The organism is Roseibium sp. SCP14, from assembly GCF_040329475.1.
In the GTDB taxonomy this organism is placed as follows: Bacteria; Pseudomonadota; Alphaproteobacteria; order Rhizobiales; family Stappiaceae; genus Roseibium.
The window spans coordinates 57,498-114,772 of the sequence record NZ_JBDZYH010000014.1 but is presented as its reverse complement, the minus strand read 5'-3'; the positions used below and the strand labels follow the sequence as shown (position 1 = coordinate 114,772).

The 57,275-nt window shown below is 54.7% G+C and carries 53 protein-coding genes and 1 pseudogene (2 of these 54 cut by a window edge); 30 read left to right on the top strand and 24 right to left on the bottom strand.

All coding sequences use genetic code 11. From position 1 onward, the window contains the following. The 3 genes from ABLQ08_RS31540 to ABLQ08_RS31530 all read right to left on the bottom strand — a co-directional run. Positions 1–1,253 carry the 5' portion of a type I secretion system permease/ATPase gene (locus ABLQ08_RS31540; protein WP_417714972.1) on the bottom strand. The gene continues 874 nt to the left of window position 1, outside the view, so the window shows 1,253 of its 2,127 coding nt (coding positions 1–1,253); the start codon lies at positions 1,251–1,253; the stop codon falls past the left edge of the window. Positions 1,254–1,286: 33 nt separating this feature from the next. Continuing rightward, positions 1,287–2,720 (bottom strand): TolC family protein, encoded by a 1,434-nt coding sequence (locus tag ABLQ08_RS31535; RefSeq protein WP_352950742.1) that lies wholly within the window; start codon positions 2,718–2,720, stop codon positions 1,287–1,289. 170 nt (positions 2,721–2,890) lie between these two features. After that, on the bottom strand, positions 2,891–3,535 hold the full coding sequence (locus ABLQ08_RS31530; RefSeq protein WP_352950741.1) for a L,D-transpeptidase: 645 nt from the start codon (positions 3,533–3,535) through the stop codon (positions 2,891–2,893). 300 nt (positions 3,536–3,835) lie between these two features. Between ABLQ08_RS31530 and ABLQ08_RS31525 the strand changes: the two genes are divergently transcribed. Next, positions 3,836–5,488 carry an NAD-dependent malic enzyme gene (locus tag ABLQ08_RS31525; RefSeq protein WP_352950740.1) on the top strand — a complete coding sequence of 551 codons (1,653 nt, stop codon included), beginning with the start codon at positions 3,836–3,838 and terminating at the stop codon, positions 5,486–5,488. Positions 5,489–5,573: 85 nt separating this feature from the next. Here ABLQ08_RS31525 and ABLQ08_RS31520 read toward each other — a convergent pair whose 3' ends face one another. The 3 genes from ABLQ08_RS31520 to ABLQ08_RS31510 all read right to left on the bottom strand — a co-directional run bounded on the left by ABLQ08_RS31520 (position 5,574) and on the right by ABLQ08_RS31510 (position 9,533). After that, positions 5,574–6,344: a class I SAM-dependent methyltransferase gene (locus ABLQ08_RS31520; protein ID WP_352950739.1), complete on the bottom strand. Its 771-nt coding sequence runs from the start codon at positions 6,342–6,344 to the stop codon at positions 5,574–5,576. Between the two features lie 233 nt (positions 6,345–6,577). After that, entirely contained in the window at positions 6,578–8,575 is a 1,998-nt protein-coding gene (locus ABLQ08_RS31515) for a heparinase II/III domain-containing protein (RefSeq protein WP_352950738.1), read from the bottom strand. A gap of 103 nt (positions 8,576–8,678) precedes the next feature. After that, positions 8,679–9,533: an FkbM family methyltransferase gene (locus ABLQ08_RS31510; RefSeq protein ID WP_352950737.1), complete on the bottom strand. Its 855-nt coding sequence runs from the start codon at positions 9,531–9,533 to the stop codon at positions 8,679–8,681. 367 nt (positions 9,534–9,900) lie between these two features. Between ABLQ08_RS31510 and ABLQ08_RS31505 the strand changes: the two genes are divergently transcribed. After that, positions 9,901–10,779, top strand: coding sequence for a glycosyltransferase (locus ABLQ08_RS31505; protein ID WP_352950736.1), 879 nt, complete (start codon positions 9,901–9,903; stop codon positions 10,777–10,779). Between the two features lie 240 nt (positions 10,780–11,019). Then, positions 11,020–12,123, top strand: coding sequence for a linear amide C-N hydrolase (locus ABLQ08_RS31500; protein WP_352950735.1), 1,104 nt, complete (start codon positions 11,020–11,022; stop codon positions 12,121–12,123). Between the two features lie 113 nt (positions 12,124–12,236). On the opposite strand, the gene ABLQ08_RS31495 is transcribed toward ABLQ08_RS31500, so the two are convergent. The 3 genes from ABLQ08_RS31495 to ABLQ08_RS31485 form a co-directional block, all read right to left on the bottom strand. After that, a complete protein-coding gene (locus ABLQ08_RS31495) occupies positions 12,237–12,779 on the bottom strand; it encodes a YrhK family protein (RefSeq protein WP_352950748.1) in 543 nt (180 codons plus the stop codon). A 185-nt stretch (positions 12,780–12,964) separates the two neighbouring features. Then, the gene (locus tag ABLQ08_RS31490) at positions 12,965–14,302 is read right to left on the bottom strand and encodes an APC family permease (protein ID WP_352950734.1); all 1,338 of its coding nucleotides are present in this window, start codon (positions 14,300–14,302) and stop codon (positions 12,965–12,967) included. Positions 14,303–14,671: 369 nt separating this feature from the next. Further along, positions 14,672–15,607, bottom strand: coding sequence for a LysR family transcriptional regulator (locus ABLQ08_RS31485; RefSeq protein ID WP_352950733.1), 936 nt, complete (start codon positions 15,605–15,607; stop codon positions 14,672–14,674). Positions 15,608–15,758: 151 nt separating this feature from the next. Here ABLQ08_RS31485 and ABLQ08_RS31480 point away from each other — a divergent pair, with 151 nt between their 5' ends. Genes ABLQ08_RS31480 through ABLQ08_RS31470 form a run of 3 tightly spaced genes read left to right on the top strand, consistent with a single transcriptional unit; the run spans position 15,759 to position 18,167 of the window. Continuing rightward, on the top strand, positions 15,759–16,613 hold the full coding sequence (locus ABLQ08_RS31480; RefSeq protein WP_352950732.1) for a HalD/BesD family halogenase: 855 nt from the start codon (positions 15,759–15,761) through the stop codon (positions 16,611–16,613). Between the two features lie 32 nt (positions 16,614–16,645). Next, a complete protein-coding gene (locus ABLQ08_RS31475) occupies positions 16,646–17,203 on the top strand; it encodes an isochorismatase family protein (RefSeq protein ID WP_352950731.1) in 558 nt (185 codons plus the stop codon). Positions 17,204–17,255: 52 nt separating this feature from the next. Continuing rightward, positions 17,256–18,167 carry an NAD(P)-dependent oxidoreductase gene (locus tag ABLQ08_RS31470; RefSeq protein ID WP_352950730.1) on the top strand — a complete coding sequence of 304 codons (912 nt, stop codon included), beginning with the start codon at positions 17,256–17,258 and terminating at the stop codon, positions 18,165–18,167. Between the two features lie 382 nt (positions 18,168–18,549). Here the strand turns inward: ABLQ08_RS31470 and ABLQ08_RS31465 are convergent, their stop codons facing one another. The 3 genes from ABLQ08_RS31465 to ABLQ08_RS31455 form a co-directional block, all read right to left on the bottom strand. Next, positions 18,550–19,533, bottom strand: coding sequence for an aldo/keto reductase (locus tag ABLQ08_RS31465; RefSeq protein ID WP_352950729.1), 984 nt, complete (start codon positions 19,531–19,533; stop codon positions 18,550–18,552). Positions 19,534–19,788: 255 nt separating this feature from the next. After that, positions 19,789–20,841, bottom strand: a complete 1,053-nt coding sequence (locus ABLQ08_RS31460; RefSeq protein WP_352950728.1) for an ABC transporter ATP-binding protein — start codon at positions 20,839–20,841, stop codon at positions 19,789–19,791. A gap of 7 nt (positions 20,842–20,848) precedes the next feature. Beyond that, a complete protein-coding gene (locus ABLQ08_RS31455) occupies positions 20,849–21,484 on the bottom strand; it encodes a GntR family transcriptional regulator (RefSeq protein WP_352950727.1) in 636 nt (211 codons plus the stop codon). A gap of 153 nt (positions 21,485–21,637) precedes the next feature. Here ABLQ08_RS31455 and ABLQ08_RS31450 point away from each other — a divergent pair, with 153 nt between their 5' ends. From ABLQ08_RS31450 to ABLQ08_RS31425, 6 genes are all read left to right on the top strand, one after another. Further along, on the top strand, positions 21,638–22,816 hold the full coding sequence (locus tag ABLQ08_RS31450; protein WP_352950726.1) for an enolase C-terminal domain-like protein: 1,179 nt from the start codon (positions 21,638–21,640) through the stop codon (positions 22,814–22,816). Positions 22,817–22,837: 21 nt separating this feature from the next. Beyond that, complete coding sequence (locus ABLQ08_RS31445) at positions 22,838–24,106, top strand: ABC transporter substrate-binding protein (protein ID WP_352950725.1); 1,269 nt, start codon at positions 22,838–22,840, stop codon at positions 24,104–24,106. 61 nt (positions 24,107–24,167) lie between these two features. After that, positions 24,168–25,088 carry a carbohydrate ABC transporter permease gene (locus ABLQ08_RS31440; RefSeq protein WP_352950724.1) on the top strand — a complete coding sequence of 307 codons (921 nt, stop codon included), beginning with the start codon at positions 24,168–24,170 and terminating at the stop codon, positions 25,086–25,088. Positions 25,089–25,091: 3 nt separating this feature from the next. After that, positions 25,092–25,925, top strand: coding sequence for a carbohydrate ABC transporter permease (locus tag ABLQ08_RS31435; RefSeq protein WP_352950723.1), 834 nt, complete (start codon positions 25,092–25,094; stop codon positions 25,923–25,925). Next, positions 25,922–26,773: an amidohydrolase family protein gene (locus tag ABLQ08_RS31430; RefSeq protein WP_352950722.1), complete on the top strand. Its 852-nt coding sequence runs from the start codon at positions 25,922–25,924 to the stop codon at positions 26,771–26,773. The genes ABLQ08_RS31435 and ABLQ08_RS31430 overlap by 4 nt, the downstream gene beginning before the upstream one ends. Before the next feature lie 59 nt (positions 26,774–26,832). Next, complete coding sequence (locus tag ABLQ08_RS31425) at positions 26,833–27,162, top strand: L-rhamnose mutarotase (protein ID WP_352950721.1); 330 nt, start codon at positions 26,833–26,835, stop codon at positions 27,160–27,162. A 109-nt stretch (positions 27,163–27,271) separates the two neighbouring features. Here ABLQ08_RS31425 and ABLQ08_RS31420 read toward each other — a convergent pair whose 3' ends face one another. The 3 genes from ABLQ08_RS31420 to ABLQ08_RS31410 are packed head-to-tail and all read right to left on the bottom strand — an operon-like array spanning position 27,272 to position 29,922. Beyond that, positions 27,272–28,102: an amidohydrolase family protein gene (locus ABLQ08_RS31420; protein ID WP_352950720.1), complete on the bottom strand. Its 831-nt coding sequence runs from the start codon at positions 28,100–28,102 to the stop codon at positions 27,272–27,274. Positions 28,103–28,105: 3 nt separating this feature from the next. Continuing rightward, positions 28,106–29,128, bottom strand: a complete 1,023-nt coding sequence (locus ABLQ08_RS31415; RefSeq protein WP_352950719.1) for an aldo/keto reductase — start codon at positions 29,126–29,128, stop codon at positions 28,106–28,108. After that, complete coding sequence (locus ABLQ08_RS31410) at positions 29,125–29,922, bottom strand: IclR family transcriptional regulator (protein ID WP_352950718.1); 798 nt, start codon at positions 29,920–29,922, stop codon at positions 29,125–29,127. Before ABLQ08_RS31410 ends, ABLQ08_RS31415 begins: the two co-directional genes overlap by 4 nt. Before the next feature lie 151 nt (positions 29,923–30,073). Between ABLQ08_RS31410 and ABLQ08_RS31405 the strand changes: the two genes are divergently transcribed. The 6 genes from ABLQ08_RS31405 to ABLQ08_RS31380 all read left to right on the top strand — a co-directional run bounded on the left by ABLQ08_RS31405 (position 30,074) and on the right by ABLQ08_RS31380 (position 36,053). Next, positions 30,074–31,393: an extracellular solute-binding protein gene (locus ABLQ08_RS31405; RefSeq protein WP_352950717.1), complete on the top strand. Its 1,320-nt coding sequence runs from the start codon at positions 30,074–30,076 to the stop codon at positions 31,391–31,393. A 354-nt stretch (positions 31,394–31,747) separates the two neighbouring features. Beyond that, entirely contained in the window at positions 31,748–32,641 is an 894-nt protein-coding gene (locus ABLQ08_RS31400; RefSeq protein ID WP_352950716.1) for a carbohydrate ABC transporter permease, read from the top strand. A gap of 4 nt (positions 32,642–32,645) precedes the next feature. Next, positions 32,646–33,509, top strand: coding sequence for a carbohydrate ABC transporter permease (locus ABLQ08_RS31395; protein ID WP_352950715.1), 864 nt, complete (start codon positions 32,646–32,648; stop codon positions 33,507–33,509). A 3-nt stretch (positions 33,510–33,512) separates the two neighbouring features. Then, complete coding sequence (locus tag ABLQ08_RS31390) at positions 33,513–34,610, top strand: ABC transporter ATP-binding protein (protein WP_352950714.1); 1,098 nt, start codon at positions 33,513–33,515, stop codon at positions 34,608–34,610. Between the two features lies 1 nt (position 34,611). Next, positions 34,612–35,724: a mandelate racemase/muconate lactonizing enzyme family protein gene (locus tag ABLQ08_RS31385; RefSeq protein WP_352950713.1), complete on the top strand. Its 1,113-nt coding sequence runs from the start codon at positions 34,612–34,614 to the stop codon at positions 35,722–35,724. Then, positions 35,724–36,053 (top strand): L-rhamnose mutarotase, encoded by a 330-nt coding sequence (locus ABLQ08_RS31380; RefSeq protein ID WP_352950712.1) that lies wholly within the window; start codon positions 35,724–35,726, stop codon positions 36,051–36,053. The genes ABLQ08_RS31385 and ABLQ08_RS31380 overlap by 1 nt, the downstream gene beginning before the upstream one ends. 22 nt (positions 36,054–36,075) lie before the next feature. On the opposite strand, the pseudogene larC reads toward ABLQ08_RS31380, so the two are convergent. The 5 genes and pseudogenes from larC to ABLQ08_RS31355 all read right to left on the bottom strand — a co-directional run. Continuing rightward, positions 36,076–36,348, bottom strand: a pseudogene (gene larC / locus ABLQ08_RS31375) (nickel insertion protein); the annotation flags it as partial. Between the two features lie 140 nt (positions 36,349–36,488). Continuing rightward, on the bottom strand, positions 36,489–36,845 hold the full coding sequence (locus ABLQ08_RS31370; RefSeq protein WP_352950711.1) for a hypothetical protein: 357 nt from the start codon (positions 36,843–36,845) through the stop codon (positions 36,489–36,491). 36 nt (positions 36,846–36,881) lie between these two features. Continuing rightward, a complete protein-coding gene (locus tag ABLQ08_RS31365; protein ID WP_352950709.1) occupies positions 36,882–37,382 on the bottom strand; it encodes a lactate racemase domain-containing protein in 501 nt (166 codons plus the stop codon). A gap of 386 nt (positions 37,383–37,768) precedes the next feature. Further along, complete coding sequence (locus ABLQ08_RS31360) at positions 37,769–38,611, bottom strand: fumarylacetoacetate hydrolase family protein (RefSeq protein WP_352950707.1); 843 nt, start codon at positions 38,609–38,611, stop codon at positions 37,769–37,771. Between the two features lie 13 nt (positions 38,612–38,624). Beyond that, positions 38,625–39,371 (bottom strand): SDR family oxidoreductase, encoded by a 747-nt coding sequence (locus ABLQ08_RS31355; RefSeq protein ID WP_352950705.1) that lies wholly within the window; start codon positions 39,369–39,371, stop codon positions 38,625–38,627. A 207-nt stretch (positions 39,372–39,578) separates the two neighbouring features. Here ABLQ08_RS31355 and ABLQ08_RS31350 point away from each other — a divergent pair, with 207 nt between their 5' ends. Next, positions 39,579–40,349 (top strand): GntR family transcriptional regulator, encoded by a 771-nt coding sequence (locus ABLQ08_RS31350; protein ID WP_352950703.1) that lies wholly within the window; start codon positions 39,579–39,581, stop codon positions 40,347–40,349. Positions 40,350–40,884: 535 nt separating this feature from the next. After that, a complete protein-coding gene (locus tag ABLQ08_RS31345) occupies positions 40,885–41,289 on the top strand; it encodes a hypothetical protein (protein ID WP_352950701.1) in 405 nt (134 codons plus the stop codon). A 426-nt stretch (positions 41,290–41,715) separates the two neighbouring features. Here ABLQ08_RS31345 and ABLQ08_RS31340 read toward each other — a convergent pair whose 3' ends face one another. Further along, entirely contained in the window at positions 41,716–42,519 is an 804-nt protein-coding gene (locus tag ABLQ08_RS31340) for a helix-turn-helix transcriptional regulator (RefSeq protein ID WP_352950699.1), read from the bottom strand. Positions 42,520–42,649: 130 nt separating this feature from the next. Here ABLQ08_RS31340 and ABLQ08_RS31335 point away from each other — a divergent pair, with 130 nt between their 5' ends. The 8 genes from ABLQ08_RS31335 (at position 42,650) to ABLQ08_RS31300 (ending at position 53,223) form a co-directional block, all read left to right on the top strand. After that, positions 42,650–44,629: a CocE/NonD family hydrolase gene (locus tag ABLQ08_RS31335; RefSeq protein WP_352950697.1), complete on the top strand. Its 1,980-nt coding sequence runs from the start codon at positions 42,650–42,652 to the stop codon at positions 44,627–44,629. A gap of 25 nt (positions 44,630–44,654) precedes the next feature. Beyond that, entirely contained in the window at positions 44,655–46,220 is a 1,566-nt protein-coding gene (locus ABLQ08_RS31330; RefSeq protein WP_352950696.1) for an ABC transporter substrate-binding protein, read from the top strand. 90 nt (positions 46,221–46,310) lie between these two features. Then, positions 46,311–47,249 (top strand): ABC transporter permease, encoded by a 939-nt coding sequence (locus ABLQ08_RS31325; protein ID WP_352950694.1) that lies wholly within the window; start codon positions 46,311–46,313, stop codon positions 47,247–47,249. Between the two features lie 11 nt (positions 47,250–47,260). After that, positions 47,261–48,118, top strand: a complete 858-nt coding sequence (locus ABLQ08_RS31320) for an ABC transporter permease (protein ID WP_352950692.1) — start codon at positions 47,261–47,263, stop codon at positions 48,116–48,118. Next, entirely contained in the window at positions 48,115–49,095 is a 981-nt protein-coding gene (locus ABLQ08_RS31315) for an ABC transporter ATP-binding protein (RefSeq protein ID WP_352950690.1), read from the top strand. The genes ABLQ08_RS31320 and ABLQ08_RS31315 overlap by 4 nt, the downstream gene beginning before the upstream one ends. Continuing rightward, positions 49,092–50,039, top strand: a complete 948-nt coding sequence (locus ABLQ08_RS31310) for an ABC transporter ATP-binding protein (RefSeq protein ID WP_352950688.1) — start codon at positions 49,092–49,094, stop codon at positions 50,037–50,039. Before ABLQ08_RS31315 ends, ABLQ08_RS31310 begins: the two co-directional genes overlap by 4 nt. After that, positions 50,036–51,670, top strand: coding sequence for an amidohydrolase (locus ABLQ08_RS31305; RefSeq protein WP_352950686.1), 1,635 nt, complete (start codon positions 50,036–50,038; stop codon positions 51,668–51,670). The genes ABLQ08_RS31310 and ABLQ08_RS31305 overlap by 4 nt, the downstream gene beginning before the upstream one ends. 8 nt (positions 51,671–51,678) lie before the next feature. Next, positions 51,679–53,223 carry a M81 family metallopeptidase gene (locus tag ABLQ08_RS31300; RefSeq protein WP_352950684.1) on the top strand — a complete coding sequence of 515 codons (1,545 nt, stop codon included), beginning with the start codon at positions 51,679–51,681 and terminating at the stop codon, positions 53,221–53,223. Between the two features lie 196 nt (positions 53,224–53,419). On the opposite strand, the gene ABLQ08_RS31295 is transcribed toward ABLQ08_RS31300, so the two are convergent. The 3 genes from ABLQ08_RS31295 to ABLQ08_RS31285 all read right to left on the bottom strand — a co-directional run bounded on the left by ABLQ08_RS31295 (position 53,420) and on the right by ABLQ08_RS31285 (position 56,228). After that, entirely contained in the window at positions 53,420–54,529 is a 1,110-nt protein-coding gene (locus ABLQ08_RS31295; RefSeq protein ID WP_352950682.1) for a serine/threonine protein kinase, read from the bottom strand. A 272-nt stretch (positions 54,530–54,801) separates the two neighbouring features. Beyond that, on the bottom strand, positions 54,802–55,440 hold the full coding sequence (locus ABLQ08_RS31290) for an isochorismatase family cysteine hydrolase (RefSeq protein ID WP_352950680.1): 639 nt from the start codon (positions 55,438–55,440) through the stop codon (positions 54,802–54,804). Then, positions 55,437–56,228 carry an N-formylglutamate amidohydrolase gene (locus tag ABLQ08_RS31285; RefSeq protein WP_352950678.1) on the bottom strand — a complete coding sequence of 264 codons (792 nt, stop codon included), beginning with the start codon at positions 56,226–56,228 and terminating at the stop codon, positions 55,437–55,439. Before ABLQ08_RS31285 ends, ABLQ08_RS31290 begins: the two co-directional genes overlap by 4 nt. A gap of 56 nt (positions 56,229–56,284) precedes the next feature. On the opposite strand from ABLQ08_RS31285, the gene ABLQ08_RS31280 reads away from it, so the two are divergent. Both ABLQ08_RS31280 and ABLQ08_RS31275 read left to right on the top strand, forming a co-directional pair. Continuing rightward, positions 56,285–57,187, top strand: a complete 903-nt coding sequence (locus ABLQ08_RS31280) for a MurR/RpiR family transcriptional regulator (RefSeq protein ID WP_352950676.1) — start codon at positions 56,285–56,287, stop codon at positions 57,185–57,187. Continuing rightward, positions 57,177–57,275, top strand: partial view of a glutamine synthetase family protein gene (locus ABLQ08_RS31275; protein ID WP_352950674.1) — the beginning only. 1,212 nt of this gene lie beyond the right edge of the window; only the first 99 of its 1,311 coding nucleotides appear in the window; its start codon is at positions 57,177–57,179; its stop codon lies off the right edge, out of view. Before ABLQ08_RS31280 ends, ABLQ08_RS31275 begins: the two co-directional genes overlap by 11 nt.

Here is a 57,275-nt window from a genome sequence, read left to right as displayed (position 1 = left end):
GTCCTGCTGGAAAGCATCACCGTTGCGATAATGGCTCCGGTGGTCATATTGCCTTCGGAGAACTCGTATGCGCCGGCAATGACAATGAAAACGGACACGAGTTGCTGGATCAACAGGGTCAGGTTCAGGGCATTTGAGGAGAGTGCCTTGATTTCTTCCGACGTGCTCGAGGCTCTCTTCGTCAGGAAGCTCCATTTGTCCAGGAGCGATGCTTCTGCCCGAAGAGATTTGATGGTTTCGAGTGTTGAGATGGATTCGACAAGCAATGCCTGGCGCTGCGAAGCCTCGTTGGCGGCGCGGGAGACCCTTTTGCCTATCCGGGACTGGGCAATCAGACCTGTTACCGTTGCCAGCAGAAACGCAATTGCTGGAATGATGAAAAGCCAGCCCGCAATGACATAGATGACAACAAGGAAGACAAAGACAAAAAGTGCGTCGATCAGCGTTACCAGCGTGTTGGACGCAAAGAACTCGCGGACGAATTCGATCTGGCTGACCCGGTTGGCGTATTCCCCCGTCGAGGTCGGTGAGGCCGCCATTCTGGAATGAAGAACCTTGTCGAAAAGACGGTAGGAGAGGCCCCGGTCCAGCTCTCTTCCGGTCTTGTCGATGATGGCAGATCGGGCACTCTTGAGCAGGAAGTCGAAAATCATCGCAAGGCCGACACCCAGTGCAAGTGCCAATAGCGTGGATGTCGCCTTGTTCGGCAGAACCCGGTCATACACGTTCATGATGAAGATCGGTGAGGCCAGTGCCAGCGTGTTGATGAAAAGCGCGGCAACCACAATGCTCACATATCCGCGCCAGAAGCGCTTCATCGGTCCGAACAGCCAGTGACCACGCTCGACCTGTGACGTGCCGTCCGCCAGGTTGCGATCCGCATCATTCAGATAAATCAGGAAAAGTGAAAAAGTGCCCAGGAGCCGCCGTCCCGAACTTGTTATCGCACGGATGGGTTTTGCGGGCTCAAATCGAAATGAGCCGTCATCGAACCAGCATAGACAAGGGTAATGTGCAGGATCCGACACGTCCTTGGCGCCGGCGGAAAATCTGGCCTCTACCCCGATGCGTTCCAGTATCCATCCGACATTGTCCTCAACGTCGGTGTGAAATTCAGGAACGCCCGAAAACAGCACGGTTTCCGATGTCGGGCGGCCAAAATGTCGAGCGACCGCCTTTATGGCCTGTCGAAGGCTTGGGGTATCGACCGGCTGCCTTTCGGTATCGTCTATGTCGTCTTTGTCCGATCGCAAGGCCTATCGCTCTTTCGCAGTTAGCTCTGCTGTTCAGCGAATGGGTGCCAGCAGATCCAATGGAAGACCGTTTTCCTGGCGAGACGGAACTCTTGCATAGGTTTCGGTCGGTGGAGTTGGCGGCACGTCGAAGGTTTCACGCGCGTAGGCGTCGGATTGCTGAGGTGCCGTGAGGCCGAGCGTTGTCAGAAGTGACCCGGTCGCAGCCAAAAGCTTGTAGTCAGCGAAAAGGGAGCTGAAATCAGCCGTTTGTGCCAGTACTTCAACGTTGTAGCGCGTGTTTTGAGCGTCCAGAACGTCAAGAAGCGTTCTTTGGCCGATGTCGAATTGCTCGCCGTAGGTCTTCACGAGAAGTGCACTCTGGTTGGCCTGTCGACGAAGCGTCTCGGCGATCTGCGCCTGACGGCCTCGCTGATCCCAGGAGTCCCTGACAGATTCCTCGATTTCCCGGTACGTCTGGTGGAGTGCGAGACGGGCTTCGCCGGCTCTGCGGATGTGTTCCTGTGTGTTCGCCTTGGCGATGCCGCCGTTGAATATGCGCCAGCGGCCGACAATTCTGGCCTGGAAGTCGTGCGTGCGGCCATCGTCACCGTCAATATCATAACCGGTTCGCGCCCGCCCCTCCAGAAACAGCTCCGGCAGCTGGCCGGACCGTGCCGCCCTGACCTCGGCTTCTGCGACATCCACGTCCGCAGAGGCCAGATGGACGCGTGGGTTTTGCGTTCTGGCCTTGCCGATTGCTGCGGCGAGGCTTTTGGGCAGACGCCCCTTGACGCTGGGGGGCATCGAAGGTGTCCCGATTGGCTTGCCGACCAGTTTCAGAAAGCGGATTTCAGCAGCCGACTTTTCCCTTTCGGCTTCCTGCATGCGTGCAATCGCCGCAAGAACGCGTTCGCCGACCTGTTGGCGGTCCGCTTCCGTCAGGGCGCCACTGGTTATCAGAGAGGAGACGTTGTTTTCGATCTGGCGGTGAAAGCTGAGATTTGCTGCTGTTGCCCGGAGGATTTTTTCCTGTAGCAGGAACTCCAGATATTCACGGACGACCTGAAGGCCGATGTATTCACTGCGTTCCATGACCCGGAACGAGGCGCTGTCAACGCGCGCGGCCTGCCGGTTCTTTTCTGCCAGACGGCCACCACCGTTGAAGAGAGTTTGCGTGACGATAGCTGAAAATTCTGTCGGAGTGAGCGCTTCATCTTCTGTGCCGAGGGCACGTCTTGTATCGTTGTCCAGCCTGCGAACGCCGACGGAACCTTCAAGGTCAACTCTCGGCATATACAGACCACGAGCCTGGCGCAGTTCGAACTCGACAGCCTCCCGGTTTTCTGACGCCTGACCGATTTCGGGGTTGCTTTCCACGGCTGTTCCAACCGCTTCGTGCAAAGAGATGGCATTGGCTGGTGACCAGATCGCGACAGAGCAAAGAAGGGCACCGGTGATTGCAAACTTCTTGATTGCATTAGCCATTACAACTATCCCCAGACTCGCTAAACTATTGCGCAAATTAACACATTGCTGCTGTATAGAATTAGAGACTATCCATAAACATAACCTTAAGGCAACTTGGAGAGACGCATTGGGGATAATTACTTCAGACGATGTTGCTGGTGCGCAACACTGGCAAGAGTGCTGATAATTTACTTCACGACCACGAGGTCGCCTACACGTGCTCTTTCGTAAAGATGGACAACATCTTCGTTTGTCAGGCGAATGCAACCTGACGAAACCGCCTGACCAATGGTCCATGGCTGGTTTGTTCCGTGTATCCGGTAAAGAGTGTTGCCCAGGTAGAGAGCTCGGGCTCCAAGCGGGTTCGCGATGCCTCCTTCCATGCGGGCTGGAAGAACACGCCCTTTTGCCGCTTCCCGTTTCCTCATTTCAGCGGGAGGCGTCCAGGAGGGCCACTCGGCCTTCCTGGTAATCTTTTCCTTGCCCTTCCAGGAAAAGCCTTCGCGCCCGACACCGATGCCGTATTTTGTCGCCTTGCCATCACCTTCGATGCGGTAGAGGCGGCGCGCTCCGGTATCGATAACAATCGTCCCGGGCCTGTAACTGCTTTGATAACTCACGAGTGTCCGCTCTACAGGCGCTTTGCCCTTTATTCCAAAACCTGGGCGGGGCTTGTTTCCTTTCTTTCGGATCCACTTGTTTTTTGCCGGATCGAAAATCAGAACGGACTCTGCCTGCGCCGGTGTCGAGAAATCAAAAGGGGCTGCAAATCCCAGCAGCGCCAGAACGGTAACAAACAGGGCGAGGTGGCGTTGAGGGTAGGGGAAGAACATTTTTGCTTTCACGTTTTCACCAATCCAAAAACTCAATCAAATGCCGTAGCGGAAAACAAGTTTTTCGCAGTAGATGTTGCCACCGGTTTCGTATTCAGTCCAGTCGAGGGCACAAAGCAGGCTTCCAGCCAGGTCACTTCAAGAACCGGTGTGCGATTGCGGAGCAGCGGTTGGATCAAGTCAAGCAGTTCGCGTGGGGAGCGGTTAGCGCACTCTCACGTTGCAATTGTCGTCATAAGATGTTGAGCTTTCCGGGTGAGATACATGTAATCCGTTTCCAGCGTCCCGAAAGGTCAACCGATGGGTGATACCAGTCCGGCAAACTTGCGTTATCTGACGAACCCGCTCCTGAACAAAGGCACAGCCTTTTCCTTGCATGAGCGCGAAAAGTTGGGCTTGTTGGGCCTGCTTCCGCCTCATGTAGAGACGCTCGAGGATCAGATCGATCGAGCCTATGCAGCCTTCAGCCGTGAAGAAACGCCGCTCGACAAGCATATCTATCTGCGTGGTTTGCAGGATACCAACGAGGTGCTGTTCTACGCCTTGCTGGCGAAACATCTGCCCGAGATGATGCCGATTATCTATACGCCCGTGGTGGGGGATGCGTGTAAACAGTTCAGCGAGATTTACGATCATCCACGCGGACTGATCATTCCGTATCCTGAGCGCGACTGCATCGACGACATGCTGGAGAACGCCATCCAACCGTCTGTCGAGGCGATAGTCGTGACCGACGGAGAGCGAATTCTGGGCCTGGGTGATCAGGGCGCTGGCGGCATGGGTATCCCAATCGGCAAGCTGTCTCTCTATACCGCCGCCGGGGGTATCAATCCGGCGGTGACGTTGCCGGTGTTACTGGATGCCGGCACCAACAATGAAGAGCGGCTTAACGACCCTCTCTATATCGGCTGGCGGCACGAACGTATCACCGGAGACGATTATTTCGAATTTGTTGATCTCTTCGTGCAGGCGGTAAAGCGCAAGTGGCCGAACGTACTGCTGCAATTTGAGGATTTCGCACAGCAGCACGCGGCCCCGCTGCTGGAGCGCTACCGAGATCAGCTCTGTACATTCAATGATGACATCCAGGGAACGGCCGCGGTAACCGCAGCTACTTTGCTGGCTGCGTCCAACGTCACCGGAGTTCCGCTGAAAGACGCCACGATCGCCTTCCTTGGTGCGGGATCTGCCGGCGTGGGCATCGCAGAACAGCTTGTACGACTGAAGGTCCGGCAAGGGTTGCCCGAGCCTCAGGCCCGGGAACAGATCTACATGGTGGACCGGAATGGGTTGTTGACCGATGCGATGATGGATCTTTTGCCGTTCCAGTCGCCGCTTGTGCAATCTGCCGACAAGGTGAAGGACTGGGCCGAAGATGAAATTTCATTGCTGGACGTCATCAACCAGGCCAAGCCCAACATACTGATTGGTGTCAGCGGTCAGCCGGGTTTGTTCTCAGAGCCTGTCATCCGTGCAATGGCGGCCAATTCACAACATCCCATAGTTTTGCCGCTATCAAATCCGACGTCCCGGGTTGAGGCGACACCCGAAGACATCATCCATTGGTCAGAAGGCCGAAGTTTGGTTGCAACCGGCAGTCCATTTGATCCGGTCGCTTATGAAGGCAACACTCACCACATTGCCCAGTGCAACAATTCCTACATTTTCCCGGGTATGGGGTTGGGTGTTCTGGCAGCAGGTGCGCGCCGCGTCACGGACGGTATGTTCATGGCCGCAGCCGAGGCCTTGGCGGCGCTGTCTCCCGCGCTTGATCAACGAACCGCCAGCCTGTTGCCCGATGTGGGTGACATTCGCGAGGTCAGCAAAGCCGTCGCGTTTGCTGCTGGTAAACAGGCGCAATTGGACGGGGTTGCGCCAGTTGCCGACGAGGAGGCTCTGAAAGCGGCGATAGACGCGAAATTCTGGACGCCCCACTATGAGGAGATTGCCTGAAGCGTCCCTGTTGCCGAAATTTGCGCACCGGGCAAACTTAGAGAACCGCAACCGGTGTGGCGGGTCCGTCGTTGAGGAAAATCTGTCACATCTCCGCTTCAAACCCGATTACTTGAGGCTGCTTCAGAAAACGGTCCCAGAATTCAGGTGACTTTATGCTCAAGGCATCGTTCGATATTGCGGGTTGAACCCATCTGAAGGTTTTGAATCCAGCCTTATCAAAGGCGTCCTCATAGATGGACGGGTTCAGATAATAGTTGTCGAAGGACAATTCTTTGCCATCTTCGCCAGCGAGGTGAATTGTTATCGGGTCTCCGTTGCTCCGCTCCCGGGTCGTGGTCATCCAACGTCCCAATTCGCGCCAGTTTTCGTAGGCTGTCACGTCCAGTGACATGTTGGTGTTTATCCCGACAAATCGCCCGTTGGGCCTTAGCAATCGTGCGGCGGCGGCGCATAAGGCAAGCAGTTGTTCCGAGCTGGAGGCATAGTTCAGAAGAAAAGCCCCGACCGCTATGTCATACATCCTGCCTGTTTCCAGTGTTGCAACATCGGCGATGCTGTAAGAGCAACCAAGTGGTTCGCGCTGTTCCTCGGCTTCGGCCAGGCGGATCATTTCTTCAGAAATGTCGACGCCCGCGGCGGTCGCGGCCCCCAAGCGCTTCAGTTCCCGGGTCCATCGTCCTTCGCCACAGGCGAGGTCAATTGCATCCAGTCCCTCCACATCGCCAATGAGGCCAAGGACAGTCGGCTCCACGATGTAGTGCGAAAGCGGCATTGCCTTCATTTTGCGGTAGCGTCTGGCAATCGTGTTATATGTCCGGGCCGTCTTTCGGGTGCTTTGAGTTTCATCTTGCAACGGTTCATCCTCAAAGTGTCAAGGGAAACCACGTTCAGGGGTTGGATTGTGCAATATGTTCAAACAGACACCCCACCATAGCAGGTCGCGCAGCTTTCGCGACGCCCCCCTTAAATCAGCGAAGCAACGGAAACCCGAGCGCGTGAGCCCCGGTCGCATCCTCGATCCAGGTCCAAAAGCGGCCGGAGTTCATATTTCGTTTCCGACGTCCAGCAGCGTGAAGCGAAGCAAACTCACTCTAGCGTTGCATGCAATCGCCATTCGGCAAGCGGCTTCACTTCAACGTCTTTCATTTCTTGTGTTTCATTGGAAAACAGAACCGAAATTCGACGCATTCCGATTTCCGGGGTCTCGGTCAGTTCGATCATCAGTCTTTGAATTCCGGTGTTCGGATTTTGCTGGTCGCACATCGTATTGAACGGTGTTTCGCAGGGATTGGCGGAAACTACCTTGAACCGGGCCCTGGGAGGAGAAAGGATTTCTGCGATCAATTGCTCTCCCTCCTGCCTCAGCAAAGCTCCGTGGCCATCAAGTTCCACTTTTGCCTCGGTATGCATGGTCCAGCGTATTTTGCCGGAAGGGCTGTTCGCAATTTCATCCTGAACAAGGACCGTATCGTCGTTGATGAGGGCGACGCCTCGTCTCGTGGAGCCAGTCTTGAGACCATAGGGATCGGACAGATCGGCAATGGCGAACTTGAACCCGGAGAACTGCGCAAAATCTTCGATAAATGCGCGGCCAGTCGGACTTTGGTTGGCGTTGTCAAAGGTCAGTGTGTTCTGGCCGATAGTCGCGGTTCTGTAGTATCGGAAGCGCTGTGCGGTGAAGTAACCCGGAAGGTTGTAATTCCCCGAGCCGAGTTCGACGGCCCACCGGACGCCTTTTGCTTCGATGACAAATGTTCCGGCGTCAAGGTTGTTGTGATGACTTTGCAATGGCCCGGCCTTGAAGCCGACGTAGGTCGCATCAGCGCTGTTCCAGGCCGAGCGCATTGCAATCAGTCCAAGTCCTCCAAACCACAGAGCTCTGGGCTCACGGACTTCCGGGCTGACACCCTCACTGCGTCTCCAGATCAGATTGTAGGCGGGATGAGAGGATGCCGGAGCGCCAATTTTCCGCCAATCGTAGTCCGGACGGCCGAAACGCGTTGACAGCCAGGGCAAAACAACCGTGTCGGTTCTCGTATCGCTATCGCCGTAATTGAACAGTTTTCCGGTCGGTCCGGTAAGATGCATCAGATAGTCGCCGAAGCCCGGAAGACCGACGGCCTCGGACAGGTCGAAGTCGTCTCCGTAAACGCTCTCGAGCGCCCCGATGAGCAGTGCTGCGTCTCGAGCAGATAGCGCACCATACATGGGGCCTTCCGGCCAGGCACCGTCCGGGGCAAACAGAGCAAGTCCGTTTTGCAGCGATGACTGCGCACTGTTCAAGACCTGTTCTGACAATTCGGGATTGTCGTGCGACACGGCAATCGCGGCTATCAACATTCCCGCGTTGCAGGCGATGTTCCAATTGAACGAAGAGACAGGCCAGACGATGTCTGCCGTTGAAGTTCCGTCAGGCAGAGTGTCGGGAACAGAAACTGGTGGCATCCACTCGTGCGGCAAAACCCATCCGCTATCGAAATAGCGTTTGTCACGCTCATAGATCTCGACGCCGTTTCGTAGGCCTTTGTTGATGAGAGCCGACCTGATGACACTCCGTTCCTCATCTCCAAGAGTAGGGGCGAGCCAACTGTAACCAAGCGCCACCGCCAATGAGATCCTGCTAAGTCCCAGAAAATGGGCAGGGTTCCAGGATGCCAGCCGGGCAAGTCCCATAAGCTCCATTTTACCGCGTGCACTGAACTTCTCGTCACCGGTCAAACGCCAGGCCATTCCCAGCGTCGTCACTCGTTCAACGGTTTTCTCACCAAGTTCTGGTAGAGCGTCCAAGTCACCATTGAACTCGCTTAGAAAAATTTCTGCGATGGTCGGACCGCTCAAATGAGAATTGGCTTTCGCGAGAAGAGAGCTGATGTCCCTTTCCAGGTCTGGGTAACGGGCACGATCTCTCTGAAGGCGAGCAATCACATCATCCGTCAGCAGTATCTGAGGAATGCCGGAAACAGTGCTTTGAGTTGAAGGAAGGCTCGTTTCAGATGCTTGTGAAGCGGCTGCTGAAGGTATCGTCTCTCCCGGCAAGACAGCCGATGCCGTGATTGCCAAGACGGTGATTGCTAATCTTTTCAAACACATTTGACCTACTCGACGTCAGCTTCAATACAAGCCGCAGATCAGACCGGAAATCTCCAAGATCCATTGCCAAACGGGAGCACCTGTTCGCAAAACACGCTCAATCGATCTCAGAATACAGCTTGCCGATAGAACCCAGGAGCATCTCTTCTTGCCAGTGTTCTATTATCTTTTTTACCGGCTCTTTGTGTAGCTTGGAGTGATGAACGAAGATCGCGTTGTATTGCCACTCAAAGCGTTGGACGTCTCGAAGGATCGGTACAAATCCGAGTGGAAGCAATATTTCCATGATTTGCAGATCAGTTTTCTGTTCTTCCCATCTCTGCCGCGTTTCCATTTCGATGTAAATCGCTTCAGTGACGCAGAGTATTTCGAGAGCGCCTTCTACGACTTCTCCGGCATGGCCTTCAACATCGATCCAAAGAACGCAACTTTCCGGAACCTTCTCCTTGAACTTGTTCAGGCTCGTCGTGTGGACTTCGTATTCCTTGAAGTTCTTGTAGTTTTTGTCCCGTGATAAACTGCCGAGTGTCTTGGCATATTTTCCATTATCTTTAATTGGTACGTGAAATACAGTATTGGACGCTTTTTCGGAGATTGCCTGATTTAGATAAACAACACCGCTTTCCTCAACTTCTTTCTCGTATTTTTCGAAAACGATCGGGTTAGCCTCGAAAGCGTAGCAATTGGCATTTTCAATTTTCGAAGCAATTTCCATGCTGAACGAGGCCTCGTGAGCGCCGATTTCGAAAGACGTCGTGATATCCAAAGCTTCAACGAGACTTACAAAGGAGGTTTCAAGCCTTCGCGTCACGTATTCGCGATACAGTTGATCACTCTCAGGCCCTGAGGCCAAATTGGTGGAAGACGGTTTTCTTCGCTCAAGAATACGTTCTTGCAGATTCAAGTTTTGAGATGCAGCCGATAAGGCAACTTTTTCTTCTTGAGAATTCAACCTTTATTCTCCCTGAAACTGATGTTTTCTATCGCTTTCTAAAAAGCACCATATTTTCATTCCAGCCTGATTTGGTTCAAAGCGCTTGGAGCAACAGGGTACGAGCCAGAACTCTCACCAGGACCCAATCTGTTTTGGTGCCGCATGTCAATCTGCTCTAATCCAAGGACTGTTTTCCATCATATGTTTGACCTGCCAAATTAAGACTTTTAGCGGGAACATAACAAAAAAACTTCCCATTACATACTTCATTGCGACTTTGAGTTGTTGTTTTCGGATTTCAGTCGTAACATAATTGAATGTCTATGGGCTTCAATTATTCTATTATTCATCAAGATCCTATCTGGCAATAACAGGTCAAGTCAAAATGGCGATTATATTTCAGCTGCGCTACAGTATAATTGTGAATGATAGAAAAGATCATTCAACCATGGATTTTAAAATCGCTTCAGGGTTGACATTTGACGAATACGCAAGCGCTCTGTTTTCTCCAGAGCGGTTGGATGTCCACGAACATATGTTCAAGCATATAACCTTGCCGTCTCTTCTGCGGCAGATGGAGCGTTTCAATGACCATAAGGTAAGACTCTTCATATACGTTTCGGAATTGCTCCCGAAGGAATACCGGCAGCGCCTGGATCGAATGATCGACGGGCATAGCTGCATTGAGCTGATTGCAGTTAATCCGGATCACCCACCGAATTTCTCTCAAGATGTCGAGAGGTTCCTGGATAGTGGTGATGAGAGTGCCAGGGCTCAGCGCAAGGTAACCGTTGCAACCGCGCGCATAGATGACGACGACGCAGTCAGCAGGAACTACTTGAAGAACTTGTCGCTATTTTTAAGACCTGAATATAGTGGCATGTGCGTTTCGTTCATAAACGGATACCTGGCGACATTCGGCATTGAAAGCGGGAAGCTGGAAGAGATCATCGACTATTGTTATCCGTTCAACGCACAAGGACTGGCCTTTATCAACGTCTATGATGCTTCCAGCAGATCATGGGAGCACGACCCAAAAACAGTTCTTGAACTCGGGAGTCATCTGAAGGTCTGTGAACGGGTCCCCGTAATATGCGATGGACGCCAACCTTCGTTTCTTTTGGTTCACCATCCCGAAAGCGATAGCTTCAAGCGCGAATATTTGAAGAAGTTGCTTGATGCGAGCGAAAGAACAGATCCGGCTAAGATACAAGAGCTGTTTGAGTTGGATAGTGAAGTCTTGCAAGTTTCATCTTGCGTATGAAGTGACCGCGAAGACCCGATCTGCCAAACGTCAATCAGGATTTTGAATCTTGGCTGCCGATGCTCAACTTGGCAAAGCGAAAGCATGAGTTCTGGTGTCGGGTAATTGCGCCTCTATTGAGTGATCACTCAGGGGACATCCTTCGGCAGAAACAGCTTAGATCTGTTTCCCACTGCAATTTCGATTGATTTTCAAAGACTATACGGTTGGCAATATTCGTTTGAACAGGGAGGGCAGTCTGTGTGCACATCGCTCAGTTACAGGGACGCCGAAGATCGTGTTTACTGCGGACGCACGATGGAACTCGGCGCGCAGCTTGCATATGAAATTTCCTATGTTCCCGCAGGCCAAAGCTGGACGTCGGAAACGGTCGGTGACAATCCCCCGTTTGAATTTTCGACCCGACACGAAATTGTCGGCGTATTTTACGCACCGCCAAACGTAGACGGACCGCCGCGATCATTCCAGACGCATACTGTTGTGGACGGGATGAATTCGACCGGTCTTGTTTTCAACGTTCTGGCCTATCCGGATGCCGGAGGGCCTCCGTCGAACCGTCTATGCAAGGCATGTGTGTTGAACGTCATCGACCTGGGGCTCTGGGTGCTGGGGCAATTCGCTTCTGTCGCCGAAGTTCGCGCGGCGCTTGAAACGGTTTCACTGAGCCTGGAGCCGCTTGCCGGTCTGGATAGCCCGCCTCCCTTTCACTATTCGATTTACGACCGCACCGGAGAAGCCATGGTGATCGAGTTCCATAAGGGAGAGCTCACCATTTATGACAATCCGGTAGGTGTAATGACGAACGGGCCGCAATTCTCGTGGCATCTCATCAACATCAACAATTATGCGCATTTAAGCAATCGTGACCACTCGATCAGCAAGTTCGGAAAAATGGTGGTGCGCCAGCCGGATGCGGGAATTTCGATGGCAGGGTTGCCTTCCGACACAACATCGGTAGGGCGGTTCGTAAGAGCTGCCTATTTCGCTACCTTTGCAGAGAGGGCCGGCAATCCGGATGCCGCCGTGCGGACGCTGGGACACATCATGAACAACTTCGACCGGGTTCGTGGACTGTCAATTCTTGACCCTGCAGCAGGGGATGAATTCGGAGAAACGATGGGTTTTGCCGACGGGGAAACAGCAACTGAATTCACCACATGGACCCAGCTGTCCGACACAACACGAGGTCTGTATTTCGTCAGGGCCCACGAAGCGCTTAACTTTACCTGCTTCGATCTGAATACGCTCGTCAGTGAAAAACAAATACTCTCCGTACCGTTGGCGCGTTTGTCCGATATGGGCGGCGACGGCAGCGGATTTTTGAGTGAAGCAAATGCGGTTTGAAGATTAAACAGTTTGGTTGATCTGAGGACATGAGGTTGTCACCCGACTTTCGGCAGCAAAAGCCAGAGACGAGATCTGATATCTTCCCGCCGGCATATCCGCCTGTCAGCATTTCAGCCGTTGGAGAAAATCACTGAATTTCTAGCAAGACTGTACATTCTATCGTTGCGAGCCAGAACCAATGAACCGGGACCCAAAAACCGGACGCCAATGGCTTGAGTTTTTGGGTGGTGGAAACAGCGGAACTCTTCGCCATTGGCTGCAGTCTTCTGAAGCTTCGCTAGAGATCTTTGGATGGTGGTTGATGCATCGAGAGTTTCTGCGCGTCCTCGGTGATCTCTATCCAGATTAACGTCAGGTGCTCGTATTTTGCTTGTCTGCTGGCCACTTATCACTGGAGAAGCATTGATGGATGTTTCGTTGAGTTGAGCCGAATCACATTCACACCTGTGATTTGACGCACACCTGTGATTTGACGGCGACCTGCTACTGACCCATCGAATGAAGGCGAATTCCCTCAGGAGTTTGATGGTTGGTCTAAGTCCAAACATGATTGAGCCGACAAGAAACAGCCAAGTGCCTGCATAAGTAGTCGATTCCTTGAAGAACAAGATGCTGCCGACAACGAAAAGTGCCGCCGCGGAAAAGTCGACCAGCGTAAAGGCAAGCTCACAATATGCGCAAATCTAATGATGTCTTTTGCTGAGGTGTCAGTTACCGGGATGGAACAGCTTCATAAGCGCGTTCTTGTAAAAATGGGGATGAGACGACTGCTCTCCGGAAGTCATTCGAACTCCGGGGGGAGGGGCTCAATCTCGGGATCGGGTTGCAAGGTGTTGGACTAACCGAAATCTTGGAGAGACGATCGATGCGAAACTTGATGGACGGACGGCGAGATCACGCGCTTGGCAGCTTTGCGATAAACGATTTCGATCGCGAAAGAGACGGCAATCATGCTCGCCAGGATCAACAGATGGTAACGTGTCGCCTCAACGCGCCACACTTGCCAGCAAAGCGCCAGCAACGCGATGGCACAGGCAGCCATTCCAACCATTGAAATCCACGCCCGGCTGTCGGTGTCCTTTGCCCGTCTGACATTGGCATGGTTGACGGCGAAGAAAACAAGCAAGAACCCCGCACTACCCATTGTTGCGATTGCGTTGAGGGGCAGGAAAACCACCAGAAGAAGCGCTGCGATCGCGAACACAAACATCCCTTCGAGAGGTTGCCCCCTGATGTTGCGCTCCAGTTCTTCGGGAAGTTCACCCGATCTGGCGATGGTGTAAGTCAGCCGGCCGGCGCCGTAAAACGTTGCGTTGATCGCCGAGGTTGTCGCCAGCAAAGCGGCGATTGTTATGATGATGCCTGCAGGCCCAAGGAAATTGTGAGCTGCAATTGAAAGTACATTGTCTGAATTCGCCTTTATTTGATGAAAGTCCAATTGCCCCAGCACAACGATTGTAATCAACACATAGAGCAGGATGGCGATCAAAACCCCACCGATATATGCGACAGGAAGTGTTTTTCTAGGGTTTTCGACGTCCTTGCCTGCATTGGCGATGAGTTCGAACCCTTCGTAGTTCAGAAAGATTATCATCGCGCCGGCAACAAGTTCTATCGGCGGGACATAGTCTGATGGGGTCATTCTGCCCCAATCCAACGGAATTGCCAGTCCGGCGACAATGAATATTGCCAGCAGTGCCATCTTTCCTGCGTTGAAGAAGTTTTCAGACCTGATGACAAGTTGAGTGCCGAACAGATTGATGATCACCAACGCAATCAGCAACCCGCTTGCGAGTGCCCGAGTGAGGTAAGAAGCGTGATCAAAAGGCAGCAGGACGCTTGCATAACTTCCAAAAGCGTAAGCATAGACGGCAAGAAGAACCATATAGCTCATCGAAAGCAAAATGTTCAGCGCACCGGAAAACACACCTTCTCCAAAACCCTTTATCAGGAAGGTTACAGTGCCTCCTTCACTGGGATAGGTCAGGGTCATTCGCAGATAGGAATAGCTCGTCAGCAAAGCCACGATGCCTGCAACGATGAAAGCAATCGGTGCAGCCCCTCGGGTCAATTCGATCGTCAGGCCGGTCACGGCAAAAATGCCTCCACCGACCATACCGCCGATGCCGATGGACAGCGCAGAAAATGTCCCTATTTTTCCTTCAGATTTCGCCACTCAATACCTCTTGGTTCCGTGTCGCAAGCTCGATGCTCTGTCACACAATTCTTTCAGTTCGAAGCTGACTTTCTCAGCATTGGAGAGCAGATTGGAAACTCGTGACCATCCCACCGAACAAGTGAGTGTGCGACAACTTTGGGTCTCGCGCATTCTTTTTGAGACGCGACGAATTTCCGAAGTGCCGGTACTCACGATGTAGCGCGTTGATGCTTTAGCAAACTGCCGAGTGCCCGAAGGTCCAGAAACTGCACGAGACGGTCAGCGCAACAGGAATGATGCGAAACCCTTTGCAGCCTCAGTGCTGGTTGAAACTCAGGGTTTACAGGAAGGCAAGGTCTGGCGAGCGGTCTTTGGTCCTTTGACCGTTCATTGTGTTGTCGTTGATTCCAGACGCCTGCGCTGGTGAGTGAGGTGGAATTCCTCACCAGCATTCGAGAACTGGGCGCGCAGCCAGTGTTTGAATGCGTCCGCGGCGAACTTCTTTTCCCTTGTTACGGGGCGGTTCGCCAGATAATGCGCCTGACCAAGCGCCACGGGTTCCCCGACAATCTTAACTTGTTGCATTCTTGTGACTGCATTTGAAGCAAAGCGTTCGATTAGTACCGCGCATCCCAAATTTGCCGCCGCCATTTCCGTGGCTGCAACCGAGGTGTCGACGATCAATCTGTTGGATACGCTATTATGTTCAAGATCAAAAGCTGACAGATAACGGGCCCAATGATCGTCAAACCCCTGAATGTGAATTGGACTGATTTTTTTCAGATCAGCAACGGAACCGATGGAGCCGGCAGTCTCCAAACCGCAAATCGGCACAATGACTTCGTCGCTCAGTTTCTCCAGCGACTGCTGCACATATCTGTCGGGTGCAAGGACGATGTCGACATCGACACTCTGCACGTCTCGAGCATCAACCCAGATGGCGGTGACGAACTTGATGCTTATTCCCGGTTCAGACTGCTGAAATGTCTGCAGTCTGGGTGCCAGCCACAAGATCATTGCCATAGAGGCACGTACAACAATTGTGTTTTTCAGGTTCGGGCCGAACAGCCCGTTGGTCGAAAGGCTTAATGTTTCCAGGGCGTTCCGGACAGACGGCAGATAGGCTTTTCCGATTTCGGTTAGTTCGACACTCTTTGCTCGCCGTAGAAACAAGTCATGACCCAGTTTCACTTCCAGCGCTTTGATGTGCTGGCTGACTGCAGTTTGCGTCAAGCCAAGTTCCTTGCTGGCCGCGGTAAACCCACTAAGACGAGCGACGGATTCAAAACTTCGCAGCCAATTGAGGTTCAGGTTAGTGTCCATAGGTCATCCATAAATAAATTATGCTCATAGAGCAGGATTAATCTATTATTCTTTTGCATTCTCTCGTGTCAAAAATGTCGGAGAACAAATTCAGTCGCTGAGTTTGCACATTTCAGCGTCCTGATTCTTCGGCACCGGGGGAGAAAGTCACATGGCAGCTGCATTCAACGGGCATCTGGATATGGCGCTCAACCTGATTGATCTGGATCGGTATCCAATTGCCGATCTGAGCCAAGGTAGGGGCGCGGAATTCTTGCGATCTTGCCAGGAGCAGATGGAAGAATGCGGCTGGTGCAATTTTGATGGGTTCATCCGAGAAGACGCACTTGAGGCCTTGGCAAATGAGACCAATAACCTCTTGCCAACAGCGGAAACACTGACGATCAGGCGAACCATCTATCAGGGTGAAGTCGATCCGAATGCTCCCGCCGATGATCCACGGTTGAGGGAATACATGCATGTTGCCACCCAACTGGCCGACGATCAGATCCCACCGGAAACACTCCTTCAGCAACTCTATCAATCCGAGATTCTGACTAACTTTGTCCGTCAGGTGCAAAAGAAGAAAACTCTCTATCGATGTGCAGACGAGTTTCAGGCGCTGAACGTCGTCGCATTGCAACCGGGAAGCTGGCACGCCTGGCACTATGACACCACGGAATGCACGGTTACGCTTTTGCTGCAGGCTGCCGAAAAGGGTGGGGAATTCACGTTCATTCCGAATTCTCGCACGGATGACACGGAAGATTACGAGGCGGTCATCAGCCTCCTGAACGGTGACATGTCGAAAGCGAAGACATTCAGTCGCGGTGCGGGAGCATTCACACTCTTTCGCGGAGGCTACTCGCTGCACGGCGTGACCGAGGTGGTAGGCAGCCAGCCACGCGTGACCGCAATTCTAACCTACAGCGAAGAGCCCGGAACGGTGTTGGATGATGACGTCAATATCCGGATCTACGGCAAAAGAGTCGAACGTATCCTGGCGGAAAGACGTTCTCGCCTCTGACAAGTCGCTGCGAATTTACCTGGAGAAAACCGATGAAAACAGCACTTCTGGTTATTGATGTGCAAATGGCTCTCGCGCATGACGATGAGGCTGGCGCAGAACGCTCATGCCCTGATGCGGGGAACAACATTTCCACTCTCCTGCAAACGTTTCGAGACCTGGATGGGACGGTCATCCATATACACCATCACGGCCTTGATGCTGACGACCCGTTCAATGCCGAAGCCCCGGGGGCGGCCGTTCAACCCCTTGCGGCTCCCGCAGTTGGCGAGGCGGTGTATATCAAGAACGTCAGCAGCAGCTTCATAGGAACCACTTTGGAAAAGGACCTGCGCGCCGACAACATAGAACGTCTCGTCCTGTGCGGTGCCACGGCAAATCATTGCGTGGAGACCACAACGCGCATGGCAGGGAATCTGGGATTTGACGCAATCTACGTCTCTGATGCGGTTTGGGCTTATGCCGCAACCGGTCCCGATGGTGTCACGCATAGCGCTGAACAAATCCATTCTATCTCGCTTGCAAATATTGAAGGCGAATTCGCCACTGTGTTGTCAACGGAACAGGTGTTGGCGCTCGGCATCCAGTAGTCCTTGTTTCGTTCATTGGTGCTCTTCCGTTACTCAAGATCAGGATGTCGTCATGCGTATAGGTTTTATCGGGCTTGGAACCATGGGGGGTGCAGCCGCGTTAAATCTGATCAGAGGTGGTCACCAGCTGACGGTATGCGATCTGGATAAGACACGTGGTGAAAAGCACCTCGAACTGGGCGCAAAATGGGCGGACACTCCCGCCGAAGCTGCCATCGAAACGGACATTGTTTTTACAATGGTGTTCGGACCCAAACAGATTGAGCAAGTCATCTGTGGGCCTGACGGAGTGTTGTCGGCAATTGGGGCAGGTCAGGTCTGGATCGACATGACGACCAATCAACCTGAACTGGCTCGAAACCTGGCAGTTCGCGTAGCCGCAACCGGCGCTCAAGCTATTGATGCGCCTGTAACAGGCGCTGTGGATGGCGCCCGAAATGGCAACATGACCCAGTTCGCAGGAGGAGATGAGGCCGTAGTCGAGCGCGTGCGCCCAGTGATGGAGTTGATGGGCCCCGTGCATTACATGGGCCCTAGCGGCAGTGGATCGATTACGAAGCTGGCGAGCAACCAGCTGTGGGCCATACATGCTGCAGCCATGGGGGAAGCTCTGGTCATGGCAGTTAAATCCGGTGTCGATTTGCGCAGTGCCTGGGATGCTCTGAAGATTGGCGCAAGTGAAAGCTGGTGCCTGCATCATGACGCTCCTTCCGTGTTTGCCGGGCACTACGATCCGTCCTTTACTCTGGACTTGTGTCAGAAGGACCTCGACCTGATTGTGTCAGCTTGCGACACAGCCGGGACTGCAGCTCCAATGACCCGTCTTGTGCGCGACCGGTTCGAACTGGCACGAGTAACCTATGGCGGAGACAAGGGGGAACTTCACGTTGTAAAACTGGAAGAAGACGCCGCCGACATTTCTCTTCAACTCGAAGGAAATTGGGTTCCGCATTGGGAAAAGTGAGCAAAGAGCCACATCTGGTGATCGACAAAATTCTGCGGTTTTCCAGATGAATTCGCTATTTTCAGTTGGTTAGTGCAGGTGGCCCGAGCTGACCTTTCGAACTCGGATGTTCGCAGCTTCGGTGCCCTTTTTTCCGGATATTGATTTTATTCCACGCCTTTCAACCGTTTGCCAGCTGGGAGTTGCCGCGAAATCTCTTCAGGTTCTCGTGATTGTCGCACAGGTGCCAATGTGCGATCGAAGCGCCGATCTGACCCGGCAAGGTTCCTTGCAGCAAAGGTTTTGAAGCACCAGATTAGCCGTGAATTCTCTCAGGTCAGCCATCTTGCTCGCGAGAATGGATTTCAAGCAAGTGTTCGAATTGGCGCTGAAACGAACGATGTTATCGTTTCATTGCTGAGGATATGAATGACAATGTCTTCTCATCAATCGGCGTTTTGAGCGCAGCAATGTTTCTGCTCAAAGAATTCGGGTTGGCTGTGCCGACCAGAACACTCGCAACACCACCTCGGGAATAGGCAAATTGCAACGACGCCGCTGCCAGAGGCAGATCAAATTTCTCTGAAGCTTTGGCCAGTTCACCCACTTTTGCCAGAATTTCCGGACTGGCGGGCTTGTAGTCGAAATGCGCTCCCTCGACGGGGCCTGTTGCCAGAATGCCCGAATTGAAAACTCCGCCGAGCACCAAACTGGTCCCCCGCTCCTGGCAAAGGGTAACAAGACGATCTTCAGCGCTTCGGTCCAGAAGTGTCCAGCGGCCAGCGAGAAGGATCACATCGAGCGAATGTTCTCGAAGGATATCGACGCAAATCTCGTTTTCGTTCACACCCAATCCGAAGCCGCAGATCTTTCCTTCTGATTTCAGCTTGGCGAGATAAGGAAGGCCGGTATCCATCAGGTCCCGAAGATGTCGCCCGTTATCCGCGCCATGGGTACGTTCCCCAATGTCGTGAATGTAGACCAGGTCGATCTTGTCAATTCCAAGTCTTTCCCGGCTTCCTGCAAGGCTTTCCTCAAAACCGGCGGCGCTGTAGTCGTAGTGCCTCTCATATGGCAAGGGATTGATGAACCCGTCGGCCTCATCGCGGGCAGATCCGGGCCTCAGCACACGGCCGACCTTGGTAGACACAACGAATGAAAACCGGGCCTTGGACTTTAGAAAGCGCCCTAGCCGAACTTCTGCAAGACCTCGTCCGTAATGAGGAGCCGTATCGAAATAGCGAATGCCGTGCTCCCAGGCGCGCTCCAGAACTTTGTTCGCCGAGCTGTCCGTGATCTCCTGGTAGAGGTTGCCGATTGCGCTGCAACCGAAGGATACCGAGGTCAACTGAAGGTTTGCGGAGAGTATCGGACGGCTGTGGATCATGAGATATCTCTGATTGTCTGTTAAGTGTTCGAGGGGATTGTTCAGTTGTGATCGGCTACACGTCGATCGTTCTCACAGCCGCAAGACCGTGAGGGAAACCCATTGGGGTGGTTTCAGTTTTTCGTAGTCCCAGGTGTCGGCAAATGACATTGCGCGATTTGCCGAACTATTCTGGTGGACCGCTCATCGCATTTAACGCCGGCCTTTTTTACAATTGAAAGTCGCGGCGTCGCTTTGCCTCAAAGAGTTCCGGGGTCAGATAGCTTCTCCTGTATCGTCGCAGAAGAAATGATGTCTGCCCTTGTCAAATGTCAGACGCACCGGTGTTCCTGTCTCATAGTCGACACGTTCTTTGACACTCGCCAGAATTTCGGTTTTTCCAACTCTGAGATTAAGCAGTGTTTCGGCGCCTGTAGGCTCGACCAGTTCAACCACCGCGTACAACTCGCCATCGTGAGAAAGCGATAAATGTTCGGGTCTTATGCCCACATTCACTTTGCGGCTCGCCGGAAATGAGTTCTCGAGTTGGAGCACCTGCCCATCTTCCAGAACAACTTCTTTTTCACTAGCCACGGTCGCAGGTAAAATGTTCATCGAGGGGGAGCCGATAAACGTCGCGACAAATCGATTGGCCGGATGGTCATACAACTCGAGCGGCGAACCGATCTGGGAAATATTACCGCCCTCAAGGACTATGATCTTGTCAGCCATGGTCATGGCTTCGATCTGATCGTGCGTGACATAAACGATCGTGGTCTTCAGTTTCTGATGTAGCGATTTGATTTCCGCTCTCATCTTGACGCGTAGTTTGGCGTCCAGATTGGAAAGAGGTTCATCAAACAAAAAGACGGTCGGATCCCTGACGATGGCTCTGCCCATTGCCACCCGTTGACGTTGACCTCCGGAAAGCTGTCCGGGATATCGCTCAAGCAACTGTTCAAGCCCGAGAATCTTCGCGGCTCTGTCGACGGCAGTACGGATGGTTTCCTTGCTGGCCTTTTGCAGGCGAAGCGAAAAACCCATGTTTTCAGCAACAGTCATATGCGGATAGAGTGCGTAGTTCTGAAACACCATTGCTATGTTACGCTCTTTGGGCAAAAGGTCATTCACGACGCGCCCGCCGATGGAGATCTCTCCTCCCGAGATATCTTCCAGGCCCGCGATCATCCGCAGCAAAGTCGACTTTCCGCACCCCGAAGGCCCCACAAGAACAGCAAATTCTCCATCTTCAATTTGAGCATCGATGCCGTGGATGACTTGCAAACTGCCATAGGCTTTGACAGCTGAATTGATGTCTATGTGGGACATTGTTTCGTTATTTTCCTCGTAATGCGCGATTCATCGCAATGTCGATGTGCTCGCCAAGCGCTTCTGCAGCTTTAGGCCCATCCTGCGCCAGGCAGTGGTTCAATATGGTGAGGTGTTCGCCCAACGCCTCGATGGCGCGCTTTGGCGTCATCCGATTGCTGACCTTGATCAGGCGCAATCTGGCGGCGTTTATCTGATAAACTTCGGTGAGAAGATCATTGTCGCATTCCTCGATGATCTTGTCATGCATCTCCCAATCAACCTCGACCGCCCGCTCGAGCACTTCTTCCGACTGATCTGTCTTGGAGTTCTCCAGGACTTCTGTGGTTTTTTCGATCAGGTCGCTTACGACATCTTCATATTCGCCGGACGCAAAATTCAGGACGGCCTGAACTTCAAGAAACTTCCTCAGACCAAAAGCTTCCCGGATAAATTTGGTCGTGATATCGGCGATCTGAATGCCACGCTGAGGGTGCACTTTGAGCAGCGATTCATGCTCCAGCTTCTGAATGGCTTCGCGGGCCGTGCCCACTGGTACGCCAGCCAGGTTTGCGAATTCCTTCTGCGTAATGAACTGGCCCGGCGAGAGTTCACCCGACAAGAGCCTTTCCTTGAAATGCTGATATGCGGCGACGCGTGACATGAGAAACCCAGTTTTGTCCAAATTGTTGCTGTTGGCGCACGGGGTGCGAGCCAATCTCAACTAGGATTACTGCATTTTAATCAGGAATGACAGCACTAAGTCAACACATATTTAGCAGTAGACAATCACTGATTAATCAGTTATCGATTTCTTATGAATACAGAAAGCACGAGTTTCCATCCCATAAAATCAGCGCTTGAGATCGAGCGCATTGAGGCTTATGCGCTCGCAAGCCGGGTCGATGGCGGGCCGGTGTCGACTCTGGCTCTGATGCCTGTGAGGTGCGGCCTGGTTATCAAGATCACGGCTTCCGATGGGGCGTATGGCTGGGGAGAAGCCTGGTGCAACTACCCGCCCAAAGGGAACCTCGCGAAACTTTCCCTGCTTCGTGATCCGATCGCGCCTGCCCTCTTTGATGCCGAAGTTTCTTCCTGGCATGACCTGAGACCTGCCTTGGAGAAAAGACTCTGCAGAATGATGATCCATACAGGCGAATGGGGGCCCTTCGCACATTGTCTCGCGGCATTGGATATTGCGGCTGCAGATCTGTCCGCCCGGCGAGCAGGCATGGGGCTTGCTGGGTTTCTTGGTGCCCCGAATGCCCGGAATGCCAAGGTTTATGCAAGTTCTCCCGGAACTGAAAATGCAGAAGATCTGGCTCCAAAATTGACCGAAGACGGTCATACCGGCGTCAAGATCAAGATCGGCTTTGACCGCTCAGGCGATGCTGATGTTCTTGAGCGGTTTCGCGCCAACGACAAAGCACAAATGCAGCTGTTCGTGGACGCAAATCAGAAATGGAGCGTGGGCGAGGCGGCATCCGCGATTGCAGGCCTGGAACAGTTTGATGTCAGTTTCGTGGAGGAGCCAATTTTGGCTCTGGCGCCGCTCTCCGACTGGAAGAGGCTGGCAAGGACAGCGGCTCCGCCGTTGGCAGCGGGTGAAAACATCACATCCGCAGCCGCCTTCAAAAGACACGTCGATCAACAGTCCCTTGGTGTCATTCAACCGGATGTCGCCAAGTGGGGAGGCATCAGCGGAGCGCTGGATGTCGGCCGGTACGCCTTGAACCGGGGAGCCGGCTGCACCCTGCATTACATGGGAACCGCTGTTGGACTGGCCGCATCCTTGCACACATTGGGTGCGATTGGCGGTGAAGGAAGAGTGGAGCTCGACGCCAATCGAAATCCACTACGTACCGAATTGGGCTCAATTGATCTCAAGACAATGGATGGCAAAGTGCGCATTCCTCCTGGAGAGGGGATCGGTTTTGAGCCGGATCAGGAAGCAATGCACCGCTTTTCCATCGCTTCTGAAGACATCCGAAAATGAATACTTACGGGAGGAAATGAAATGAACAGAAGGTTTGGAACGGGACTGATGGTCTCTGCGGTGGCATTGCTCATGGGAATGAGCAACGCCTGGGCGGATGCAACAATCTCATTGCGTTTCAATGACAGCGAACGGAAGGAAATGCGTGCCGCTCTTGATGAGTTCGAGGCAGCAAATCCTGGGATCAAGGTTGAGCTTCAAACCATCGCATGGAAGGATTCCCGCGACCAGTTCCTGAGAGAAGCAGCTGTCGGGCAAGGACCGGATGTGGTCCATATCGCTTTTGTCTGGACACAGGAAATGGCGGAAGCCGGCGCGGTACTGCCGCTGGACGAGTTGACGCAATACGGCGAATTCGCAAACGGCTTTGATGATTTCATTGCAACCGACCTGACCATGTATGACGGCAAGGCCTATGGCGTGCCGTGGACAGCCGACACCTGGGCCGTCGTCTATCGCACGGATGTGCTTGAGGAAGCCGGCATAGAAGCATTGCCGAAAAGCTGGACAGATCTCAGAAAAGTCAGCGAAACCATCAAGGAAAAAACCGGCAAAACAGGCTTCGCCTTCGCTGCTGCCAACCAGATGTGGTTTCCGGTCAACTATTATATCTGGTCCAACGGCGGGAACTTTATCGAGTCTGATGGTGAAGGTGGGTTTCAGGTCGGTGTGACCGAGGATCAGGTTGCGAACGCAATGAACTACTTCAAGGGCTACATCGATGATGGTCTGGCCCCGCGTTCGATCCTGTCGATCGACCAGCCGCACGATCCTGCTTTGCTGCAGGCATTGCTTGAAGGCAATCAGGCTATTGCGATGATGCCGACCAACACATACCGGCAGCTGCTCTCGGCCTACGAAGAGACCTACTCCGGAGAACCTGTTCCGTTCACGTCCGGCATTCTGATGGAAGGCACGGAAGGCCCCAAAACCCACTTGGGTGGCCGCACACTGGTCGTGAACTCCAATACGGAATATCCGGAGGAATCCTGGAAACTCCTGCAGTATCTCGCATCGGCTCCGCTATTCGAGAAGTACTACACCAACCAGTTTCCGGCCCAGAAGTCCTTGTTGGATCAGATCGAGTACCGCAAGGAAGAAACAGGCTTCTCGACCCAGTTGGCGAATAACACCCGGACCTGGGGAGCCTATGCTGAAAGTGGTGTCGGTGTCGGCCCGCTTTGGAACCTTACTTCACGGTCCTTCGGCACGGCTCTGTCCGGTCAGACGCCACCGGAAGACGCCGCTGAGGAGTTGATTGCCGAAATCAACCGTATGCTGGAAAAATAAGAAATCCACCGGGCAAGGCTGTTGCCTTGCCCGTCGCCTTTTGCGGAGACACGGGCAGTCAATGACGCTTTCGCCAAATCAACGCAGACGCTTCACTGTATTTGCGATGCTGCTGCCGACTTTTCTCATCCTGGTTGGCTTCTACCTCTATCCGACACTTTACAACCTCGAACTGAGTTTCACGGATATGACGCTGCTGAAGCTTCGAAAAGGGGGGGATTTTGTCGGGTTTGAAAACTACGCAGACTTTTTGTCGAGCTCATCGCTGTTCGACATCGCTATCAATACGGTTTTTTGGCTGACCGCAATTTCCGTCGCCTGCCGCATTTTTCTTGGTCTGCTGTTCGCCTTGTTGCTGAACTCCAGATTCCTGAAAAACATGCGCCTGACCACAATCGCCCGGCTCATTCTGCTCGTGCCGTGGGCGACCCCACCGGTCGTGGCGGTGATCGCCTGGCGTTGGCTGTTTGATCCGACCCATGGACCGATCAATTCCTGGCTCTTGAAGACGGGACTGATTTCAGATCCGATCGCCTTCACGGCAGACCTGACAACTGTCTGGCCATCCATCATCACAATTATTGTCTGGAACACCACGCCCCTGATTGGCGTCTCGTTGCTGGCTGCTCTTCAGACGATTCCCGAGGACCTGAATGAGGCGGCGGCAATCGACGGAGCCAATCGCTGGCAACAGTTCCGCTTCATCACGCTGCCTTACCTCATGCCGACGATCTCGGTCCTGACGCTCATGAGTATCATCTGGACATTCAACAACTTCGTCTATGTCTGGCTCACAACCGGCGCCGGCCCTGGAACCTACACGAACGTTCTGGCAACGGAGGTCTACATTAAGGCCTTCATCGATTTGCGTATCGGATACTCGGCCGCGATCGGTGTCACGATGGCCGTGGCCATGGCGGTCTTCGGGGCGCTCTATTTCAGATATTTCGGTCTCAATGAAATGCAGGACAAAGTGGGCTAAGTCATGAAACAAAGATCCACAAACCCGCTCGCAAATGCAGCTGAAAACGGCGCGCTTCTGATTGGTTTTCTGTTGTTTGCCGTGTTCCTGCTTGCGCCCGCGGTCTATGTCTTCAAAGGCTCTTTCGAGAGCCTCTCGGTTTCCCTGGTCGCGACAGAAGCGGAATGGACGTTTCGCAACTATTTATCCATCTTCAAGGACGGATATTTCATCTACGTGTTCAATTCGCTGCTGGTTTGCATTACCGCGACTGTGCTGGCCTGCATGATCTCCCTGTTTGCTGCCTATTGTCTGTCCCGGTTCCGGTTTCGGGGCAGGAGTCTGGTGTTCGGATCCATCATGGGGGGGCAGTTCTTTCCCTGGATCATTCTGGTCAACCCGATCTTCATCCTGTTCGCCCGGGCGGGGCTGATCAACAGTCAGATCGGTCTCATTCTCTGTTACACCGCTTTCATCACACCGTTCACGATCTACCTGATGGTTGGATACCTGACGACGATTCCAAAAAGCCTCGACGAAGCGGCGATTGTCGACGGCGCTTCGCGCTTCACGGTCGTGATCTATATTATTCTGCCGATCATGTGGCCCGGGATCGTCGCAGCCGGGACGTTCGGTTTTCTGCAAAGCTGGTCCGAATACCTGCTGGCGCTTGCGCTGATCACGGACAACGATGCAAAAACCATCCCTCTCGGTCTCTATCAGTACTTCGGTGACGTTCAGGTTGATTGGGGAGCGGTCATGGCAGGTTCTGTCGTCGCCACCGTTCCGACGCTTCTTCTGTTTCTGCCGCTGCAGAGAAAGCTTGTTTCGGGATTGACTGCAGGGGCGACCAAATGATGCGCATAGATGCGCATCATCACCTTTGGGACCTTTCGCGCGGAGGCTATGACTGGCTGTCGGATGCCAGGCCGAAACTCCACCGCACTTTCATGCCGGCTGAATTCGATCCGCTTCTGAAAGAAGCCGGCATCGACAAGACCATCCTCGTGCAATCAACGCCCTCTGTCGCGGAATCGGAGTTTCTGCTGGAGCTCGCAGCCAAAACCGACTTTGTCGCTGGGGTGGTCGGGTGGGTCGACTTTGAAGCTGAGAACGCTGTTCTTCAGTTGAGCCAACTGTCGCTGAAACCCTTTCTGGTGGGGATCCGAGGCATGATGCAGATGCAGGCTGCGCCCGATTGGGTGCTGAACCCCGGATTTGCACCAGTGTTTGAAACACTGATTGAGCTCGATTTATCCTTCGATGCGCTCATTCGCCCGATCCACTTGCCGGTGGTCACGGAGTTGGCCCAGCGCCACCCGAATCTGAGGATTGTCGTCAATCATGGAGGCAAGCCCGAAATTCGGCAGGACGCCTTCAGTTCATGGGCGTTGGAGATTTCCAGGCTCAGCCAGAACAGGAATGTGTTCTGCAAACTGTCCGGTTTGCTGGCGGGCATGCCTGAGGGAGCTAAACTCGAAGGACTGTCACCTTATGTCGATCACATCATTCAAACGTTTGGCCCTTCCCGCACCATGTGGGGAAGTGATTGGCCTGTCCTGGAAGAATGCGCACCCTACGCAACCTGGTACGCCATTACTGAAACAGAACTCGCAAGACACTCTGCAGAGATCCGGCAAAACATCTACGCTGATACGGCGATTGAATTCTATCGACTTCCTCCAACTCCGGAACCAACTGATTGACCGCTCTCAAAGGGGGCAGGTTCGCCTGCTGCACATCACTCAAGCTTTGGACACAGCCTATGCAAAGAATGGGAATGGTCATCGGCATCCAACCGGACAAGGTCGATGAATACAAAGAGCTGCATGCCGCCGTGTGGCCAAAGGTCCTCGAGCGATTAAAGCTGTCGAATATCACCAACTATTCCATCTTCCTGAAAGAGCCGGAAAACCTGATGTTCAGTTACTGGGAATATACCGGTGATGATTTCGACGCCGACAAGGCGGCGATTGCCGCCGACCCCGTAACTCAGGAATGGTGGCAGCTGTGCGGACCGATGCAAAATCCGCTGGAAAGCCGCAAGCCGAATGAATGGTGGGCGTCCATGGAAGAAGTTTTTCATCTGGATTGACGCGCTTCAGAGGCTGAAGGAACGTTTTCAGTCTACGGCTTGGAACTCATGGCTGTGTGCATTCAGGTTTCGCGTCAAATTCCGGCATTAAGATCAGTTGAGCCGGCGATCACTTTCGCAATTTGTAAGCAGTCGCCGCATTCCCGCCAAGAACTGCATCCCGCTCGGTCTCGTTCAGATCCGCAAGTAGCGTTTCTGTCGTTTCGACCCATCGAGCATACTCACAGGCAAGCGTGCAGACAGGCCAGTCACTGCCCCAGATCAATCGATCCGGACCAAAAGTGAACAGGAGATGATCAACGTAAGGCTTCAGGTCTTCGACCGTCCAGTCGTCTGCAGCTTCGGTCACGAAACCGGAAAGTTTGCAGTAGGCAGAAGTATCTGAAGCAATCGCCGCCATGTCCTGAGCCCAACCGTCAATCACCCCGTCGCGGATCAAAGGCTTGGAGCCATGGTCGATCACGACCCGCATATCCGGATATTGGGCAAGAAGTGATCGCAGATTTTTCAGGTGACGTGGCAGCGTCAGAGCATCAAAGCTCAAATTCCGCTCAATTAGCGCTTCGAAGACTGGTGCTAGGTCAGAGCGCAGCATCCAGTCCGTATCTTCGATGTCCTGAATAAGCGGGCGCAGACCCGCAAACGCTGGATGCTGCATGAATCTGTCGATGATCGAAACCGAAGCCGGATCTGCAAAGTCAACCCAGCCGACCACTCCCTTGATGAAATCGTGTTTGTCGGCGAGCGACAGCATGAACTCTGTTTCTGCAACAGTAGGGGCTGCCTGCACCAGAATCGTACCTTCAACCCCGGCCTGCTGAAGCAGGGGAGACAGGTCAGAGGGCAGAAAATCGCGATAGATCTCGGTCAGTTCGGGTGTCAGCCAACCATAGTCGCCGCGGGCAAGCGCCCAGAAATGCTGATGAGCGTCAATCCGCATGGTTCACACCTTCTGAAATGGATTTTGGTTTGGGGTGGGGGCGTCGGGATGCAACAGCTTGTTGTCCTTCAGTTCCTGCCAAAACGCTGCCGGTATTGGGGCCGCAGTCCAATCAAGGGTCTGCTGCAACTCCGCCCGATTTCGAAGGCCTGGAATAACCGAAACGACAAGAGGATGGGCAAGAGGAAACTGAAGCGCCGCCGATGGCAGTGACACTTCGTGACGCTTGGCGCAGGCGGAAAGCGCCTCCACGCGCGCTATGACCTCCGGAGGTGCGTCGCCATAATTCCACGTAGATCCACCGACCAGGATTCCGGAATTGTAGGGGCCGCCCACGATGATCGACGTTCCTGCCGCAGCGCATTCCGGAAAGAGGTTATCGAGTGGCTGCTGTTCCAGGAGCGTATATCGACCTGCCAGAAGGAACACATCCCAGGTTCCAATCGCCAGCGCATCCCGGCAAACCTGCGTTTCGTTTACGCCGAGGCCAATGACCCTTACATCCCCGGCGCTGCGCAATTCTTCCAACGCCCGATATCCGCCACTTCTCAAATCATTGAAATGCTTATCGTTACGGCTTCCATGGGTCATCTCGCCAATGTCGTGAACAAACAGCATGTCGATGCGGTCAAGGCCGAGCCGCTGCAGGCTTTCCTGGTATGAACGCATGACCCCGTCATAGGAATAATCAAAGACGGGTTGAAACGGCAAAGGGTCGGGCCAGCCGAGCGAAGAAGGATTGTCGTGAGCCCCGGGTTCGAGCAGCCGCCCCACCTTGGTGGACAACAGATAGTCGGTGCCGCGCAGCAGATCCCCGATCATCCGTTCCGACCGGCCCAACCCGTAGAAAGGGGCCGTGTCGAAATACCGGTATCCTGCCCCACGCACTTCCGACAGCATGGCGTGGGTCTCGCCGTGGTCATTCGCTTGCAACAGCCCGCCAAGAGGCGCTCCACCAAACCCCAGAACCGGGATCGTCAGTCCACTTCCGGCAAGCGACCGCTTCGGAAAACCGGCACGGTTCATTGCTCGTCTTCTTCGATCGTCAGTTCGCCGCGGAAATAGGCCGTGAGGTCTTCAGCGACCTGGCGATAGGCGTTTTCGGTTTCTTCAAGATCAGCCGTGCGCAGACTGTCCACGCGCTCAAGGAACGGACAGCTCAATGCCGCTGCGATTTCGCCTGAGGGATGAAAAATCGGGAAACTCAGATTGGTGATGCCCCGCGTGGTCTCCGACTTTTCCTTGTAATAGCCGAGGTCGCGAACAAGCTGCAGCTCCGATCGGAACTTCTTCTCGTCCAACTCCGGCTCGCCGACCGCACGTGGGTGGGTCCTGATCAGTTCCTTCAGTTCTTCTTCGCTGCGAAATGCCGCCAGGATCCGTCCGGTCGCGGTATTGCACAAACCGATCACCGATCCTGTACGAATGGCCATGCCCCAGTTTCCAGGACTTTCCACCGACGACACGATAACGATCGAGCCGCCGGTTTCCATGCCGATGTGACACGATTGCCAGACCTTGCGCGACGCCCGACGCATCATCGGCAGGGCGACTTCAAGGAGCCGTTCGATCGGCGAAAATCTTTGTGCCGTCGAGAAAAGCTTCAGACTGAGTGAATAGCGATCACCGTTGTTTCGGGAAACGTAGCCCCGGCGCACAAGCGTGGAAAGCATCCGATAGATTTCGCTTTGGGACCGTTCCAGCGCCCTAGCAATCTCGCTTTGTGAAAGACCATCCTGACATTCCGACAGAAGCTCGATGATATCCAGGCCCTTTTCCAGCGCGGGTGCGCGGTACTTGGCGTCTGGCTCATTAGGCATGGCTGATTTTCCCATTCTTTTGTTTCCTGATTTCTACCGAAAATTCCAGCTGCAGGTCAAGGCTTGATTTAAATCCGAATAAATGTTTTATTTATGAATATTGAGGGTTGCCGACGAGCAGTTTGCGTTGCCCTGAATGGGAGGAAATCACATGAAATCCAATATTTTCAGAGCGTTAGCCGCTTGTTCTGCGCTGGTGTCATTTGCGGAATTGGGAGTTGCAGCGGACTATGGCAGCTTTCCGGGCGTCGAAATTGACGCCAAGCTGATCGGTGGCCAGCAGTATGAGGGCCTTTATGGCCGAATCGCCGATTGGGAGGCTGCCACCGGAGCCAAGGTCAATATCATCTCCAAGAAGAGCCATTTCGAAATCGACAAGGAAGTGAAATCAGACATGGCGGCCGGCACAACATCCTGGTGCGTCGGATCCAACCATTCGTCCTTTGCCCCGCAGTATGAAGGGCTCTATGTCGATCTGGCCGATTTCGTTCCGGCTGAAGAAATCGCGGAGTTCGTACCCGGAAACATCAAGGCTTCAACGGTTGGCGGAGATCTCCTGATGCTGCCGCGCGCCCAGTTTGACGTCTCCGTACTCTACTATCTCAAGTCGAATTACGAAGACCCGGAAAAGGCCAAGGCCTTCGAGGTGAAATACGGTTATCCGCTGGCCGCTCCGGAAACCTGGGAACAGGTGAAGGATCAGGCGATCTTCTTTGCCAACCCGCCCAACTTCTATGGCACGCAATATGCCGGTAAGGATGAGGCGATCGTTGGCCGGTTTTACGAAATGCTGGTGGCTGAAGGCGGTCAATATCTCGGTGACGACCTTCGTCCCGCATTCAATTCCGAAGCCGGTCAACGTGCACTCCAGTGGTTTGTGGATCTTTACCAAGCCAAGGCAGTGCCTGCTGGTACCACCAGTTACGTCTGGGATGACCTGGGGCAGGGTTTTGCTTCCGGGACGGTTGCTCTCAACCTGGATTGGCCGGGATGGGCGGGCTTCTTCAATGATCCCGCGTCCTCGAAGGCTGCCGGAAATGTCGGCGTAGCCGTTCAGCCAATGGGCAGCGTTACACGCACCGGCTGGTCCGGACATCACGGCTTTTCCGTTACCAGCGACTGCGCCCACAAGGAAGTCGCCGCATCGCTTGTACGCTTCCTGACCAGCGAGGAAAGCCAGCTTGCCGAAAGTGCAGGCGGTTCGCTGCCGACCCGCTCTGCCGTCTGGGAAGCCAACCTGGCCAAGGCCAATGCAGGCGATGATGCGTTCCGCGCAGAAGCTCTGGCCGCTTTCGCAGAAGGCGCCAAGTATGCTTTCGCGGTTCCTCCGATTGCGGAATGGGTGGAAAGCACAAACATCGTCTTCCCGGAGCTGCAGGCGGCGATTGTCGGCGACAAAAGCGTCGAGCAGGCGTTGAACGATGCGGCTGAAGAAGTCGATGAAATGATGCAGGACGCAGGTCACTACTAGAGGCCGCTTAACCCGGCCGGGGTTCTCTCACCGGAAACCTCGGCCGGGCAAACCAAACACCCAAGAATGCCCTCCGTTTGTTTTGACATCTTGCACGAAAGGCCGGGATTTCCGTGCCCTGGTGATGACGTGTGTCCAAAACTGCGCGAATGCGCTTTCGAGTACCGACGCCAACGACATGCTAGCGATGTCCTGAAACAGGGGCACAGGCAGACTGAGAAAAAGCAACTGCGAAGGTCGAAAGAAGAGAAGATGGATTTGAGCCGCTAGCAGGGTTTCAATTCCTGGCTGGGCGACGCGCTTTCAATGCGCGCCAGCCACCCAAATACAAAAGGTTCTGTGAGAGGACTTAATATGCGCCGCCGCCTGCCAGAGTGGTTTTTGTTGCTGCTGCCTGCAATCATAGTCATTGCGGTCGTGGTTTTGATACCGCTCCTGTTTTCACTCTATTCCAGCTTTACACCTTACAAGCTGACCCGTCCGTCTTCGCTCTGGAAGTGGATCGGGACGCGCAACTACGAACGCATTCTTGAAGACTGGAAGTTCTGGGCGGCGTTTGGCCGAACCATTCTGGTGCTGACCATTGCGCTTAACCTGGAAATGCTGTTCGGGCTGGGCATTGCCCTGATGGTGAACAAGGTGACCTGGGGCCAGCGAACTCTGCGGACGATCCTGATGTTCCCCATGATGTTCTCGCCCATTCTCGTGGGGTTCCAGTTCAAGTTCATTTTCAACGACAATGTCGGGCTGGTGAACAACATTCTCCAGTCGACAGGCCTCACAAATGCGGCTCTACCCTGGCTGGTCGACGGGAGGCTGGCGCTGTTTTCGATCCTGTTTGCCGAAATCTGGATGAGCACATCGGTCTTCGCAATTCTCATTCTGGCCGGTCTGTTCGCCATGCCACGCGATCCACTCGAAGCGGCAAAGGTGGACGGCTGCACACCCTGGCAAAGCTTTCGTCACATCACGTTGCCGTTCCTGATGCCGTTCATCTTCATAGCCATGACCATTCGCAGCCTCGACGTGGCACGAGCCTATGACATCGTGCAGATCATGACCGGCGGCGGTCCGGCCCGCCGGACGGAACTGCTTTGGACCCTTATGAGCCGGACCGGTTACGTCGATGCCAAAATGGGTCTTGCCAATGCCATGGGATACGTGTCGATCCTGCTGTCGATCGTGTTCACGGTCTATTTCTTCAAAAAACTGAGCGCCGCACGCGCCGAATTGGGCATGGCTGGATAAGGCAATGGATCGCAATCAATCACATCGCAATCGCCGCCGTATCCTGAAGGGCCTTCATTTTGCCGGTCTTTTCCTGATCATGGCGATCATCTGTATCCCGGGTCTCTGGATCGTGCTGAATTCGTTCCGGCCGACGGTCGAGATCATGGCCAAACCGCCTGTCTGGTCACCCAGTTTCACGCTTGAACACTACCAGGCGATGTTTGCCGGTGCGGGTGAAGGCGGGGTGCCGGTGTTCAGCTATTTCCGCAATTCACTGATCGTTTCCGTCGTATCGACCTTCATCGCCATTCTCATCGGCATGTCTGGCGGATATGCCTTTGCCCGATATCGTTTCAAGGGCAAGTCGGGCTACTTTGTCGGCTTGATGCTGTTCCGGGCGGTTCCGGGCGTAGCCCTATCGCTGCCACTTTTCATCGTGTTTGCCCGTGTCGGCATTATCGACACGCATTTCGGACTGATCCTCGCCTATGTGGCGATGAACGTACCTTTCACGATCTGGCTGACGGATGGATTTTTCCGGCAAATACCGAAGGAGCTGCATGAGGCAGCTGAGATAGACGGCTGTACGCGCTGGCAGGCCTTCTGGAAGGTGGAGTTTCCAGTCGCACGCTCCGGTGTCGCCTCTGCTGCCATTTTCGCCTTCCTCACTTCCTGGAACGAATTTGCTCTGGCATCACAGCTCACCCGTTCCGTCGGATCAAAAACGATGCCAGTGGGCCTCCTCGACTTTACGGCCGAATTCACGATCAACTGGGGTGGAATGTGTGCACTTGCCGTGCTCATGATCCTGCCGGCCCTCATCCTCACTTTCATCGTTCAAAAACACCTGATTGCCGGCCTGACCTTCGGCGGCGTCAAAGGATAATCCATGACCGAAGTTACACTGAGCAATGTCGTCAAACGTTATGGCCATCATCAGGCCGTTCATGGCATCAATCTAGATATCCAGCATGGTGAGTTCGTCGTGCTGGTCGGCCCTTCGGGTTGCGGCAAATCCACCACACTCAGGATGATCGCAGGGCTTGAGGAAATCTCCGACGGCAATGTTGCTATCGGCGGGAGAGTGGTCAACGATCTGCCTCCGCGCGAGCGCAATATCTCAATGGTGTTCCAGAATTACGCCCTTTACCCGCACATGAACGTCCGTGAGAACCTCGGATTTTCGCTGAAGATCGCCAAACGCCCGCAAGCCGAAATTGACGACGCGGTCAAGGAGGCTGCAGCTATACTGGGGCTTGATGAACTGATGGATCGCAAGCCTGCCGCGCTGTCAGGCGGGCAACGCCAGCGCGTTGCCATGGGCCGGGCGATTGTGCGGCACCCGGATGTCTTCCTGTTTGATGAACCGCTCTCGAACCTCGACGCAAAATTGCGCACCCAAATGCGGGTCGAGATAAAGAAGTTGCACCAGAAGGTCGGCAACACGATCGTATACGTCACGCATGATCAGGTCGAGGCCATGACCCTGGCCGACAGGATCGTCCTGATGCGCGATGGTCACATCATTCAGGTCGGGACACCGCTGGAGCTGTTCAACACACCCGTCGATACATTCGTGGCAACGTTCATAGGATCGCCACCAATGAACATTGTCGACGGGGTCATCACCCAAAACAGCACCATTCGCCTATCCGATGAGCAGGAGATCCCGGTCCCGTCTTCTGCCCGTCGCGATATTTTTGCCGGGCAGAAGGTTCAATTCGGTTTTCGCGCAGACAATCTCAACCCGGTCGGACATGGGGTGTCTGAAGACGGCGAGGGGGCGGAGATAGAGCTGACCATCAATCTGTCGGAACCGCTTGGCACCGAAACGATCCTCTTTGCAGATCTCGCCGATACGGAGGTTCAGGGCAAGATGCTGAACCCCCGTCCGGTGGCCCCGGGCGAACGCATGACGTTCCGCCTCACCTTGGACAAGGCGCATGTGTTTGACGCCGAAACCACAAACGCAATCCGGAGCAACTGAGATGGCAACAATCACCCGCGTCGAAATAAAGATGATCGATCTTGTTCCCAAGATCACCCGGACGGATGCGATCCAGAGCTTCGTCAGCCAGGAAACCCCCATCGTCATCATTCATGACAGTGATGGCGCTGTCGGGACTGGATACACTTATACGATCGGTACCGGTGGACCGGCGGTCGTCTCACTTCTGGAGCGCACGCTTGCCCCTGCACTGATCGGCAAGGATCCAACGCGTTTTGAGCAGCTCTGGCGTGATTTGCTGTTCCAGACCCATGCTACCGCGGTAGGGGCAATTACCTCTCTCGCTCTGGCCGCGATCGACACCGCCTTGTGGGATTTGAACTGTCGCAAGAACGGCCTGCCTCTCTGGAAGGCAGCCGGAGGCGTTCGGGACAAGATGCGTCTCTACACCACCGAAGGCGGCTGGATGTACTTCACTGAAGACGAGCTGGTGGAGAATGCCCTGGCGGCCAAGGAGAAAGGCTTCAAGGGCTCGAAGATCAAGATCGGTTCGGAATATCTGGTTCAGGACCGCCGTCGTCTGACCAAGGTGCGCGAGGCCGTTGGCGATGACTATGAAATCATGGTCGACGCCAATCAGAACTACGACATTGCGCAGGCCATCCGCGCAGCGCGCATGCTTGATGAGCTGAACATTGCCTGGTTCGAGGAGCCGATGCCGGCTGATGATATCGCTGCCCATGTCGAGCTGGCTCGCCGCTCACATGTTCCCATAGCAGTAGGCGAAAGCATGTATTCGCAGAGCCAGTTCAAGGACTACATGCAGCTGGGGGCTGCCTCAATCGTGCAGGTGGACGTTGCCCGCATAGGCGGCATCACTCCCTGGCTCAAGGTTGCTCACACGGCGGAGTGCTTCAACATTGCCGTCTGTCCCCACTTCCTGATGGAGCTTCATCTGCCATTGATCTGCGCTGTGCCGAACGCGAAATGGCTTGAGTACATTCCCCAGCTCGACGGCGTCACAAAAAGTCAGATGCAGGTTGTCGACGGGCACGGGATACCGTCCCGGGAACCGGGGTTGGGAATTGACTGGGATTGGGATGTAATTTCGAAGTTGGAACTCGTTCACCACGACGTTCGGAAGGCCGCCTGATGCAGCGCATGGGAATGATGATCGGGATCAAACCTGAAAAGATTGAGGAATACAAACGGCTGCATGCAAACGCCTGGCCTGAGGTTCTTGCCCAGATCAAGCGCAGCAACATCCGGAACTATTCCATCTTTCTGCGCGAGCCGGAGAACATCCTGTTCGGATACTGGGAATATCACGGCTCCGATTTTGCCGCCGATATGGCGGAAATGGCAAATGACCCGAAAACACGTGACTGGTGGACCCTGACGGACCCGTGTCAGGAGCCGCTGGCAACCCGCAACGAAGGTGACCAGTGGTCCATGATGGAGCAGGTGTTCCTGATGGAGTGACCTGCTGGGGGGCACGAACGTTCGGGCGCAGCGCGTTCTTCACAATCCGCTGGCGAATATCGGACCAATGCGTCGTCGGTGGCGCACTGTGCGCACAAACGACATCGGCGCGCAGGCAGGCAAAACCCTTTTCCCGAACGTCCTTGACTTGCAGTCTCACTTGATCAGAAATCCCTGCAGCCGCCCAATCTTTCAAGACGTCTTCTTGCGTCTTTGGAAATGCGGACAGCATCGCTGCAAGGAACATATCTCCCGATATGCCTCCAACCGGATCCAGATGGAGAAGCTGCGTCATGGCGCCGCCCGCGCGCCTGCCTTCGGCACCACATATGGGCCTTCGGGTATAATCGCCACTGCCGGGTCATCATGCCGACTGATGCTATTTGCAACCGCTGTTGTCAGGTCAGTAACGCGTTCAACGCCGGTGAGCGTGAATTACGCATCCGACAGGGAAGGGGCAAACAACTGAATTTGCCCCACCCGCATCGGTTTGAGCTGCATTTCCGTTTGCCATTCATCCACGTCGGCAAAGCTTTTTGCCTCCAACTCTGCCAGAAACGCATCAGGTCCCAGCTCGACAAGCTTCTGCTGCGCGGTTCGGAAGTGATCCGATCCAATCCCCTCTGCACAGGACGAGGCAATGATGAGGGTGCCGCCTTCTTCCAGAATATCCAGAGGCGTGACCATCCCCTTGACCGTTAGGTAGTAGGTCTGGTTCAGCGGATAACCGGCTGCACTTGTCACCACCGTCTTGAATTTTCGACCAACGGCGATCTCGGTGTAGGAGCGCACAAATTCGACGGTTGCCAGATGACTTTCAACAATCTCTCAGAAGCTGCAGAAAACCAGATTGCGTTTGTCGTCGACCACGGTGTTGAGTGCGTAAACCTCTCCCAGCCGCTTAACGATTTCGAGCTGTTCTTCGTGCAGCGGGTTGCCTTCAAGATTGCATTCACGCGCCAACGGGTGCTCCATGAAACGAGCCGAATGAAAGGTGCGAATGGTTTCATGATGGGCAATGCCCGGAGCGACAACTTTACGGCCACTCGAAAACCCGGCCATGAAATGCGGTTCAACCAGGCCTGTTGCGATTTTCAGATCCGCCTCAACGAAGCGGCAGTCCAGCTTGATCGGTACTTTTCGCCCGGGCGTAAAACCCAGGTCCACATGATCTTCGTCCTGCGGGGCGAAGTGATTTTCAACGCGCACGTTTTCCAAAACCCACGGATCGCCTACCAACTCCGCCAAATCATCTCCGGGATTGGGGCGACGGAGGCCCGTTGCGACCAGGACCACAATCTGATCGAGCGGAATTCCGGCAGTCGTCATCGTATCGATCATCGGATGCAGAAAGAGATGGTTCGGCACGGGGCGCGATAGGTATGCAGGCAGAGCGTTTGCCCCGCGCCAGTTCCTTGAGCGAAGCAGATCCTCGTGGGTTTTCCAGTGCCTCTTCAATATGCAGCGATGGTGCGGGGCAGAGTGGGAAGGCCTGTTTCTCGATCACATGCGGCTTTGAGTTGCAAGGCAACGAAATCGTCAGGCCTTCGCGACCGAAAAGAAGATCAACATTCATGCGTGCTCTCGACCAAATCCACACGGCACTCGTTCAAACCGGTGAGGGTCGATCCCGCCATGACTGTTGTCATGACGGGATCACATTCGCTAATCCAGGCCTGCTTCGATGGGCGTCGACTGATGTCGGGAGCCAGGGGTCAGCCTTGAACCACCTTCTGACGTTGCGTGCCGAGCCCCTCAATGCCGAGTTCCATTTCGTCGCCGGCTTTCAGGTAAACCGGTACCGGTTTCATTCCCAGTCCCACACCCGGAGGGGTGCCGGTCGAGATGATGTCGCCAGGTTGAAGCGACATGAATTGCGACAGGTAGCTGACCACATGAGCGACGCCATAAACCATCGTATTGGTATTGCCGTCCTGCATCCGCTTGCCATTGACATCCAGATACATCGGCAGCGCCTGGGGATCGGTCACCTCGTCGCGGGTCACGAGCCAGGGACCGATAGGGCCAAAGGTGTCGGCGGACTTGCCTTTGGTCCATTGACCTTCGCGTTTGGCCTGAAAATCGCGTTCCGAGACGTCGTTTATGACGCAATAACCTGCGACGTAGTCCAACGCATCGGCCTCATCGACATATTTTGCTTCCTTGCCGATCACCACGCCCAGTTCGACTTCCCAGTCTGTGGCGGTTGAACCGCGCGGAATCTCGACATTGTCATTCGGACCGCAGATCGCAGACGTCGCCTTGGCGAAAATTACCGGTTCCGAAGGCACGGGAAGGCCGCTTTCCGCTGCATGGTCGGAGTAATTCAGGCCGATACAGATGAACTTGCCGACACCCGACACACATGGCCCATAGCGCTCGACGTCGACCGCCGGCAGGGTGGACAGGCCCAGAGCCGCTATCTTTGAAAGTGCCTCGTCTCCTATGGTCTCGCCAGAGATGTCAGCCACATGCTCCGACAGATCGCGAACAACGCCATCTGCGTCCAAAATGCCGGGTTTTTCATGACCTTTCGGGCCGTAACGCAACAGTTTCATTTCCTGCTCCTGATTAGGCGGTCCAGCCGCCATCGATTGTGTGAGTTTGTCCGGTGGTGAAACCGCTGGCATCCGATGCGAGGTAGAGCGCGAGAGCGGCAATTTCCTCCGCAGCCCCGACCCTGCCCATGGGTTGGCGCGCAATGAACTCGCTCAAGGCTTTCTCGTAATCGCCTGTGTCGCGAAGCCTGTCATGCAACGACGGACTGTCCACAGTGCCTGGGCAGATGGCATTGCAGCGAATGCCCCTGGTGACAAAATCCGCGGCAATCGACTTTGTGAGCCCGATAACCGCGGCCTTGGAGGCGCAATAGGCAAAACGGTTGGGAACACCTTTGATTGAGGAGGCGACCGATGACATGTTCACGATCGAACCTTTGCCCTTCTCCAGCATTCCCGGGATAACTGCCTTGCAAAGGCGGTATTGGGACTTGGCGTTCAGTTCGAAGGCAAAATCCCAGTCATCTTCGGGGCAATCGAGAATGCTGCCTGCGTGAACAAAGCCTGCACAATTGAACAGGACATCCAGCGGGCCGATCGCGTCCAGAACGGTGGAAATGTCTCGAGCGTCGGTTACGTCAAGCTTGATGGCCGTAATGCCGTCTATCCTTGCAAGTTCGGCAAGAGTGGCATCATTGATGTCCGTTGCATATACAACGGCGCCGGCTTGGGCAAAGGCTTCGGCACTTGCACGGCCAATGCCCTGACCCGCCGCGGTCACCAGTGCCGCTTTCCCTTCGAGCGATAACTCATAGCTCATCGATTTTCCTTTCGAATTTTGTACCTCCGGCCAGCGCACGCCTCAGGTTCAAGATCGGGCTGACTTCTGTATCCGGCAGGGAATCTTGTCGGAAAACAGCTTCATGTTGCTATATCTGGTATACCAGGTATTCTAGTTATTCAAGTTGAAACGATCGGAAAGACTCAATATCCAAGCAAGTCAGGCTTGACCGAAGAGGTTACGGACATGTCGGAACAAGGCAGCACACCCGGTCGGCGCAGGGCGGCAAACGCGGGTCCATCAGGCAAGGGACAATTCGATACCGGATCTCGTCAGACACTTGCAGATCATATTTATGAGCAATTGCACTATCAGATCACCAACCTGACCCTGCCGCCAGGCACGCCGATACTGGAACGGGAAATTGCGACCGAGTTCAATGCATCCCGAACGCCGGTGCGCGAAGCGATCCTGCGCCTGTCTAAGGAAATGCTTGTCGAGGTGGTGCCGAAATCGGGTACCTTTGTTGCGCGCATTCCGCTTTCCGTCTTGCCGGAAGCTCTGGTTGCCCGGCGGGCGCTGGAACGTGATCTAGCTGCGCGAGCAGCTGTCAGAGCGACACCGTCACAACTGCTCCGCTTGCGAGCGATCATAGAAGAAAGCCGCGAAGCTGTTGCAGCCTCGTCGCAAGCGACGTTCGACAAAACCGACAGTGCCTTCCACGCGGAAATAGCCGTAATGAGCGGATTTCCGGGACTGTGGAAGATGATCCAGCAGATCAAAACGCCAATCGACCGCCATCGACACCTGACGTTACCTGTCGCGGACCGGATGGAACAGGTGATGCGAGAGCACAGCGCCATCGCCAATGCCATAGAGCAAGGTGATGCCGATCTCGCTGCAGAGCGCATGGATTTTCACCTGCGCCAGCTCAAATGGGACATCCTTCAAACCATTGACCGTCATCCATCCTATTTCATTTACGATATTGATCCTTCCGAGTTGGCGGAGGATTGATGACTTTCAGCGGTCTTCGTTCAACGAGGAGCTTAGGTTCCGGATCGCCTGAATTTCCGGGCCAACCTGGCTCGGTAACCCAGAATTCTGACCGGTTCGAAGCCCTCCTTTCTCTCTCTGTGGTGATTGGAGGTTAGAGCTTGTGACTCCGACGAGAGCCAGCTGCACAGGCGTCAATCAAAAGACCGTTTTCTGCAGCAACTTGTAACCTTTTCACCGGGTTTGACCTGTTGTTGAAGTCCCCCGTTGCAGATGGGTGACGTGTTCATTGATTTGATTTGACGCATCTCAAGTGGGTTGAACGCAATGCGAACGACGCTGAAGCGCGGTGGTGGAAGTTGTTTGTCAATGACTGATTAATCAATTATCTATCATCGCTGCATCATTCAGTAATTAATGCCTCTGGCAAGGGGAAGTGATGCGATGGGAGGAATTTTCAATGAATTTACTTGGAATTGTCCTCGGGCTACTCGCCGAAATGGGAATGTCGCAGTCGGTTCAGATCGGGCGGGCTGATGGCGGAGCTTTCTGGTAAATGATCAAGCAGCCCATCTCGTTGGCGTTGATGGTTGCCATAGCCTTTGGCCTGTTTGTGACGATACGGCGAAGCTGGCGTTTCCAGGTCGGTCACGTGTCGAAAGCGCCGGCGACGATCGTAGAACTCGTATTCACTGCAACCATTTCCGCGATTGCCCTGTATCTGTTGTTTTCCCTAATGGAATTGCCGGTCTCGTCCCGATTGTTTCCGCGACTGGTGTTGTGGGTTGTTTTGATTGCCTCGATTGCGAGTTTTGTACTTGCGGTGAAAAGGCGAATTGAAATGCCTTTCGGGCCGAGCGGTTTGAAGCTGGTTCCAATTTTCTCTGCGTTCGTGACCGCGCTCTATATCCTCCTGATACCCTACTTCGGCTATTTCACCTCCAGTTTTGTGTTTCTGTAGGTCGGGTCCGCGGCGGTCCAGTTGCGCGAAAGGCATCATCTTGGAGGTGGGCGTGCTGTCTTGGTACAATTTGCCGGCGCATTGGCAGTTCTGGCCGTGATCTACGTCATCTTTGTACAAGGACTTGAGCTGCGCTTTCCCGACGGCATTTTTCTCTGAAGGTGACGGTGGAGTTTCTATGGGCAGGACACTCCTTCGCATCATGTTGAAGGGGACAGAGCCGCGGGTTGAGAAGCGCAAAAAAATAATTTCTGGCGAATTCCGGGTGCAGTCTTGCCGATTAGTGATTTGAAGAAGACCTGAGCCAAGGCCAAGGCATTGCTATCGGTTGTTCAGACCAGTGTGTGGTTTCTATATGTGGGCGCACACGGATTCTGTCCTGACGATCCGATGGGCAACCAGTCCCTTCAGCCTCAGATATGAGGGTCAAAACAGAATGCTTCCGGAGGTGTCCGGCATTTCGGAAGCTGAAGGCGCTTCCAGGTATTTTCTGATTGTCAGATCGATACGCGTGCTGTGAAGCGAATAGATTCCGCAGGCTGAAATTGCGTCCCGGGCGGTGACCCGTTCATCAAGGCGTTTCCAGATCGCTTTGGCTGCATAAGGACGCGGATAGGGACGCCAGGCGACGCCCATTGTCATTCCACGCAGGTATTTCAGTTGTTGGCGATGGGCGGAGAACAGGATCGTCTGTGCCACGCTTCCATTGCGGGCCCTTTCGTGTTCGGTCACGAATATCCGGTTGCCCCGCATTGTGACCAACCCGTCGTATCGCGAGATCTGCCGGATGCTCTTGTCGGTCGATGTCGCGTTCTCAAGTGATCGCGATTGAATGAACCCGTCCTTTTCACGAAATTGAATCAACGAGCAAAAAATCATCCCGTCCCAGGAAGGTGTGCGAAAAAAAGAGTGATAAAAACCAAGATAGCGTTTCAGGTTGCGGTGCTGGTCCCGGAAGGGTTCCAAGAAATTGTCCGAAGATGTCAGTGAGCGGTTGCGGGCTGATTCTGAAATCCAGTTGTCGAACTGGTCGAGTGGCGCAAACAGGCGAGCTTCGGGGAGGTCAAAATACCGGGCTATGCGCCGCAGATTGTGGGCCGACGGCATGCTTGTCCCGTTGAGATAGCGATTGAACTGCTGGCGATTGATGCCAATCGCCCGACAGATCTGGGCAACGCTGCCGAACTCGGCGCACAACGAACGCAAATTTGAAGAAAAATTTTCTTGCATGCGCATATCCTTCGCGAGTTGACGCGCTTTAGATGCATTAAGCATCATATAGCGTCTTATCGCACAGTTTCATTTCGAACGAAATCGTCATTTCCTGTCGGCACTATCCAAGTGCCGGTCGGTGAGGGACATGCCTGTGAACGTAATCGAAAACGAGTGGGTGACCATGCCTGACGGCCGTCGTCTGGCCGCGCGTATTTGGTTGCCGGAGGCAAATGATCCGGCCCCCGCCATTCTGGAGTATCTGCCTTATCGGAAGCGGGATGGCACGGCACAGCGAGATGAAACAACGCATCGCGTTTTTGCAGAAGCGGGTTATGCCTGTGTGCGGGTTGATATTGCCGGCACTGGAGACAGTGAAGGGCAATTCGATGACGAATATTCCGAGCAGGAGCTGAGCGACGGAGAGGCAGTTCTCGCCTGGATTGCCGATCAGATCTGGTGCAATGGCGACATTGGCATGATCGGAATTTCTTGGGGCGGTTTCAATGGACTGCAACTTGCGTATCGGCGGCCTCCCGAGCTCAAGGCAGTCGTGAGTGTTGCCTCGACAGTTGATCGCTACGCTGACGATATCCATTACATGGGCGGATGTCTTCTAAGCGACAATGTCAATTGGGCAAGTCAGATGTTCGCCTATCTGACCCGTCCGGCTGACCCGAAACTGCGTCCGGACTGGCGAGAAGACTGGATCCGGCGATTGGAGCGGGTGCCGTTCAGCGCCGCTGAATGGCTGTCCCACCAGACACGCAATGCCTATTGGAAACATGGGTCTGTTTGCCAGGACTGGCCCAAAATAGAAACACCGGTACTGGCCATTACCGGATGGGCCGATGCCTATGTAAACGCACCACCTGCTCTGGTCGAAAATCTCTCGGTGCCTGCCAAGGCGATTATCGGCCCATGGGAACATCGCTATGCCCATATCTCGAAACTGGATCCGGCGGATTTTCATTCCGAGGTGATCGGCTGGTTCGATCGGTGGCTGAAGCTTGAAGAAAACGGCGCGGAGGATCTGCCCGACTATCGCACTTTCATGCAGGAGCATTTTGATCCGAAAGCCCGAAACAGCCCTCGCAAGGGGCGTTGGATCGCCGAAGCAACATGGCCGTCGCCCAATGTAGCGGACCGGATCTGGCATCTTGCACCCGAAGGGTTTTCCGAGGTGGTCTCAAACGAAGTGATGTCCGTAAATTCTCCCGCTCATTTGGGGCGGTCAGGTGGATACTTTTGTCCGGGAATGCGAATTGACAATGAGTTGGCCGAAGATCAGGGGCCGGATGACGCCATATCGCTTTGTTTCGACTCTGCCCCGCTCGAGGAACCGCTTGAACTTCTTGGGCGTCCTTGCCTGAAATTCGCCTTTTCGGTCGATAAACCGACAGCGCAGCTGGTTGCCCGTTTGTGTGATGTTTCGCCTGAGGGAATATCGCAGCGCATCACCTACCGTCCGCTCAATCTGACGCACTTCAAAAGTCATGAAGAGCCAGAAGTGCTGGAGCCCGGGCGTATCTATGAAGCCGAGATCCTGCTGAATGAATGCGCCCATCGCTTGAGGGCCGGGCATATCCTTCGGTTGGCGTTGTCGACCTCTTATTGGCCGATTGTATGGCCTGCAGCTCAGAAAAGTGAGGTGACGCTGCACCTTCAGGGCTGCACACTCCATTTGCCCGTGCGCGAAGTAGACTTGGAACCTGATCCGGCCAATCCGGATCCGGCGCAGGATTTCCCCGAGCTCTGGTTTGAGGAACTCCGGTCGCCATCCTGTACTTCAACACGCCAGATGAACGGGAATGGTGTGCTGACCCTTGATACGTTTGACGACTACGGCAAAGGGCGCGACCCCGGTCACGGTCTCGTCACGGGCAGCGATGTTCGCATGCACTATGCGATCCATCCTGACGACCCGGCAACAGCCCGGTTTGAATCCAGCTGGCGTTTCACCTTCGAGCGCGACGGTTGGGAGGCGGCAATCGAAACTGAAAGCACGATGCATTGTGACGCCCGGAATTTTTACTTGCACCGGAGACTGCGCGCGACAGAAAGCGCGGAAAAAAAAGAAGTCATGACGAAGGAGTGGTCCGAAACCATTCCGCGCGGGCTTCTCTGATCTCATAGTTCCAAGGGAGGAGAATATGAAAATCGAATGGATGAACGCATCTGTGGGACGCCGAAGCTTTCTGAAAGGGGCGACCGTTCTCGGAGCAGCAACCGTATTGCCGATGGGTTGGGAAAACCGAGCCACCGCAGCAGAAGAAGGTGTTTTGCGGGTACGCTCGTACGGTGACGTCAGCACGCTCGACCCTGCCCATTCTGTTGGTGTGGTGGACGAAGAGGTTCACGCTGCTGTCTACAACAAGCTGATCCAATACAAACCGGGAGACGAGTGGGGTTGGCAACTGGATGCCGCATCAATGATTGAGCAGGTGGATCCGACCCATATCAAGTTCGCGTTGCGAGATGATATCGGATTTACCAACGGCTTTGGCCCGATGACCGCAGAAGATGTGAAATTCAGTTTCGAGCGTGTCGTGGATGATGCAACCAACAGCCCTAACAAACCCGACATGGGGCCGTTGAACAGTGTCGAAGTGACCGGTGAACGTGAAGGAACGATTGTCCTCAAAGAACCGTTTGCACCGATCTGGTCGATTGCCTTGCCTTACATCACGGGCAACATCCTGTCGAAAGCGGCCGTTGAAGCTGCGGGCGGTCGGGTTGGAACGGATCCGGTCGCTGAATCCGGCCCCTATCTGCGGGACAGTTGGAGTCCAAAGGAAAAAACCGTTCTCAAACGCAATCCGGACTGGAAGGGCGATGTACCTGCTTGGGAAACGGTTGAAATCTATCCGATCGATGACGAGAACACCGCTGAAATTGCATTCGAGGCTGGAGAACTTGATGTGACCCGAGTCTCGTTGGGCTCGGTTCAAAGATACCGCGAGAGTGTGCCAAACGGAGGTTCACTGGTCGAGAAGCCTTCGCTTTACTACGTCTGGCTTGGAATGAACGTGGACCATCCGAAGCTGCAAAATCAAAAGCTTCGTCAAGCTATTCAATATGCCGTGGACGTCCCAAGTATTCTTGAAGCCGCCTATTTTGGTGCTGCTGAGCCTTCGACGGGAATTATCGCGCCAGGTCTCGCGGGCCATCGACCGGCGTCTCTTGTTCCCGCGGCAGCCAATTTCGAAAAGGCGGCGCAGTTGTTGGCGGAGTCCGGTGAAAGCAACGTCACTTTGACCCTTGATACGCTAAACAAGACGACATTCACGACGACGGCACAGATTATTCAGGCCACGCTGGCGCAGATCGGGATTACCGTTGAAGTGAACGTGCTTGAGTCGGGTGCCTTCTGGGCTTCGGGCGAAAATGAAAACCTGCAGCTCGTGCTCAACCGGTTCTCGATGACACCCGACCCCTATTATGCGACTGCCTGGTTTACACCAGAGCAGATCGGCAAATGGAACTGGGAACGGTTCAACAGCCCCGAGTTCAATGAAATCCATAACACCGCCTATCAGGTGACTGATGTCGCGAAGCGGGCGGAAATGTACCAGCGTGCGCAGGATCTGATGGAGGAAAGCGGTGCATATCGCTTCATCACTCATGAAGCGACGCCCGTTGTACACGCTGCAAGGGTGATCCCTGCCATGCGTCCCGACGGACTGTCATTGCTGCGCTATTTTGGCAAGGCTTCCTGATTGCTTCCGAAAGTCAGGGCGCGGTGATCAATTGAAGATGCCTATCGCGCCCCAACCGACGGTCGCTTAGCCAAAGGGAGCCACGCGGCTATGATTTACTTCGCGCTAAGGCGTTTTGCGCTGGCGTTGCTAATCCTGTTCGTCGCTGTGACAGCGATGTTCCTGATGATCCGCGCAGTGCCGGGGGATCCGGTGCAGATCATGCTCGGTCCACGCGCCACGCCGGAGTTGCAGGCCAAGTTGACAGCGGAGTTGGCACTGAACCAACCGATCTGGAAACAACTTGCGATATTCTATGGAAATCTTCTGACAGGCGACTTGGGTATCGATGTTTTTTCCGGCCGTTCCGTGACGGAGATCGTGTTTCAGCAGCTGCCGTTTACGCTTGAGTTGATCCTTGCGTCGATCCTTTGGTCGGCCAGCTTGGGAATCGCACTCGGTGCCTACGCTGCGGCTCATCCCAATACACTGATTGATCGAATTGCGGCCGCGCTATCGGTGAGTTTTGTCGCTGCACCAGCCTTCGTTGTCGCCTTGTTGTCATTGCTGGTTTTCGCGGTGCACCTTCAATGGTTTCCCGCCATCGGAGCGGGTGAGGGGTTCTGGGGGCGGCTTAATCACCTCGTACTTCCGGCCTTTGCCATTGGTCTCAGCTGGGTCGGCTACATCGCCCGACTTGTCCGCGCTTCCATGCTGGAGGTGATGGGGGAAAATCACATTCGCACTGCCCGAGCGTTTGGCCTGAGCGAACGACGCGTTGTGATGGTCTATGCTCTACGGATTGCCATTTTGCCGGTGGTTACCGTGATCGGGGTCGGCATGGGCTTTCTGCTCAGCTCGGCCGTTTTCGCCGAGATCGTCTTCGCCCGCCCTGGTCTGGGGAAACTGGTCATCGATAGCATTACCACCCGGAATTATCCGATCGTGATGGGATCGGTGTTGATTTCGACCGGACTGTTTGTGGTTTCGACAGCTTTGGCTGACCTCGTCAATGCCTGGCTCGATCCCCGCGCTCGCGTGCAAAACTGAGGACGCGCGACATGGAAAAATCCCGTTCCGAATTCAGCCAGATCATCCGCGGTATTGCGCGCGACCCGCTTGGGTTAATGGGTCTGATAATTGTGGGTACGATTGTGGTATGTGCGGTCCTGGCGGTCTGGATTGTACCCTATGATCCGATTGCCTTGAACATCAAGGATCGGCTGCAAGGTCCATCCACGGCCCATCTCCTGGGCACCGATCAGTTAGGTCGCGACACGTTTTCCCGCGTGATCATGGGAGGTCAGGTCGCACTGAAAGTTGCTCTTCCGGCGGTTTTTGGCGCAATGGCCATCGGCCTGACACTGGGAATGATCGCAGGATATGGTCCGAGATGGCTCGACAACTTGTTGATGCTGCTGTTCGACACCATTCGATCCTTTCCGACCGTGATGTTCGCGTTGGCCGTTGTCGCACTGGTTGGCCCCAGCCTTCAGACCGTGGTTTTTGTGGTGATGGCAACCTCGATCCCGACTTACGGGCGGGTGGCGCGCACACAAACACTCACTCTTCGCAACTCCGAGTTCATTCTCGCGGAGCGCTCGATGGGCGCCAGCGTTGCCCGCATTCTGGGCGTACACATGCTGCCAAACATCGTGGGTGTGCTGGCGGTTCTGGCTGCGATGGATATTCCGACGGTGATCGCCCTTGAAGCCGGGCTTTCCTTCCTGGGATTGGGCGTGAAGCCGCCAACTCCCAGCTGGGGTGCGCTGTTGAAGGATGGTTATGCGCTGATCCGCCAGACACCCTGGCTGGTGGTCGGGGGAGGGCTTCCTATCATTCTGGCCACACTGGGTTTCACATTCCTGGGAGAATCCTTGCGTGACGTGGTCGACCCGAAATTGAGGAAACAGCGATGACCGAGACTTTGTTGGAAATCGACAACCTCAATGTCGACTACGAAACGGCCCGTGGTGACCTGAAGGCGCTTCGCGATATCTCTTTTGATGTCGGTAGGGGCGAGATTGTAGGCATTGTCGGGGAATCGGGATGTGGCAAGTCCACGCTTATCTCTTCAATCTTGCGATTGACCGCGCCAAACACCCGGTTCCGCCAGGGTGAAATACGGTTCAAGGGCGAGGACCTGTTGCGCCTGCCCGAGCGCAAGATGCGCGACCTGCGTGGTGCAGACATCTCGATCGTGTTTCAGGATCCGATGCAGACACACAATCCGGTTCTGAGCATCGGCCGGCAGATGGTTGACATTCAGCACCGTTCACGGGCGTCAAAAGCGGAAAAGCGCGAACTTGCCTCACAGATGTTAGGTGCGGTTGGCATTCCAGATCCCGAAGCCCGACTTGACCAGTTTCCGCACGAATTTTCTGGCGGTATGCGTCAGCGGATTGCCATCGCCATGGCGCTGATGAGCGAGCCTGATCTGCTTATAGCGGATGAACCGACCACGGCATTGGATGCAACGCTGGAAGTACAGATCATCGAACGACTGAAGGAGTTACAGCAGAAGTTTCACTGCGCAATCCTGTTCATCTCCCACCATTTGGGCGTGATTGCTGAACTATGCGACCGGGTGGTCGTCATGTATGCGGGCGCGGTTGTGGAAAGCGGAGACGTTCGCGAGATCTTTCACAACCCCAAACATCCGTATACTCGCCGGTTGATCGAATGCGACCCCGGTCACATCAAGGAACGGGCGCGTGTGCTTCCTACCATTCCCGGTGAAGTGCCGGATCTGGCCGAATTGCCCGATGGCTGCGTTTTTCGTGAGCGCTGCAATCAGGCGGTGCACCGCTGCGCTTCGGAGGTTCCTCCCCTGGAGCTTCTCAAAGGAGGGCATTACGCCGCCTGCTGGCTGAATCGGGTGGAGGTAGAGGTATGAGCCTGCTGAATGTTGCCGGTCTGAAAACGAGCTACGGCCAGCTCAATGTACTTGCCGGCGTCAGCTTCCAGGTCGATCCAGGTGAGACATACGCGCTTGTCGGCGAAAGTGGTTCGGGAAAAACCACAGTCATTCGAGCCATTGCAGGTTTGGCTCCCGCGCAGGAAGGCTCGGTGATGTTTGGTGGACAAGAGATCCGAGGGTTGCCGGAACGGTCATTGCGCCCGCTGCGCAAGGACATTGCAATGATGTTTCAAGACCCCGTAGGTTCTTTGTCGCCCAGATTGACCATCCGCAGCCTGATCACGGAACCCTATCGGATTCAGGGTATGAAGAACCGGGATCTGGACGCAGAAGCCAGGCGCCTTCTCGAAATGGTCAATTTGCCCGCGCATTTTGCAGATCGATATCCCTACCAACTGTCGGGTGGACAGGCGCGCCGCGTGGGTGTTGCCCGAGCTCTTGCGCTGGAACCTCGGTTGATCCTGGCGGATGAACCGACTGCGGGACTGGATGTGTCGGTTCAGGGCGAGCTTTTGAACCTTTTGAACACTCTGCGTGAACGACTTGGATTGGCGATGGTGATTATCACCCACAATCTCAACGTTGTGCGTCATGTCGCCGACCGCATGGGCATCATGTATCTGGGGCGACTGGTCGAGGAGGGGACGACCGAGGCAATCTTTGCCGATCCGCGCCATCCATATACGCGTTGCCTGCTCAGTGCCAATCCAGAACCCGATCCCGATGCGCGACTTGAGCGGATCGCGTTGAAAGGGGAGCCTCCCAGCTTGCTTCACCGACCTTCGGGTTGCGAGTTTCGCGACCGCTGTCCCGTTGCCCAGGACATCTGCCTCCAGACGCCGAACTGGGAAGTTGATCATGGCCATGGGGTGCGCTGTCTGGTGCCACTGTCCTCGCAGTTGAGAACAAGAACAACATGACGAGCACACTTTTTTTCAACGGTCCGATACTGACGATGGACGCTCGGAACACCATGCCTGAAGCGGTATTGACCGAAGGCGAGACAATTCGCGCAGTCGGGTCGGAATTGGATCTGCGCGCCCGTATGCCTTCTGAGGCCAGAGAATGCGACTTGAAGGGAAAAACCCTGATCCCCGCATTCATCGATCCGCATGGGCATTTTCCGGATCCGGGATTCATTCGGTTATTTCGAGCGGATTTGTCAGCTCCGCCACGCGGAAATTGCACTGACATCGCAACGGCATTGGATCGGTTGCGGATAAAGGCTTCTCAGACACCTCATGGCGAATGGGTCATGGGAGTTTTGTTCGACAACACGGCAATTGCCGAAGGACGGATGCCGACACGGTGGGAATTGGACAGTGTGTCGGATGTCCACCCGGTCTGGGTCATTCACGCCTCTGGGCACAATGGCGTGGCAAACTCCCTGGCACTCGAGCGTCGGGGCGTCGATCGTGATACCCCTGATCCGCTCGGCGGCCGATTTGGCCGGGATCCCGGAACAGGAGCATTGACCGGTCTGGTCGAAGGCCTGTCGGCCATGGGGGAAATGGGGGATACCGATTTTCTGATTGACCGGGACCGGTTCTGGAAAGGTTTTTACGCGACACGCGACGAGTATCTAGAGCACGGCGTGACCTATGCGCAAAATGCCTGGGCCACACGAAAGATGCTTGATCATTTCAACTCATTGCCAGCCGATGAAGATCCTGGCATCGACCTTGTCTTGCTGCCCATCGGGGAGCTGGAACCGGAGCTGACAAGTGGCCCCAACGCGCTGAACTGGTCCGGCAATCCGCATTTTACGCTGGGGCCTCGCAAGCTGTTCACTGACGGGGCGTTCCAGTTGCAGACGGCTTTCCTGAGCCAGGCCTATCATCAGCCCGTTGATCCGGATCATCCTCGCGGAATGTCCTATGCCGAATTTGACGACCACAGGCGTGAAGTCGCAAAGTTGCATAACCTTGGATACCAGATCCATTGCCATTGCAACGGCGATGCAGGTTCGCAGATGTTTATCGATGCAGTCGAAGCGGCACTTGTTGCGAACCCGCGCGAAGACCACCGGCACACCATAATTCATGGCCAGACCCTTCGGGATGATCAGCTGGAAAGGATGGCGCGACTCGGAATTTCAGTCAGTTTCTTCTCCGCCCATGTCTACTATTGGGGAGACCGGCATCGCGATACCTTTCTGGGACCAGAACGCGCTGAAAGGATTTCCCCGGCTGCATCCGCGGAAAGGTATGGGGTTCGTTACACGATCCACAACGACGCCTCGGTGACACCCACTCGCCCGATCCATCTTGCTGACTGCGCGGTGAACCGGATTACCGCAGGTGGCCGGCTTCTGGGTGCGGATCAGCGGATTAGCGTCCTTTCAGCCATTCGTGCGCAGACCCTGGATGCAGCGTGGCAGGTTTTTCAGGAACATGTCCGTGGTTCGATCGAAGTGGGAAAACTGGCGGATTTCACAATTCTGGACTGCAATCCACTCGAAGACAGCACGCAGCTCAGCACCACCAGAGTTGTACAGACAATCAGGCGGGGGCAGGTGGTTTGGCCAATGTCCCGCAATCAGGAACAGTAAGAAGATACATGCCCGGAAATGAACAGCGGAGACCGCGGATCGCAATCGCAGGTTTCCAGCATGAAACGAATTGTTTTGGTGTGTCCAAAGCTGGGTTGCCGGAATTCGAGATGGCGGATTCCTGGCCTGCGATGCTGCACGGGGCCGAAGTGGTTTCTCAAACGAAAGGCATGAATTTGCCGATAGCGGGATTTGCGGAAGCCGCTTTGGAGACAGGCGTGGATCTGGTGCCGATTCTATGGTGCGCGGCTGAGCCATCGGCCCAAGTCACGGATCATGCCTTCGAGGCGATCAGCGGGATGATCCTCGACGGTTTGAGGCAGGCGGGCACTTTGGAGGGGATCTATCTTGATCTGCATGGTGCCATGGTCACGGAAAGCCACGATGATGGCGAGGGAGAACTGCTGCGCCGCGTGCGTGAGCTGGTCGGCCCGGATCTGCCTATCGTCATCAGCCTGGATCTGCATGCCAACGTCTCGCCAGAGATTGTGGATCGGTCTTCGTACATAACGATTTTTCGCACCTACCCGCATCTGGACATGGCAGAGAGCGGTGCAAGGTGTTTGTCCGGATTGCGCCAATTGCTTGACGGCAACATCTTGTTCAAGAAGTTTCGGCAAATTTCCTACCTGATCCCGTTGCACGCACAGTATACCGGCACGTCTCCGTGCAAGGACCTTTATGATTTGTTGCCGAACCTGGAAAGATCCGGTGTTCAAGCCGACATTGCACTCGGTTTTACGGCAGCAGATCTGCCAAATACCCGGCCGTCTTGTGTGGCATACGGCAACACAGAGGATGCGGCTGTTTCGGCAGTTGATCGGATTGCGGTGCTGTTTGATCAGGTCGAGAAACACGTCGACCACGCCATGTACGCTCTTTCCGACATCAAGGCGCTCATACGGAACGGTTCGGTTGATAAACCGGTCATCCTTGCTGATGTACAGGACAATCCTGGCGCCGGGGCGACGTCGGACACGACGGGTCTATTGAACGCACTCGTCGATTGTGGTGCGCAAAGAGTATTGATGGGTTTGTTCCATGATCCGGAAGTTGCTGCGGCTGCACATGCCCATCGGCGGGGATCGGTCTTGCGTATCAGCATTGGCGGCAAGTCCGGATTGCCGGGTCAAACTCCCTTTGAAGCCGATTTTGAAGTGATTGCGTTGAGCGATGGCGTTTGCCGCTATTCCGGTGAGATGTACGGCGGTGGCATCGCGACACTGGGCGAGACTGCAGCACTAAGGCTCGTCGGATCAGAGGCAGATATCGACGTTGTTGTGACGAGTATTCGAACGCAGTGTCTTGATCTTGCGCACTTCACTCACCTGGGGCTGCAACCAAGCAATTACAAAGTGATTTGCGTGAAAAGCACGGTGCATTTCCGTGCTGCCTTTGAGGATATTTCAAGCGCCGTGTATTCCATTTCGTCACCGGGCGCGTTTCCTTGCGACCTGAGCGCAATTCCGTATCAAAACCTGCATCAGGAAATAAGGCCGGCACCAATTGGAAGTCGAGAAATTTCCGGTTACCTCGACAAGGAAGATGCCTGAGCCGTTCAAATTTCGGCGTGCTGCGTGATTACCCCGTTTCCGATAACATTCAAATATTCCTGTCGTGTGTCACCAGTCCGACCCATTGCCTGATGGCGCAAAACTCTTGCCCTCTAAGCGGTGTTCTGAACAGCACAAACAAAATGGCCACCTGCAGATCCAGCAGGTGGCCATTATTAGGTCACTCCAGGAAGCATCAAAGATGCGGGAAATAGTCCTCGCACTCGCCTTCGCGGTAGACGTCCGCGGTGCAGCAATGAAGGCCGCCACCAAAGGCATAAGCGTCGCGCAACTCCACCTCGACAACTTCCATGCCCAGCTTGTCCATCTGCTCGGCCTGATAGACTTCGGACTTCTCGACGCAGACGGTCTTCGGGTCGAGGACCAGAACGTTCATCGACAGCCAGGTGGAGGAATAACACAGCGGCGGTGGCGAATTGTGAGCCGGCTGTGCCGCATCGACAATCTCCCAACCGTTCTTTTCGAACATCCCGCGCTGTTCTTCCGGCAGGCGGCGCTGAGGATTGTTCAGGATCAGGCCCGGGCGCAGCGGCGTGAAGGTTGCGTCAATATGGATCGGGTAAGGATCACCCGGGAAGTTGACTGTGTGCACGCGATGGTTCGGGAAGTGGCGACGCAGCCATTCAATGCCCTTCAGGTTCGTTGTGAACCCGTGTTGCACTACCAGATCACGTCCAAAACGGAGCACGTCGGCGGCGTCAAACAGTGGCTCTTCTTCAGTGGTGACAAAGAACTTTTCAGCCGTCCATTCCAGGCGTTTGGCAACGCCGATTTTTTCGCTGAGATAATCGGCGTGATAGTCCGCATCCGTCAACCGCGGCTTCGGCGCGCATTCATGGCGGAAATTCGGGTCTTCATTGAAGTACTTCTGCATCAGCGGACGGTAGTTCAGATACTCGAACCACCGGCAGCGGTAAGACATCGTCGCTTCCAGCATCTCAGAACCGACGGTCAGCAGCACATCGCGCGGCGGCATGCAGCCAAACTGGCTGGCGGTGTGAAAGTCAGGGGTCGTTACCGGCTGCGAATGGTCGATTGCGGTCGGGCGGTCGACACGGATGCCGAAGCCTTCGAGCTTCGCTGCAAAATTGTCCAACAGCTCGTTTGCCCGGTCGATCGTTTCCTGCGGGCGGCGCCCCCACTGACCGCGCATGTCGCTGTCCTCGGGAACCTTGGCGTCCAGCGCAGGTTCCTCAGGCGGAATATGGCAATCGTCAGCACGGCCGACAATCACATGTTTTAGTGGATCCCATTCGTTCCAGCTGTTCACGACGGTCTTGTTCATTTCTGCCCTTCTTCACGTATCGATCGTCTAAACGCCTATAGGGAGAATTTATTTCGCAGACAAGACTTGGGCATTACCAAATCGTCTGATCGTGGTTTCTTTGTTAGCCGTCTTGGTGATCTGCCCAATGGAGCTGTCACGGTTTCAGCCTCTGGCTGGATCTCGCTGCTGGAACCATCGTTGGAATGAACACCAGCCAAACCCTTTGGACCGGTATCAGAACAGACCATGTCCAGATGCCGATTAGTATCGCTTGTCCGGAGCGTGCCGTATCAGCCCTGCAGCTCCGCAATCAGCTCATCAGTTGTCACCTGGCGGCAGTAGCCCTTTATTGCTCTCAGAGAGTTGTCGTGCCGTTCCTGCGTGTAGGTCAGGCAGGCGTCGGTGACCTGGGTGACGAGGTAGCCGAGATCGCAGGCGTCGCGAATGGCGCCTTCCACGCACTGGTCCGTCACAATGCCGCTGATCACCAGCTGTTTCACGCCAAGATTGCCCAGTACATAGTGGATATGCGTCGATACGAAGACCGAGGATGAGGATTTCGGAAAGTGGATTTCGTCCTCTCCTGGAGCCAGTTCATCAATGGTCTTGGCATCCCACGAGCCTTTGGGGACGTTGAAGCCGGTGATCTTGTAATCGAGACTGCGATCCCGTCCGTCCTTGGTCAGACTCTCGATTGTCGTGTACATGACTTCCACGCCTCCTTGGCGGCAGGCGGCCTGGAGGCGCTGCATGTTTGGGATCACACGGTTGTAGAGCTGGGAAAAGAACCAGCCATATTCGGCATCGAACTCGGCGTCGGACAGACCCGCAAACTCCGCGCCCTTGCGATGTGCGGCGAAATTCTGGACATCGATGAACAGCAGTCCGGATTGCTCCGGTACCAAAGGAACGTCACGGGTCAGTTTCATTTTGCTTGCTCCAGAACCCTTTGGAATGCGGCGGTCAGATGAGCCGCCCACATATCCTGCCCTTCGGGCGATTGAATAAGATCGTTACGAATTTCGATAAGACAGTGTGAAAGGCCGCGCGGCTCTGCGTGGCGCGGGATAAACCAGTCGCTGTCTTCCTCGATCATGTAAGGCACATTCATGCCGATCAGCAGCCTGTTGTCACGATAGCGGATCGTTTGTGCAATCGTTTCCGCGGTCCGAGGATCGGCACGGGACAGAAGGCCGAGATGCCAGGGGCGGGGCTTGCCGAGATAAACCGGCGTGAAGGAATGGATCGCAAAGGCAGCGCGTCTCGGCGAAGCTTCCAGCAGGTTGGTCAGGGCAGCATCATAGGGGTCGAAAACCGCCTGCTTGCGCGCCAGCCGATCCGCCTCGGTCAGATTTCTGTTGCCCGGAATTTCAACATCTTCGCTGATTTCCGGTGTGGCATCCGGCGCTTCGAAAGGACGATTGCAGTCATAAACGAGCCGTGAATAACGCTGGCTCACCAAATCGGCCCCCAGATTGCCGGCGATCCGCTCGGCGACGGCCAGGGCGCCGATATCCCAGGCAATGTGACTGCTGAGTTCTTTCTGCCCAAGACCGAGTGTTCCAAGGGCATCCGGTATCGTTCGCCCTGCATGTTCGCAAACAATCACGACAGGAGACCCTGACGTACCTGTTCTGCACTCGACAGGATCCACGTCGGTTTGCACGAACAGTTTTTTGCCGAGATTTTCTGCCGAATAGGCTGCTTCCTTGAGCATGCAGAGCTCCAGAGCGATTTGATAATTTTTTTTCATATCGTCACAAAAGCGAAAACTTGACAAGATATTTTTATCGGCACAATCTGATTGCCATGGTGTCTCAACGAACAATCCGCGATCTGATAAACGAGACTTCGCAGGCCCTGACCGGGACGGAGCGAAAGCTGTCGACGACGCTTCTTTCCGATTACCCCTTTGCCGGTCTTGAACCGATCCAGGTCCTGGCTGAGCGCACCGGCGTGTCCTCGCCCTCGATATCGCGTTTTGTGTCCAAGCTCGGCTTTCAGGGTTACCAGGATTTCCAGCGCCAGCTGATCCAGGAACTGAAGGCAAGTCAGAGATCGCCAATCGAACTTATGGTCGAGGAGCGTGAAGTCGACGGCTCCTTCCTGGGGGATTTCACCAAACGGGCAAGTGCGCTGATGGAAGAAATGGCGCACAGCATCACCGACGCCCAGTTTCACCGGGTCGGCACTTTGCTGAGTGACCCGAACCGCAGGGTTTTTGTCCTTGGTGGACGGGTGAGCGACCTCGTTGCACAGACTTTGAGCCGTCACCTCAAGCGACTGCGCGACGACGTTTTTCATATGGAATCGGATCCGGAGACCTGGCCGGACAATCTCCTGAAAATGCGCAGCAAGGATGTGCTGTTTGTCGTTGATTTCCGCCGATATCAGCAATCGATCAGCGATCTTGCAAAGATGGCAGCAAATGAGCGCAAGGCCAACGTCATCGTGCTCACAGACAAGTGGCTTTCGCCGGCGGTCACCTATGCGAGCGAGACGCTTGCCGTGCCGGTTGAGAGCGGCACGGTCTGGGACAGCTACGCCGCAGGCTTCACGCTCATGGAAGCGCTCATGACCAGAGTGGCAGAGTCGGACTGGAAAAAGCACGGCAAGCGCGTAGCGGCCTGGGATGCCCTGAATGAAGGAAGGCAGAAGCAGAAGAATGATACGTAAGCCCATGATATTTGCCGCAACGTCTGACCTGTCGGGCAAGACACGCGGCAAGGCCTTTCCTGCGGACCAGCTCCAGAAGAGGCTGACG

What these genes read in the sequence shown, in the direction of transcription:
- ABLQ08_RS31310 (WP_352950688.1), top strand. Translation starts at nt 49,092, where the DNA reads ATGAGCCTGCTGAATGTTGCCGGTCTGAAAACGAGCTACGGCCAGCTC.
- ABLQ08_RS31475 (WP_352950731.1), top strand. Translation starts at nt 16,646, where the DNA reads ATGAAAACAGCACTTCTGGTTATTGATGTGCAAATGGCTCTCGCGCAT.
- ABLQ08_RS31410 (WP_352950718.1), bottom strand. Translation starts at nt 29,922, where the DNA reads ATGCCTAATGAGCCAGACGCCAAGTACCGCGCACCCGCGCTGGAAAAG.
- ABLQ08_RS31445 (WP_352950725.1), top strand. Translation starts at nt 22,838, where the DNA reads ATGAACAGAAGGTTTGGAACGGGACTGATGGTCTCTGCGGTGGCATTG.
- ABLQ08_RS31440 (WP_352950724.1), top strand. Translation starts at nt 24,168, where the DNA reads ATGACGCTTTCGCCAAATCAACGCAGACGCTTCACTGTATTTGCGATG.
- ABLQ08_RS31290 (WP_352950680.1), bottom strand. Translation starts at nt 55,440, where the DNA reads ATGAAACTGACCCGTGACGTTCCTTTGGTACCGGAGCAATCCGGACTG.
- ABLQ08_RS31470 (WP_352950730.1), top strand. Translation starts at nt 17,256, where the DNA reads ATGCGTATAGGTTTTATCGGGCTTGGAACCATGGGGGGTGCAGCCGCG.
- ABLQ08_RS31460 (WP_352950728.1), bottom strand. Translation starts at nt 20,841, where the DNA reads ATGTCCCACATAGACATCAATTCAGCTGTCAAAGCCTATGGCAGTTTG.
- ABLQ08_RS31340 (WP_352950699.1), bottom strand. Translation starts at nt 42,519, where the DNA reads ATGCAAGAAAATTTTTCTTCAAATTTGCGTTCGTTGTGCGCCGAGTTC.
- ABLQ08_RS31485 (WP_352950733.1), bottom strand. Translation starts at nt 15,607, where the DNA reads ATGGACACTAACCTGAACCTCAATTGGCTGCGAAGTTTTGAATCCGTC.
- ABLQ08_RS31305 (WP_352950686.1), top strand. Translation starts at nt 50,036, where the DNA reads ATGACGAGCACACTTTTTTTCAACGGTCCGATACTGACGATGGACGCT.
- ABLQ08_RS31295 (WP_352950682.1), bottom strand. Translation starts at nt 54,529, where the DNA reads ATGAACAAGACCGTCGTGAACAGCTGGAACGAATGGGATCCACTAAAA.
- ABLQ08_RS31400 (WP_352950716.1), top strand. Translation starts at nt 31,748, where the DNA reads ATGCGCCGCCGCCTGCCAGAGTGGTTTTTGTTGCTGCTGCCTGCAATC.
- ABLQ08_RS31530 (WP_352950741.1), bottom strand. Translation starts at nt 3,535, where the DNA reads ATGTTCTTCCCCTACCCTCAACGCCACCTCGCCCTGTTTGTTACCGTT.
- ABLQ08_RS31335 (WP_352950697.1), top strand. Translation starts at nt 42,650, where the DNA reads ATGCCTGTGAACGTAATCGAAAACGAGTGGGTGACCATGCCTGACGGC.
- ABLQ08_RS31385 (WP_352950713.1), top strand. Translation starts at nt 34,612, where the DNA reads ATGGCAACAATCACCCGCGTCGAAATAAAGATGATCGATCTTGTTCCC.
- ABLQ08_RS31300 (WP_352950684.1), top strand. Translation starts at nt 51,679, where the DNA reads ATGCCCGGAAATGAACAGCGGAGACCGCGGATCGCAATCGCAGGTTTC.
- ABLQ08_RS31390 (WP_352950714.1), top strand. Translation starts at nt 33,513, where the DNA reads ATGACCGAAGTTACACTGAGCAATGTCGTCAAACGTTATGGCCATCAT.
- ABLQ08_RS31420 (WP_352950720.1), bottom strand. Translation starts at nt 28,102, where the DNA reads ATGCGGATTGACGCTCATCAGCATTTCTGGGCGCTTGCCCGCGGCGAC.
- ABLQ08_RS31380 (WP_352950712.1), top strand. Translation starts at nt 35,724, where the DNA reads ATGCAGCGCATGGGAATGATGATCGGGATCAAACCTGAAAAGATTGAG.
- ABLQ08_RS31455 (WP_352950727.1), bottom strand. Translation starts at nt 21,484, where the DNA reads ATGTCACGCGTCGCCGCATATCAGCATTTCAAGGAAAGGCTCTTGTCG.
- ABLQ08_RS31450 (WP_352950726.1), top strand. Translation starts at nt 21,638, where the DNA reads ATGAATACAGAAAGCACGAGTTTCCATCCCATAAAATCAGCGCTTGAG.
- ABLQ08_RS31435 (WP_352950723.1), top strand. Translation starts at nt 25,092, where the DNA reads ATGAAACAAAGATCCACAAACCCGCTCGCAAATGCAGCTGAAAACGGC.
- ABLQ08_RS31365 (WP_352950709.1), bottom strand. Translation starts at nt 37,382, where the DNA reads ATGACGACTGCCGGAATTCCGCTCGATCAGATTGTGGTCCTGGTCGCA.
- ABLQ08_RS31355 (WP_352950705.1), bottom strand. Translation starts at nt 39,371, where the DNA reads ATGAGCTATGAGTTATCGCTCGAAGGGAAAGCGGCACTGGTGACCGCG.
- ABLQ08_RS31350 (WP_352950703.1), top strand. Translation starts at nt 39,579, where the DNA reads ATGTCGGAACAAGGCAGCACACCCGGTCGGCGCAGGGCGGCAAACGCG.
- ABLQ08_RS31285 (WP_352950678.1), bottom strand. Translation starts at nt 56,228, where the DNA reads ATGCTCAAGGAAGCAGCCTATTCGGCAGAAAATCTCGGCAAAAAACTG.
- ABLQ08_RS31315 (WP_352950690.1), top strand. Translation starts at nt 48,115, where the DNA reads ATGACCGAGACTTTGTTGGAAATCGACAACCTCAATGTCGACTACGAA.
- ABLQ08_RS31405 (WP_352950717.1), top strand. Translation starts at nt 30,074, where the DNA reads ATGAAATCCAATATTTTCAGAGCGTTAGCCGCTTGTTCTGCGCTGGTG.
- ABLQ08_RS31480 (WP_352950732.1), top strand. Translation starts at nt 15,759, where the DNA reads ATGGCAGCTGCATTCAACGGGCATCTGGATATGGCGCTCAACCTGATT.
- ABLQ08_RS31395 (WP_352950715.1), top strand. Translation starts at nt 32,646, where the DNA reads ATGGATCGCAATCAATCACATCGCAATCGCCGCCGTATCCTGAAGGGC.
- ABLQ08_RS31330 (WP_352950696.1), top strand. Translation starts at nt 44,655, where the DNA reads ATGAAAATCGAATGGATGAACGCATCTGTGGGACGCCGAAGCTTTCTG.
- ABLQ08_RS31505 (WP_352950736.1), top strand. Translation starts at nt 9,901, where the DNA reads ATGGCGATTATATTTCAGCTGCGCTACAGTATAATTGTGAATGATAGA.
- ABLQ08_RS31360 (WP_352950707.1), bottom strand. Translation starts at nt 38,611, where the DNA reads ATGAAACTGTTGCGTTACGGCCCGAAAGGTCATGAAAAACCCGGCATT.
- ABLQ08_RS31320 (WP_352950692.1), top strand. Translation starts at nt 47,261, where the DNA reads ATGGAAAAATCCCGTTCCGAATTCAGCCAGATCATCCGCGGTATTGCG.
- ABLQ08_RS31430 (WP_352950722.1), top strand. Translation starts at nt 25,922, where the DNA reads ATGATGCGCATAGATGCGCATCATCACCTTTGGGACCTTTCGCGCGGA.
- ABLQ08_RS31525 (WP_352950740.1), top strand. Translation starts at nt 3,836, where the DNA reads ATGGGTGATACCAGTCCGGCAAACTTGCGTTATCTGACGAACCCGCTC.
- ABLQ08_RS31425 (WP_352950721.1), top strand. Translation starts at nt 26,833, where the DNA reads ATGCAAAGAATGGGAATGGTCATCGGCATCCAACCGGACAAGGTCGAT.
- ABLQ08_RS31345 (WP_352950701.1), top strand. Translation starts at nt 40,885, where the DNA reads ATGATCAAGCAGCCCATCTCGTTGGCGTTGATGGTTGCCATAGCCTTT.
- ABLQ08_RS31535 (WP_352950742.1), bottom strand. Translation starts at nt 2,720, where the DNA reads ATGGCTAATGCAATCAAGAAGTTTGCAATCACCGGTGCCCTTCTTTGC.
- ABLQ08_RS31415 (WP_352950719.1), bottom strand. Translation starts at nt 29,128, where the DNA reads ATGAACCGTGCCGGTTTTCCGAAGCGGTCGCTTGCCGGAAGTGGACTG.
- ABLQ08_RS31325 (WP_352950694.1), top strand. Translation starts at nt 46,311, where the DNA reads ATGATTTACTTCGCGCTAAGGCGTTTTGCGCTGGCGTTGCTAATCCTG.
- ABLQ08_RS31465 (WP_352950729.1), bottom strand. Translation starts at nt 19,533, where the DNA reads ATGATCCACAGCCGTCCGATACTCTCCGCAAACCTTCAGTTGACCTCG.